The sequence below is a fragment of the Streptomyces hilarionis genome (assembly GCF_024539675.1).
GTDB lineage: Bacteria > Actinomycetota > Actinomycetes > Streptomycetales > Streptomycetaceae > Streptomyces > Streptomyces hilarionis.
On record NZ_JAHHIT010000084.1, the window covers coordinates 1 to 44,277 of the forward strand.

Genomic DNA, 44,277 nt, shown 5'->3' on the forward strand with positions numbered 1-44,277 from the left:
GCCCCTGCCCTTCAGCCCGCCAGGACCCCCGACCACCGGCCCAGCCCTTCAGCCCGTCCGGCGTTTGAGGACGAGGCCCTTTCAGGGCCGACAGCGAGGGTCTGGGGGCGGCAGCCCCTAGGGACGGGACGGGAAGGGGCGGCGGGGGCGAGAACCCTGTACGGGACGCCAACCCACCCCCGCGCCGAGGCCACACGGAACGACAGCCGCCCCCGCCGGGCCGGTACAGGACGACCGTCGGGCCCAGCCAAGCCGGTACGGGACGACAGTCGGGCCCCGGCCCAGCCACCCCCTCACCGGAGGTGAACACGCCGTCGGAACGCCCGCCCGCGCACCGGGCGACAGGACACCGCCCCAGCCCAGGGCACCGTCACGCGGAGAGCTCCTCCCGCAACGCGTCCCGCAGCCGCGCGGCCCGCTCGGCCACCTCCGCCGGCCCGAGCGACACCGCCCGGTCCGCCCACCGCTGCCCCTCCGCCAGCTCGCCGCGACGCGCGTAGACCAGGGCCAGCCGCAACGCCGCCCGCCCGTGACCCGCATCGGCCGCCCGCGTCCACCACACGGCCGCCTCGGGCTCGCTGCCCTCCCGTGCGAGCAGCAGCCCGAGGTTGAAGGCGCCGTTGCGCGACCCGGCCTCCGCCGCGGTCCGGTACCACCGCGCCGCCTCGACCACGTCGCCCCGGGCGGCGGACAGCATCCCGACCCGCACCTGCGCGCGCCGGTGCCCCTGCGTCGCCGCCCGCTCGTACCACTCCTCGCACTCGGTCTTCTCGTGCACGATCTCCCCGAGCTCGTGCGCGGGCTGCGGCGGCCGACGCGCGTCGAGCACCGCGGCCAGCCGGTACGCCGCCTCCGCACTGCCCCCGCCGGCGGCGCAGCGCAGATGACGCTCGGCCTCCTGCTCGTCGCCGTCCCGCAGTCGCGCGATGCCGACCTGGAGCGCCGCCTCGGTGTGTCCGGCCGCCGCGGCCCGCTCGTACCAGCGCAGGGCGACGGCCTCCTCGCCCCGCCCGGCGAACAGGATCCCGAGGTTGAACGCGGCGTCGACGCTGCCCGCCTCCGCCGCCTTGGAGAGCCAGGGCTCGGCCCCGGCCGTGTCGCCGCCCTGGAGCAGCAGCACGGCCAGCGCGTTGGCCGCCTCCCGGTGCCCGGCGTAGGCGGCACGGCGGTACCACTGCTCGGCCTGCGCGGTGCGGCCCTGCTCGGCGCAGAGCAGGGCGAGGTTGTAGGCGCCGTTGTCGTCGCCCGCGTCCATCGCGGCCCGGTACCAGCGCTCGGCGGTCTGCGTCTGTCCGCGCTCGGCGTGCAGCGCGCCGAGCGCGTTCGCCGCGTTGCCGTCGCCCTTCTGCGCGGCCCGCAGCCACCAGACGGCGGCGTTCTCGGTGTCGCCGGCGTCGCGCAGCAGGAACCCCAGCGCGCAGGCGGCGCGCGCCTCGCCGTCCTTGGCGGACGTCAGGTACCAGCGGCCGGCCTCCTTGAGGTCGCCCCGCCTCTCCAGGATCGTCCCGAGGTGGAGGGCCGCCCGGCGGTGGCCGCGCGCGGCGGCCTGGCGGTACCACTGCTCGGCCTCCGACCGCGCCGCGACACCGTTGTCCTGTCCGCGACCCTCCGGCGCGCCGCCCGCGGGCCGGAGCTCGCCGGGCTCGCCGGGCTCGCCGGGCTCGCCGCCCTGCTCGTGGTCCTTCAGGTCGAGGGCCCGGGCCAGGCGGTACGCCGCCTCGCGGTGGCCGCGCTCGGCGGCCGCCCGCATCCAGCGCTCGGCGCCGGCGTCCCCACGGTGCTCCAGGAGGTCGGCGAGCGCGTAGGCGCCCAGCGCGTGCCCCTGCTCGGCGGACTGGCGCAGCCAGTACTCGGCGGCCGGCTCGTCCCCGCACTCACGGCAGTGGCGGCCCAGCGCGTGGGCGGCGGCGGCGGAGCCCGCGACGGCGGCGACCCGCCACCAGCCGGCGGCCTCGTCGGGGTAACCCCTCTGGTGGAGAAGGACGCCCAGGTTGTTGGCGGCGGCCCGGTCGCCCTCGGCGGTGGCGGCGCGAAGATGGGGCTCGGCTCCGTCGAGGTCGCCGCGGCGCAGCAGCATGGCCCCGAGGACGCTCACGGCCTCGACGTCGCCGGCTTCCGCCGCGAGTCGCAGGCGCATCTCCTCGACGGCCTCCCCCGTCTCGACGGCGTCCGCCGTCTCGTCCCGGCTCTCGTCCGGGGTCGCTTCCTCACCGGAAGGCTGCACAAACCGCCCTGTCTCGAACAGAGTTGCCTTGTCCCCCATAACGTCCATCGTCGCACCACCCGCAACCCGGGTACACCTGGTATACCGCGGCCCGTAAGGTCACTTCAGCGTTTTGTCGACATGCCCACAGAGAGACAAGTGAAACACAGATAGCCCAACTCCCCACCGCGGCGCGGCCATAGCTCCCCCCGGCACATGCGTTCGCACACCACGAAGGCCCGGATCCGTTTCCGGATCCGGGCCTTCGCCTTCAGTAGCGGGGACAGGATTTGAACCTGCGACCTCTGGGTTATGAGCCCAGCGAGCTACCGAGCTGCTCCACCCCGCGTCGTGTTCCACAACCGTATCACGACGCGGGACGGGCCTGACCAGCCGCTAGCTGCCGCTGGGACCGGGACTGGGACTGCCGGTCGGACTGCCGGTCGGCTTGCCGCCGGTGCCGGCGCCGGGACTCGCCGAAGCCGACGGGCTCGGACTGCTCCCGGGCTTGGCGCCCTTGTCCGCCTGGGCCTGGGCGTCCTCGGCCCGCTTCAGCGCGGCCTCCAGGTCCTTCTGCGCCTTGGCGTACGCGTCCCAGTCGGGCTTCTTCAGCGCCTCCTGGCCGGCCTCGAAGGCCTTCTGCGCGTCGGCCAGCGCCTGGCGGACCGTCGGGTTGGACGACGTCGGCGGCGGTGTCGTGCCCCCGCCCTCGTCCGACGGAGGCGGGGTCCCCGCCTCGGCGCCGAAGACCTTGTTGAGGGCCTCGTCCAGGGTGTCCTCGAAGGCGGTGTTGCCGCCGTAGGTCACCAACACCTTCTTCAGCAGCGGGTACTTGAGGCCGCCGCCGCGCACGTAGACGGGTTCCACGTAGAGCAGGCCGCCGTCGAGCGGAACCGTCAGCAGGTTGCCGTACTCGATGTCGGAGTCGCCGCCCTTCAGAAGTCTGATGGACTCGGCGATGTCCTGTTCGGAGTTGAACTGGCTCTGCACTTGTTTGGGTCCGTCGACCGTCGTGCTCGTCGGCAGCTTCAGGACTCTGATCTTGCCGTAGTCGGGCGTGCCCGCCTCGGAGTCGACCGCCATGAACGCGCTCAGGTTGTCACGGCCGTTGGGCGTGAACGTCGTCGTCAGCGAGAACGCCTGCGCCTTCTGGTCGGGCATCCTCATGCTCAGGTAGTAGGGCGGCACCGCGTCGCCCGACTTGTTGGACGGGTCGTCCGGCACCTGCCACACCTCGCTGCCGCTGAGGAACGTCGTCGCGTCCTTCACGTGGTAGCGGGTGAGCAGCTCGCGCTGGACCTTGAACAGGTCCTGCGGGTAGCGCAGATGGGCCATCAGCGAGGGCGAGATGGACGACTTGGCCTTCACCGTGCCGGGGAACGCCTTCATCCAGGTCTTCAGGACGGGATCCTTGGTGTCCCACTGGAAGAGCTTGACCTCGCCCGTGTACGCGTCGACGGTCGCCTTCACCGAGTTGCGGATGTAGTTGACCTGGTTCTGCTGGGCCACCACCGCACGGTTGTCGTTCGTCGCGGTCAGCGAGTCCGCCGTGGTGTCGCCGAGGGTCGTACGCGAGGCGTACGGATACCCGTTGGTCGTCGTGTAGGCGTCGACGATCCACTGGATCTTGTTGTCGACCACGGCCGGGTAGGCGTCGCCGTCGATGGTCAGCCAGGGGGCGACCGCCTCGACGCGCTCCTTGGGCGTGCGGTTGTACAGGATCCGCGAACCGTCGCCGATGGCGCCGGAGTAGAGGATCTGCGGCTCGCCGAACGCCACCGCATACGCGGCGCGGTTGACCGGGTTGGAGAGGTTGACCCCGCTCTTGCCGGTGTAGCTGGTGGTCTTCTCCCCCTGGTCGTCGGAGTAGTCGATCTCCTTCTGGGGACCGCCGACGATCGAGTACGTGGTGGTCTTCTCCCCGTAGTAGACCCGCTGCTCGTAGCTGCCGAGCTCGCCCTCCGAGGGCAGGTTGGACTCGGTGAAGACCGGGCGCCCCTCGGAGTCGGACGTCGTCCCCTTGGCGGCGACCACGCCGTAGCCGTGCGTGTAGCGGAAGTGGTTGTTGATCCAGTTCTGCTTGTCGACGCCCGCGAGGTTCAGCTCGCGCAGACCGATGACGGTGTCCTCGTCGGTCCCCTTCACGTTGTAGCGGTCCACGTCCAGGTTGGTCGGGAACGCGTAGTACTTCCGCATCTGCTGGAGCTGCTGGAAGGTCGGGGAGACGATGTTCGGGTCCAGGACGCGGATGCTCGCGGTGGAGTCGACGTCGTCGCGCAGGGTCGTCTTGTCCTTGGTGGTGCTGGTGCCCGAGTACTCGGTGACCTGCGCCCCCGCGATGCCGTACGCCTCGCGCGTGGCCTTGAGGTTCTTCTCGACGTACGGGGCTTCCTTGGCCTGCTCGTTGGGCTGGACCTGGAACTTCTGGACGATCGCCGGGTAGAGCCCGCCGATGAGGATCGCCGAGAGCACCATCAGGCCGAAGCCGATGACCGGCAGCTGCCAGGTGCGCCGCCACAGGGTGGCGAAGAAGAGCAGGGCGCAGATGACGGCGATGCAGAACAGGATCGTCTTCGCCGGGAGATAGGCGTTGGCGTCGACGTAGCGCAGGCCCGTCCAGTTGTCGGTGGCCTTGAAGTCGCTGGACTTCACCGCCAGGCCGTAGCGGTCGAGCCAGTAGGCGACCGCCTTGAGGGCGACGAAGATGCCCAGCAGCACCGACAGATGACCGGTGGCCGCGGCCGTGGCGCGCGCGCCGGGGCTGGTGACCCGCAGCCCGCCGTACAGGTAGTGGGTGAGCGCGGCGGCGATCAGCGACAGGATCGTGGCGGCGAAGCCGAAGCCGAGCAGGAACCGGTACCAGGGCAGGTCGAACGCGAAGAAGGACACGTCGAGGTGGAACTGGGGGTCCTTCTGGCCGAAGGACACACCGTTGACCCACATCAGCCAGGTCCGCCACTGACCCGCCGCGGAAGCGCCGGCGATCAGGCCGACCAGCGCGGTGATGCCCAGCAGCAGCCACGTCTTGTACGGGGCGATGCCCATGCGGTAGCGGTCGAGGCTCTGCTGCTCCACGGACATCGCGCTCAGCGGCGGCCGCAGCCGGTGCGCCAGCCAGATGTTGACGCCGACCGCGAGGGCCATCAGCAGACCGAAGACGAAGAACAGCCCGATCTTGGTCCACAGCGTGGTGGTGAAGACCGACGAGTAATGCACCGAGCGGTACCAGAGCCAGTCCGTCCAGAACCCGGCGAACATGGTGAACGCCATGCCCAGGACGGCCAGGACGCCCAGTGTCGTGAGCAGGGTCCGGACACGCCGGGACGGGCGGCCCACTCTGATCCGCGGCCCCGTGGGGCCTCCGCCGCGGTCCGGCATCTGGAAAGCCAAGGTGCGCACCTCGAAAGTCGCAGTAGATCCGTCAGGCCCGCGTGTTCGTGGACCGTGGGTGGCCCCCCGTGATCGCGGGCCCACACCTATGCAACTTACTCACGGTTTACTCGGTTCCCGATTCCGGCCAGGAACGAGAGAGGATTGTGACCATGTCCAACACTCCCATGGCGGCGAGCCCGCTCACCCGGGCCGTTCTCGAGATCGACGAGTACGCCTCCGGCCTCGGCTGGGACCAGCCCGCCCGCCTTTTCGCCCTCGTAGACACCGCCCGACTGCGCGCCCAGGAACCGTCTCTCGCCGCTCAGCTCGGCCTTCAGGACGAGCCCGAGACGACCGGCCTCACCCCCGTCGAGCAGGACGAGGTGCCGGCCGACAAGCCGCTCGACGAGTTCCTCGCCACGATCGCCTGGCCCGACGCGGTGGTCGGCTGCGCCCTCACGGTGGAGCGTCTGATGCTGCCGCCGTCCGCCGAGGCCCAGGTCCCCCAGGGGCTGAGCGAGGCGAAGCTCGCGAAGTGGGTGTCGGAGCACCCCGACCGCCAGGAGGTCCGCATGACGGTCGGCGTACTGCGCGACGGCACGCGCGACTCCGCGCTGCGGCTGCGGGAGAAGGACGCCCCCACGGAGGTCCTCACCGGCGCGGGCCTGGTGCCCGGTCTCGCGGAGGCGCTCTCGGCGACCTTCGCCGACTAGCGGCTCCCGGCCCCCGCGAGGGGGCCCCTGCGGCTACTTCGTGCAGGAGGGCAGGCCGGCGGTGTCGCCGCTGCGGATGTCCTTGAGGGCGCCGAGGGCGTCGTCGATGGTGTGGACCTTGACGAGCCTGAGCCCCGAGGGGGTGTCCTTGGCGGCGGCCGCGCAGTTCTCGGCGGGCGTCAGGAAGTACCGCGCGCCCTGGCTGCGCGCGCCGACCGTCTTCATCTCGATGCCACCGATCGGCCCGACCTTGCCGTCGTCGTCGATGGTCCCGGTGCCGGCGACGAACGTGCCGCCGGTGAGACTGCCCGGGGTGAGCTTGTCGTAGATGCCGAGGGCGAACATCAGGCCGGCGCTGGGGCCGCCGACGTCGGCGAGCTTGATGTCGACGGTGAACGGGAACGTGTGGTCGGTTCCGGCCGAGATCCCGACGATGGCCCGCTTCTGGCCGCTGTCGTCGGAGGCCGCGGTGGTGACGGCGACGTCCTGGGTCCCGGTCGCGGTCTTGTGCGCCTTCTCGGCGGCCGCCTGCTCCTTGGCCGGGACGATGGTGAAGACGACCTTCTCGCCCGGCTTGTGCTTGGTCACCAGCTTGGCGACGTCGCCGGGCTGCTTCACCGCCGTCCCGTCGACCGCCTTGATCACGTCGCCGGCGTGCAGCCTGCCCTCGGCCGGGGAGCCCTTGACCACGGTCGAGACGATCACCCAGGACGTCACGGGGACCTTCAGCTCCTTCAGGGCCGCCACCTTGGCGCTCTCCTGGGACTGGCTGAACTCCTCGGCGTTCTCCTGGGTGGACTGCTCCTCGGTCTTGCCGTCCGGGTACAGCGTGTCGTGCGGGACGACCTTGGTGTCGTGCGCGAGCCAGCCGTAGACGGCCTCGACGAGGTTCATCCGGTAGTCGGCGCTGGTGACCCGCACGGTCGTCATGTTCAGGTTGCCGCTGGTGGCGTACGTCTTGCGTCCGGAGATCTGCAGCACCGGCTCGCCGTCGTGGTCGCCGAGCGTGTTCACCGTGGGCCCCGGGGACATCTCCGCGTACGGCACGGGGATGAGCACTCCCGCGCACAGGAGCGCGATCAGCATCAGGGTGGAGGCGAGCATCGTCGCGGTGCGGCGTGGCATGCCTCGACATTACGGGACCGGTCTGTCAGCGCACCGTCAGGGCTGCCACCCGGGTCACGTACGCGAGTGGGGCCTCTCCATGGCTTCGCGGAAGCGGGCGTACCCGTCCAGCTCGGGACCGTCGCTGCGGGCCTTGCGGGTCCGGTTGGCCCAACTGCCCCACAGGCCCGCGCCGATCGCGGCGACCAGCGGAATCAGCAACCAGACGAGCGCCGCCATGCCGACCTCCCAACCCCTGACGAACCACCGCAACTGACTGATCAGCAGATTAACCGTTCGCACTGACAACGCTCACGGCAGGGGTGCGGTTACGCAACCGGACGGGTGACCGTTCGGCGGACGCGGCCGGGTCCGCCGCGGGCGCCGGGGCCCGGTCCGCCGCGGGCCGGGGTCAGCAGGCGCCGACCCACTCCTGCGTTCCGTCCGAGAACGTCTGGTGCTTCCAGATGGGGACCTCGTGCTTGAGATCGTCGATCAGCTTGCGGCACGCCTCGAAGGCCTCGCCCCGGTGCGGACAGGACACGGCGACGACGACGGCGAGATCCCCGACCGCGAGATCGCCCACCCGGTGGACGGCGGCCAGCGCCCGCACCGGGAAGTCGGCGACGACCTTCTCCGCGACCCTGCGCATCTCGGCCTCGGCGCTGGGATGGCACGAGTACCCGAGGGCGTCGACGTCAGCGCCCCCGTCGTGGTTGCGCACGGTCCCCACGAACAGCGCGGTGCCGCCGGCCGCGTCGTCCCCGACGGCCCGGAACACCTCGTCCAGCGAGAGCGCGGAGTCGCGTACGGCGATGAGCTTGATGGGGTCCGGGCTCGCGTGCTCGCCCGGATGGACGTCGATGGCTGCCATACCCCCATCGTGCCGCACCCGGGAGACGAGCCGGAATAGCGTGATCGCCCGGTACCCGCGCGTGCCGCTTCGGAGCGACCTACGAAAGCCGCGCCTCCTGCGGGGCGGGGCGGCGGAGGGGGCGCTGCCGCTCCGCACGCCCCCCGGATCATCTGCGCCGGGCCTTGCGGGCGCGCCGCACGACGGCCGCCGCGCCCAGCAGGGCCACCGTCGCGCCGGCCGCGCCCGCCGCGGTCGCGTCCTTGCGCCCCAGCCGCCGTCCGACGACGGTGTGCCGCCCGGAGACCTCCTCCAGCAGCTCCGCGAGGACCTCCTCGTTGGTCCACCGCGGCCGCCACCCGGCGTCGTGCAGCCGGCTGCCGCTCACCACCCAGGGGTACATCGTGTAGGCCAGATCGCCCGCCGGGGACGGGGTCAGCCCGATCCGGTGCAGCCGGGCCGCGGCGCCCAGCGCGACCGCCGAGGGCAGCTCCATCCGGCGGATCCCGCTGAGCTCCTCGACCTCCTCCTGCTCCAGCCAGCCGTCGCATCCGACGGCGAGCTCCCCGTCGACCTTCTCCAGGACGGCGTACTCCAGGGCGCTCACCAGGTCCTCGACGTGGCAGAACTGCCAGGCGGGCCGCGACCCCGCGACGACGAGCAGCCGCGGTGACTCGAAGTACCGGGTCAGCGCGGTGTCCGTGCCGCCGACCAGCATGGCGGGCCGCACCACGGTGACGTTGAGCCCCGGATGCGCCCGGGGCGCGCGTCGCGCGAGGCGCTCGATCTCCAGCAGGTCGCCGACACCGGTCGCCTCGGCCGTCGCCCGCAGCTCGGCGTCCTCGGACAGCGGCAGCTCGTTGTCCTCCAGCGCCCCGTAGACCATGGCGGAGGTGCACAGCACCGCGCGGTGCACCCCGGCCGCCGCGGCCGCCGTCAGCACGGTCTGCGTACCGCGCACGTTGTAGGCCGTCCGGGCGGCGGCGTCACTCCCCAGGTCGAGGTCGAGTGCGAGATGGACGACGACGTCCGCCCCGCGCAGTTTGTCGGCGATCGCAGGGTCGCGGACGTCCAGGATGTGCCACTGCGCCGCGTCGCACTCACCGCGCCGCTCGTCGATGGCGACGACCTGCTTGACCTCCTCCGACGCGGCGAGACGCTCCGTGAGCTGCGCGCCCACCCCGTTCGCCGCGCCGGTCACGGCGACGACGGGCCCGCGCGATGCGCCCGGGGTCGATCGGTTTCGCGCTGCGCGAACCTGCGGATCTGGGGAACTCACCAGGTGTCTCCAGCGGTTGTCTTGGCATACGGGCGCGAGTGACGCGTTCGTACCAGGTGGCATCCATCCTGCCGCAGGCCAGCAGTCGGCGAAGCACCGAGGCCCGATCGAGCCGGGGTGTCTACGCTGGGTGGTGTTGCAGGGCAGCCGCCGCCGGCCGAGAACCGGTGGCCTTACCAGCCGAGGAACCCCGTGAGTGACACCCCATTCGGATTCGGCCTTCCGCCGGAGGAGCCGGAAGACGGCGACGAGGGCAAGAAGAAGGACTCGCAGAGCGGCGGTGGTCAGGGACCGGCCAACCCGTTCGGCTTCGGCGGGCTGCCCGGCGCAGGAGGCTTCGGCGCTCCGGGCGGTCCCGGCGCGGACAACCCCCTCGCCGCCATGTTCGGCTCGCTGAACCCCAACGACCTGGGCGCCGCGTTCCAGCAGCTCGGCCAGATGCTCTCGTACGAGGGCGGCCCGGTGAACTGGGACATGGCCAAGCAGATCGCCCGCCAGACGGTCTCCCAGGGGACGTCCGACGGCGTGAAGGACGCGAGCGTCGGCCCCTCCGAGCGCACCGCCGTGCAGGAGGCCGTCCGCCTGGCCGACCTGTGGCTGGACGACGCGACCTCCCTGCCCTCGGGCGCCGGTTCCGCGGTGGCGTGGTCGCGCGCGGAGTGGGTCGAGGCCACCCTGCCCGCGTGGAAGGAGCTCGTGGACCCGGTCGCCGAACGCGTCGGCGCCGCCATGGGCGACGTCCTGCCGGAGGAGATGCAGGCCATGGCCGGCCCGCTGATCGGCATGATGCGCTCGATGGGCGGAGCGATGTTCGGCTCGCAGATCGGGCAGGCCGTCGGCGTCCTCGCGGGCGAGGTCGTCGGCTCGACCGACATCGGCCTTCCGCTCGGCCCGGCCGGGCGCGCGGCGCTGCTTCCGGTGAACATCGCGGCCTTCGGCAAGGACCTGGGCGTGCCGCAGGACGAGGTGCGGCTGTACCTGGCCCTGCGCGAGGCCGCCCACCAGCGCCTGTTCGCGCACGTGCCGTGGCTGCGCTCGCACCTGTTCGGCGCGGTCGAGGGCTACGCGCGCGGGATCAAGGTCGACACCGCGAAGCTGGAGGACGTCGTCGGCCAGTTCGACCCGCAGAACCCCGAGCAGCTCCAGGACGCATTGCAGCAGGGCATGTTCCAGCCGGAGGACACCCCCGAGCAGAAGGCCGCGCTGGCCCGCCTGGAGACCGCTCTGGCGCTCGTCGAGGGCTGGGTGGACGCGGTGGTGCACGCGGCCGCCAAGCCGCGGCTGTCGTCCGCCGACGCGCTGCGCGAGACGCTGCGCCGGCGTCGCGCCACCGGCGGTCCCGCCGAGCAGACGTTCGCCACCCTGATCGGCCTGGAGCTGCGCCCGCGCCGGCTGCGCGACGCGTCCCGCCTGTGGGCCTCGCTGACCGACGCGCGCGGGGTCGACGGCCGGGACGCCCTGTGGGCGCACCCGGACATGCTGCCCACGGCCTCCGACCTGGACGACCCCGACGGCTTCGTGCACCGCGAGCACATGGACTTCTCCGAGCTGGACAAGATGCTCGGCGAGGCCGCGAGCGGCGGCGGTCTCGGCGAGAAGCCGAACCTGAAGAAGGACGACGGCCCGAAGGACGACGGGCCCGAGAGCGACGGCGGGAACGGCTCCGGGGGCGACGGCGCCGCGTGAGCCTGTACGACGACGCGGTCCTCGTCCTGAAGGGGTACGAGGGCCAGGAAGAGCTGCGCCGGTCCTACCTGGATCACCTCCAGGCGCATCCGGACGGCATGTGGAAGGCCTGCCGGGAGGGTCACGTCACGGCGAGCGCGCTGGTGATCGACCCGGAGCAGGGGCGGGTGCTGCTGACGCTGCACAAGAAGATGCGGATGTGGCTCCAGATGGGCGGCCACTGCGAGCCGGTCGACGAGTCGCTGGCGGCCGCGGCCCTGCGGGAGGCGACCGAGGAGTCGGGCGTCGCGGGACTGACCCTGCTGCCCGGCGGCCCGGTCCGGCTCGACCGGCATGCGACGCCGTGCGCCTGGCACTACGACGTCCAGTACGCGGCGACGGCCCCCGCCGGGGCCGTGGAGGCCATCAGCGACGAGTCCCTGGACCTGCGCTGGTTCCCGTACGCGCAGGTGGCGGAGGTCGCCGACGAGTCGGTCGTCCGGCTGGTGGAGGCGACCCGCGCGCGGCTGTGAGCCGGAACGGGTAAGGGGCGACCTTCCAGGCGGTCGCCCCTTACGTCGTGCCGTCGTGCCGTCGTGCCGGGCGATCAGCTCCAGACGTTGCCCTGGTTCTGCCCCCGCGCCCCTTGCTGGCCCATGCCGTACTGGGCGGCCAGTCCGGAGCCGATGGCCGCGTTCTGCGGCGGCAGCAGCTCGCTGGGCTGCACCAGCGCGTAGCCGGAGCCCATGAAGCTGAGCTCCCAGCCCTCACCGGTGCTGCCGCGCCGGCGCCACACGCCGGAGGAGTGGGTCTGCGCCTGCATCTGCACCCGCAGCCCGGTGGACCAGGCGACGATGGCGTCGGCGTCGCAGTTGACGTACTTGTCCGGGGTGACCTGCATCATCAGCGGCGCGCCCGAGGTCATCAGGGCGACCTTGCCGCGGCCGGTGATGTTGAGCTGGTACTTCCCGGAGCCGGAGATGCCGTAGAGGCTGTCGACGGCGATGACCTCGTGGTGCAGCGAGGAGTCCATGGCGAGGACGTAGCTGCTGTCCACGGTCAGGCCGTCCTGCTCCACGTCCATCACGTGGATGTGCTGGGCGAGGTTGGCGAGGTAGACCGTGCCCTGCCCGTGGCAGCGCATCAGGTCGAGCCCCTCGCCGGTGTACGCACGCGCGCGTCCCTGCTGGTTGCTCTGGTACTCGGCGTCGAACTCCATCAGCCCCTGGTAGGCGACCATCGTGCCCTTGCGGGCGAGGATGTCGTCGTGGCCTCCCAGCGTGACCCGGAGCATCTGCTTGTTCTGCAGACTCCAGCGTTCCTGGGTCTGCGAGTCGTTGTGCGCGAAAAGTGGGCTCTGCATGACGTTTCTGGCTCCCCCTCAGCCCCGGACCCGGAGGCGGTCGGTGCTGTCCTCGCTGGGCTGGACGACGACGATGCCCTGGCCCGAGAAGGCCATCTGGTAGGCCTCGCCGCTGCCCCGGCCGATGAGCGACTGCGCCTTGAAGCTGCGCTTGCCCTTCACCTTCAGGTTCGGGGACCAGGCGACGAGCGCGTCGGGGTCGACGTACGTCTCGTCCTCGCCGCCGCCGCAGTCGACCACGATCGGCTTGCCGCGGGAGGTCAGCGCGACCCATCCCTGGCCGCTGATCTTGGTGTTCCACAGGCCCTGGCCCGCGAACTTCGCGAGCCCCTTGACGCGCTCGACGCCCCAGGTGAGGTGTGCGTCGAAGGCGAGCAGGTTGGTGGCGTTGACGGAGATGCCGTCGCCGTTGAGGTTGATCACGACGACGTTCGCGCCGTAGTCGGCGAGGTAGAGCAGTCCGTCGCCGGTGCACTTCATCAGGGGCGCGCCCTCGCCGGTCATCCAGTCGCGCGCGATCTGGCGCACGGCCGGCGGGTTGGGCTCGTACTGGACGAAGCCTTCGTAGGCGACCATCGAGCCCACGCGCGCGAAGAGGTCGTTGCCGGTCTGCATGGCGACCTTCAGCATGTGGTTGCCGTGGTTCTCCATGCGGGCGGTGACGGGTGCGGGGGCGTAGCCCGCGAGCGGCTGGTTCATGACGGGCTCCCTCAGACCTCGTACGGCTGGACGACGATGAAGTTGCCGGGAGCACCCCGGAACTGGAGGTTGACGCTCTCTCCGGTGTCGCCCGGGTAGGCGTTGCGGCGCATCCTCACCTGGCTGGAGACGACCACCTGGGCGGCGGCCGACCAGGCGACCACGGCGTTGCAGTCCGCGAACGTGGTGGGCGTGACCGGCAGGACGACGGGCGTGCCGTGCGTCTTGACGACGATCGTGCCGGTGCCCTGGAACTGCATGGTGAACAGCGCGCCGCCGGGGATGCCGTGCCCCTCGATGCGACGGACCTCGTACTGGAGGCTCTCGTCGAAGGCGAGGACGTTCTCGGCGGAGACGCAGATCGCGTCGCCCTGGAGTTCGATGGGGTGCACGTGGGTGGAGTTCTCGGCGAGGAAGACCTGCCCCTGGCCGGTGCAGCGCATGAGCTGCATCTCCTGGCCGGTGGCGTTGCCGACGATCCGGCCGGCGAACCCGGCGCCCTTGTAGCTGAAGTCGACCTTGCCCTGGTAGAGGACCATGCTGCCCTGGCGGGCGAGCACCGGCTGGCCGCCCATGCCGAGGTCGACGCGGATCAGCTTCTTGTTCTGCTGCGTCCAGCGCTGCCCGGTGGGCGTCTCCTTGAACTGCTGGAGAGCGGCGGCCACACCGGCGCCGCCCTGCGGGGCGCCCTGCGGCACACCGTAGGCCTGCTGGCCCGGGACCTGCCCGAACGGCGGCTGCTGACCGTAGCCGGGCGGCGGGGTGGGCTGCCCGTAGCCGGCCGGGGCCGGCGGAGCCTGGTGCTGCTGGCCGTAGCCGGGCGGCATGGGCGCGGTCGGCGCGGGCCCCTGACCGTAGGGCTGCTGCGGCGGCTGGCCGTAGGGCGCCGGGGCGGGAGCCGGGGGCGGGAGATGGCCGCCGCCGGGCGGTGCGAGGGGCGCGACGATGGTCGGCGCGGCGTGCACCGAGGGCGCGGGCGCCGGGGCGTGCGGCGCGGGCGCGCCGGGCGGGGGTGCGAAGCCCTGCGCGGCGGGCTGCGCCTGGTGCGGGGCGGGCTGCTGCGGGGCGGGGGCCGGTACCGAGGGGGCGCCGAAGGCGGGGGGCGCGAAGCCGGGAGAGGCGCCGCCGGCCTGGGGCTGAGCGGGCGCGGGGGGCGCCTCCTCCTCCGCGACCTCGCCGCCGAAGTTCTTCAGCAGCGCGTCCAGACCGCCGTCGAAGCCCTGACCGACGGCCGCGAACCGCCAGACGTCCTTCAGGTAGAAGTCGCCCAGCATCACGGCCCGCTCGGTGGTGAACTCCGCGCCGCTGAACGCGTAGCGGGCCACTTCCTCACCGCCCGCGACGATGCGCAGGTGGCCGGGACCGATCTGCGACATCTGGCCGGCGCCGTCGAGGGTCGCCGTGAAGGAGAGCTTCTGGATCTGCGGCGGGATCCGGTCGAGGGTGACGCGGAAGGACTCCGTGTCCCCGGCCTGGGCGCCCAGGAGCTGGATGGACTCCTCGGGAGACTTCGGCTGGTTGAAGAAGACGAAGTACCGGTCGTCCGAGAGCCGCTCGTCGGCGTCGAGGCCGAAGCAGCTGATGTCGAAGGTCAGGCCGGGTGCGGTGATCTGCACGCCTACGTACAGATCGGTGCCCGCGGTGAGGTCACTGATCTTGGCCTTGTGGCCGCGCTGGAATTCCCTGGGCATGCGTAACGACCGTCCCCCATCCCGATTGCGAGTGCGTCGCGTCAGGCTAACGGCAAAGTCGGACAACGCACGATGTCGGTACAGACCCGGTACACAACCGCCGTCCCCCGGGGCCGGACGGGCTCACTGCGCGCGCGGAGCAGGTCACTCCCCGCGTGCGCCCGGCGCGTGGGGCAGCCGCTCGGCCGCGACGACGCCCTCCAGATAGCCGCGTGCGCGCTCGGTGCGCGGGTACGCCTCCAGCAGCCGCCAGAAGTCCGGACCGTGGCCGGGCACCAGCAGATGCGCGAGCTCGTGGGCGAGGACGTAGTCGATGACGTACTCGGGCATGCCCTTGAGACGGTGCGACAGCCGGATGCTGCCCTCGGCCGGGGTGCACGATCCCCACCGCGTGTTCTGGTTGGTCACCCAGCGGACCGAGGCGGGCCGGGCCCGGCCCCCGAAGCACTGGTCCGACAGCCGCTGCGCGCGCTCGGCCAGCTCGGCGTCGCCCGGCACCCGACGGCTCTCCTGGGCGGCGAGCTTGTCGAGCATGACGCCGACCCAGCGTTGCTCCTCGGCCTCGGACATCCGGGCGGGGATGAGCACGATGGTGCGGTCGCCCTCGCGGTACGCGGAGACCGTCCGACGTCGACGGGCGCTCCTGCGGACCTCGATGGCGCTCGCCCGTGAGCCGCTCGGCGGCTGGCTCGTCGTACGGCGCTGGGGTGTTCCGGCGCGGTGCAGTGGGTCGGCGGACACGCCCCGACGTTACCCGCTGCACACGGCGGAAGTCCCGACCCCGGGGCCGTTCGGTTGCGATCTCTCCTGCCGCTTTTGCCTCGTACGACGCATTTGTACGACGAATGCCTCTGCCTGTGGACAACTTTCGGCGGGCTCCGGCGGGCCCGGGCATGCTGGCACTCGTCGGCGGAGCGAGGACACCCCACGCCCCGCTCCGCCGACGTGACGGGGAGTTTCCAGGCATACGGGGGCCTTCAATGCATCCGATCATGAAGCCCGCGCTGCGGCGCGGCTGGCGTGACCTCAACACGGTGCAGTTCGGGATGACGCCGGCGCACGCACTGACACTCGGCCCGGTGGACACGGCCACCGGGAGTTTCCTCGACCTGCTGGACGGCACGCGCGGGCCGGCGCTGCTGCGCGAGGAGGGTCGCCGCATGGATCTGCCCGACGGCCATGTCGACCGGCTGGTCGAGCGGCTGGCCCGGGCCGGACTGGTCGACGACGCACGCGGCGGCGGACCGGACGCCGAGGCGCTGAGGGAGAAGAAGGAGGTCATGGACCGGTTGCGCCCCGATCTCGCCGCGCTCTCCCTCCTCACCCCCGAGCCGGGCGAGGCGATGGCGCACCTGGCCGCCCGGCGCGGGCTGCGGGTCCAGGTGCGGGGCGCGGGGCGGGTCGGCGCGGTGCTGGCCGCCCTGCTGGCGGGGGCCGGCGTCGGCGAGGTGGACGTGCGCGACGGCGGCCGGGTGGAGCCGGGCGACGTCGCTCCGGGCGGCCTGCCGGCGGAGGCGATCGGCGAGCGCCGGGACAAGTCCGCCCGCCGCGCCGTACGCCGGGCCGCACCCGACCGCCCGCCGCGCAGGCTCCCGGGGTCCCCTTCCGGTCCGGACACTCCGGGCTTCGGCCTGGTGATCCTCGCCCCGAGGGACGACGTGTCGGTGCACGCGCCCCCGCCCTCGGCGGCGGAGCCCCTGATCGCCTCGGGCACCCCTCACCTCTATGCGGGCGTGGTGGAGGGCACGGGCGTCGTCGGCCCCCTCGTGCTGCCGGGCGAGACGGGGTGCGCGGGCTGTCTGGAGCAGGAGCGCGTCGACCGGGATCCGGCGTGGCCACGGCTGGTCGCCCAGTGGCGTTCCGGCACGAGGCGGGCGACACCCGCCTGTGACCTGGCCCTGGCCACGGCGGTCGCCGGGCTGGCGGCCGCCCACGCCCTCGCCTTCCTCGACGGCCGGGCGCCGGCCGTCGAGGCCGCCCGCTGGGAGGTGAGCGCCCCCGCCCTGCGGTGGCGCTCTCGACCGGTACGGCCCCATTCGGCGTGTCCGTGCGGGGCGGCCCGCAAAGGTGAGCGGGAACACCCCTCCGAGGACCGGGGATCGCACGCGACAATGGAGAGGCATCGGCATCCGACGGAGCATCGCCGTACGGCGGACGCGACGCGGCTGTCTGGGACTTGGAGGGCGCATGTCTGATCTTCCCCGGAAGGCGGTCACCCGGACCGCCAAGCTCGCCGCGCTCCCGCTCGGCTTCGCCGGGCGGGCGACCTGGGGCCTGGGCAAGCGGATCGTGGGCGAGTCCGCGGAGATCGTCGGCCGTGAACTGCAGCAGCGCACCGCCGAGCAGCTCTTCAAGGTGCTGGGCGAGCTCAAGGGCGGCGCGATGAAGTTCGGGCAGGCGCTGTCCGTCTTCGAGTCCGCCCTGCCCGAGGAGGTGGCCGGCCCCTACCGCGCGGCGCTCACCAAGCTCCAGGACGCGGCGCCGCCGATGCCGACCCGCACCGTGCACGCCGTGCTCACGGCCCAGCTCGGCGAGGACTGGTCCGAGCTCTTCCTCGAGTTCGACGACAAGCCGGCCGCGGCCGCCTCGATCGGCCAGGTGCACCGCGCGGTGTGGCACGACGGCCGGGAGGTGGCGGTCAAGGTCCAGTACCCGGGGGCCGGCGAGGCCCTGCTGTCCGACCTGAACCAACTCAGCCGCTTCGCACGGCTGTTGGGTCCGCTCATCCCCGGCATGGACGTGAAGCCGCTGATCACGGAACTGCGGGACCGGGTCTCCGAGGAGCTCGACTACGGCCTGGAGGCGCAGGCCCAGCAGGCCCACGCGGACGAGTTCGTCGACGACCCCGACGTCGTGGTGCCGGCGGTGGTCCACCAGTGCGACCAGGTCCTGGTCACCGAGTGGATCGACGGCGTGCCGCTCTCCGAAGTGATCGCCGACGGTACCGAGGAGCAACGCGATCGCGCAGGTCAGCTGCTGTCCCGGTTCCTCTTCTCCGGTCCGGCGCGCACCGGCCTGCTGCACGCCGACCCGCACCCGGGGAACTTCCGGCTTCTGCCCGGCGGCCCCGGAGGCGAGGACGACTGGCGGCTGGGCGTGCTGGACTTCGGCACCGTCGACCGGCTCCCGGGCGGACTGCCCGACCCGATCGGTGAGTCACTGCGCATGACCCTGGACGGAGAGGCCGAGGCGGTCTACGAACTCCTGCGCAGGGAGGGGTTCGTCAAGGAGTCCATCGAGCTGGATCCCGACGCGGTCCTCGACTACCTCGAGCCGATCATCGAGCCGGCCCTGGTGGACGAGTTCACCTTCACCCGCGGCTGGATGCGCAGCCAGGCGGCCAGGATCGCCGACATCCGCTCCCCCGCCCACCAGTTGGGCAAGCAGCTCAACCTGCCGCCGGCCTACCTGCTGATACACCGGGTGACGTTGAGCACGATCGGCGTGCTGTGCCAGCTCGGCGCGACGGTGCGGCTGCGCGAGGAGCTGGAGGAATGGCTGCCGGGCTTCCTCCCGGAGGAGACCGACAAGGACCTGGGAGCGCTGGAGGACACCGAGGAGCCGGAGGAGCTGGAAGCCGAGGATTCGGTCGCGGAGGCGTGAGGCGGAGAGCGAAGGCGTACGAGGGGGGCGGGGTGGCACGAGAGGGAAGGCGGTGTGACGCTTCTCACCACCGCTGCGACCTCACCACCACTCCGAGTCCAGTCGTCCCTCGATCGCCCTGAGGTTGTCGCGGGCACAGGCCTCGCAGTAGTGGCGCCGGACGCCGTGCTCCACGGAGCAGGTCCAGGTGAGGGGCGGCGGCTGCGCGGTCCGCGCACCGCAGTGCGCGCAGGCCACGAGACCGGACCCGGACGAGGAGTCGCCTCGCTCGCCGCCCCCGGCCGGGTCGCCGCCCCCGGCTCGGTCGCTTTCTCCGGCTCGGTCACCGTCTGCGGCTCGGTCACTGTCTCCGGGAGGACGCGTCATCCTCGGGACGATAGCGCCGCTGCCGGGGCTCGTCCGCACAACGCACCGCGGGGGCCGGTCCGTTCGGACGGACCGGCCCCCGCGGGGAAGAGCTTCGCCTCCCGACGGATCGGGAGGCCACCGCTTCAGGTGGGTGTCGTTACTGCATCACGGCCATGGCGAGCGCCCGGCGGGCGCGCAGCGAGGCGCGCTCGGCCCGACGCTGCATCCGGCGAGCGGCCAGCAGGCGCGCGGCCTGACGGCCCTGCTCGGCCTCGCGCAGTCGGTCGTGCATATGCGCACGAGCCAGGGCTTCTGGGATGAGTTGCATCTCGCGGGTCCTGTTCTGACGCGAGTCGTACGCGCCGGTGGTGGTGACGTCTTCGGTCGCGGAGCCTGCGGGCTCGCTGGTGAACGGCTTCATCGGGGCCTGCTTCTTGGGGTCTTGCGTGAGGGGGCGGTCGATCGTTCCTGCGATGTTCATGCTGTGACCGGGTTCTTGCGCGGGCGACCACGCGGCCGCTTGCGGGCGACGACGACACCCTGGACGAACAGCTCGCCACCCCAGACGCCCCAAGGCTCGCGACGCTCCTTGGCGCCGGCGAGGCAGGCCTCGACCAGCGGGCAGGTGCGGCACAGGGACTTGGCGTACTCGACGTCGGCCGGCGTCTCGGCGAAGAAGACTTCCGGGTCGTACGAGCGGCAGGGGACGGGCACGCCGAGGTTCTCGATGGCGTCGTCGAGCGCGGTGAGCGCCGTGAGCGGGGTCAAGGTGGGGTCCTTCGTGAGGCCGGGCGGGGGGATCGTTTCGGAAGGCGGTACGGACGGGGCGTGCGCTTCGAGTTGCACGGTGTGTTGTTCCTCGTCTGGTCGGTCCGGTCCGGTGGGACCGGTTGTCGGCGGGTACCGGGTTCTTTTCTTGTCCCGAGGCCCCTTCGCTCCGTCGTCCCCGTGATCGGGACAAACAGAAGGGCCGCGGATCCCGGGTGGGGTTCCGCGGCCCTGAAGGCGCCGGCCTGATCGAAGATCAGGCTGGATCACTCCAGGGTTCCGGCCCACGGAAGGCCCACATCAGGTGGTGCTGCGTCGTCTGCTTCCGGAATCCGGCACCGGTCGCGGCAAAGGCATAGGCATGCGCCTGACCCTTTACTGCTTCCAGTGCCTCGGTCGGTCGCTCATTGCGCTCGCGGACGGGAAGATCCACGGAGGCAACGGAGGAGGACACGATCCGGCCGGCACTGATGCCGGACAGACCGGTGCCCAGGGTGGAGGCGCCGAGCATGCACGAGGAGACGACCGAGAGATCGGTCAGTTTGGCGGCAGAGCTGCGGTTGATGATGATCACTGGAATCGCCTCCTCTCGGCGTCTCGGGGGACCGGGGATGAGCCCGGTCCGACGGATGTGCAAGCAAGTACAGCACGGAATCAGGGCCTTGGAGAAGGCCGCCGTTCCCGTGTCTAAGAACCTATGGGGATTGCCGGGGCATGCGCAAACTATTTTTCCGACGAGTTCGGATCAATCTCCCGCGCACCGCCCCTCAGTCCTGCGCGTCGCCCTCGGCCACGTCTTGGCCTGCGCAGATGGCCAGAACGTCGGCGCCGTAACGGTTGAGCTTGCGCACTCCGACGCCGGGGATCCGGGCGAGCTCCCCGTCCTCCTCGGGCACGGCCTCGGCGATCGCCATCAGCGTCTTGTCCGTGAAGACGCAGTACGCCGGCTGCCCGCTGCGCCGCGCCTGGACCGCCCGCCAGTCCCGCAGCCGCTCGTAGAGCCCCTCGTCCATGTCGGAGGGGCAGTCCTCGCAGCGCATCAGCTTCATCTCGCCGGCGTCGGTCAGGGTCCGCCCGCAGACCCGGCAGCGGGCCGGGCTGCGCCCGCTGCGCCGCGGCACGGCCGGCGCGACCGCCGCCGCCCGGCCGAAACCGCGCTCGATGCCTCCGGCGCCTCCACCGGCCCGGCCCGCGGCGGACGCTCCCGAACCGGGGCGCAGCCCGTCGAGGAAACGGCTGGGGCGACGACTGGCGCGGCCGCCCGGGGAACGGGAGAGCGCCCAGGAGACGTGCAGACGTTCACGGGCCCGGGTGACGCCGACGTAGAGCAGGCGGCGCTCCTCCTCGATCTGCTCGTCCGTCCGGGCGTAGGTGATCGGCATCATCCCCTCGGCGACGCCGACGAGGAACACGACATCCCACTCCAGGCCCTTCGCCGAGTGCAGCGAGGCCAGGGTGACGCCCTGGACGGTCGGGGCGTGCTGCGCGCTCGCCCGCTCGTCGAGCTCGGCGACCAGATCGGCCAGCGTGGCGCCGGACCGGGCGGCGGCGAAGTCCTGCGCGAGGTGGACCAGCGCGGCCAGCGACTCCCAGCGCTCTCTGACGGCTCCGGAACCGGCCGGCGGCTGCGTGGTCCAGCCCTCGCCCGACAGGACGGCCCGCACCTGGGAGGGCAGGTCGACGGCGTCCTCCAGAAGCGTGTCGTTGCCGCCGAAGCGGGCCGCTCCGCGCAGGGCGACCCCCGCCTTGCGCACCTCGGGCCGGTCGAAGAACCGCTCGGCGCCGCGCAGCTGGTACGGGACGCCGAGATCGGCCAGCGCCTGTTCGTACGTCTCCGACTGCGCGTTCGTGCGGAACAGGACGGCGATCTCCGCGGCCGGGACGCCCGCGTCGAGGAGCTCGCGGATCCGGCGGGCCGCGCCCTCCGCCTCGGCCGGCTCGTCGGGGTATTCGGTGTAGGCGGGCTCGGGGCCGGGCGCGCGCTGGGAGACCAGCTCCAGGCGGTGGTCCGCGGCGCGGCCGCGGGCCTGGGCGAGCAGACCGTTGGCGAGATGCACGACCTGGGGCGTGGAGCGGTAGTCGCGCACCAGCTTGACGACGGTGGCGCCCGGGTGGCGCGTGCGGAAGTCGAGCAGGTGGTCGGGGGTGGCGCCGGTGAAGGAGTAGATCGTCTGACTGGCGTCGCCGACCACGCACAGGTCGTCCCGCTCGCCGAGCCACAGTTCGAGCAGGCGCTGCTGGAGGGGGCTGACGTCCTGGTACTCGTCCACCACGAAGTGCTGGTACTGGGCGCGCACCTGCTCCGCGATGTCGTGGCGGTCCTGCAGGACCGCCACCGTCAGCAGCAGGACGTCCTCGAAGTCGATGACGGCGCGGGCCCGCTTGAGTTCCTCGTAGGCGGCGTAGAGCTGGGCGATCTCGGCCGGGTCGCGGGGGATCTCGCGCCCCGCCTTGGCGGCGGCCAGGGCGTAGTCGGCCGGGACGGTCTGGGTGACCTTGGACCACTCGATCTCCGCGGTGGCGTCCCGCAGCTCGCCCCGGTCGAGCCGCAGGCGGCACGCGGCGGCCGCGTCGGCGACGAGCTGGATCTTGCGGTCGACGAGCCGGGGAAGGGATCCGCCGATCGCTTTCGGCCAGAAGTACTGGAGCTGACGCAGGGCCGCGGAGTGGAAGGTGCGGGCCTGCACCCCCTGGGCGCCGAGCTGGCGCAGCCTGCCTCGCATCTCCCCCGCGGCACGGTTGGTGAAGGTGACGGCGAGCACGCTGGAGGGCTGGAGGATGCCGGCTCGGACGCCGTAGGCGATGCGGTGGGTGATCGCCCGGGTCTTGCCGGTACCGGCTCCCGCCAGCACGCACACCGGACCGCGCAGGGCGGTGGCCACCTCGCGCTGCTCGGGGTCGAGCCCTTCGAGCACCGCGTCGGCCGAGTCCGGTGCCTGCGGGAAGAGGGAGGAGTGCGTTGCTGCTGTCACACAGCCATGCTGCCAGGTCACCGGAGACGGACGGGCCGGTTGTCCACAGGCGGGCCCCCGCAGTCGTACTAATGCGGGCCCGACGGTGGACGAGTGCGGCGAGCGTCACTCCGGCGCCCGCTCCCGACCGGCGGTCGCGGGAATGGCAGCCCACCCGCGTACGTTCTCCCCCTACGACCGCCCGTCCCCCGACCCGCCGAAGGAGCACGAGAGACATGCTGGGCACCGTGACGATGTACAGCACCACGTGGTGCGGCTACTGCCAGCGGCTGAAGAAGCAGATGGACCGCGAGGGCATCGCGTACACCGAGATCAACATCGAGCAGGACCCGGATTCCGCCGCGTTCGTCGAGAAGGCGAACGGCGGGAACCAGACGGTGCCGACCGTGCTCTTCCCCGACGGTTCGACGCTGACGAACCCGTCGCTGGCACAGGTCAAGCAGAAGATCGGCGCGTGACCGTGTCCGGCGCGTGACCAGGCGCGGCGTGATGACGAGGGGCGGCCCCGAATGCTCGGGGCCGCCCTTCGTCCGTGTCCGCGGCCCGGCTCAGACGCCGCGGGTGGGCAGCGGCTTGCCGTACCAGAGCTCGATCAGGCGGGCCGCGATGGAGATCCCGTAGGGCGGCAGCACCTCGCCGGACTCGAAGGCGGCGCCGAGTTCGTCGCGGGAGAACCAGCGGGCCTCGTGGATCTCGTCGCCGTCGACCTCGATGTCGGTGGACGTGGCGCGGGCCATGAAGCCCAGCATGAGGCTGGACGGGAAGGGCCAGGGCTGGCTGGCGATGTACTCGACCGGGCCGACGGTGATGCCGGCCTCCTCGAAGACCTCGCGGCGCACGGACTGCTCGATGGACTCGCCCGGCTCGACGAACCCGGCGAGGGTCGAGAAGCGGCCCTCGGGCCAGTGCACCTGTCGGCCGAGGAGGATGCGGTCGTCCTCGTCGGTCACGGCCATGATCACCGCGGGGTCGGTGCGCGGGTAGTGCTCGGCGCCGCAGGCGGGGCAGCGGCGGATGTGGCCGGCGGCGGCGATGACGGTGCGCTCGCCGCAGCGGGAGCAGAAGCGGTGGGTGCGCTGCCAGTTCTCCAGTCCGACCGCGTGCACCATCAGGCCCACGTCGCGGGGCGACAGCAGCAGTCCGGCCTCGCGCAGTCCGGCCGGGCGCGCGGACTGGTCGATGCGACCGGGCAGCGCGTCCTTCTGGAGGGCGAAGTAGCTGACGCCGTCGTCGTCGGTGCCCAGGAAGTAGCGGTGCGCCTCGGTGAGGGGCGCCTCGAACGACGGGGTCATGACGAGTTCGGTGCGGCCGTCGGGCGTCTCGTCGATGAGGACCTGGCCGCCGGAGACGACGAAGCACCGTGTCGTCGGGTGGCTCCACGCGGCGGCAAGCCAGGCCTCGTCGAGCCGGTGGTGGGCGGCCCGGTCCACGCCGCTCGGCGCGGTGAGCGAAATGGGTCGATCGGCGTTCTGGTCGGTCCAGGTGGTCACGGGTACTTCCAACTCCCCCGGTGGAACGGTTGTTTCGGCGGGCGGTTCAGCGGGACGTACAGCAGGGGACGACCGGTTCGGGAGCGGTGTCGCGGGGCGGGGCGGTCTGCCCGGTGTGCGCCCCGCGCGCGGGCCCCGCGGGCCGATCGGGGATCTCAGGGCGCATGACGCCAGTTCTCCGCGAGGTCGCCCCAGAGGTGGGCGGCGGTCTCGACGCCCTTGAGGAGGAGGTCGAGCTCGACCTTCTCGTTCGGCGCGTGCCAGCCGTCCGAGGGGACGGAGATCCCCAGGAAGAGCACGGGGGCGCCGAGGACCTCCTGAAGGTCGGCGGCCGGGCCGGAGCCGCCCTCGCGGGTGAAGCGGACGGGCGTCTCGAAGGCGCGGCCCATGGCGCGGACCACGGATTGCAGCGCCGGGTGGTCCAGCGGGGTCAGACACGGACGGGTGGCCGGGCTGAACGTGATCTCGTGCCGGATGCCGGCGGGCAGCTGCTCGACGGCCCACGCGCGGACGGCCTTCTCGACGTGCTCGGGGTCCTGGCCGGCGACGAGCCGGAAGGACAGCTTCACGAACGCCGAGGACGGGACGACGGTCTTGCTGCCGGGACCCTGGTAGCCGCCGCCGATGCCGTTGACCTCAGCCGTGGGGCGGGCCCAGATGCGCTCCAGGGTGGTGTGCCCCGCCTCGCCGTGGACGGCGTGCGAGTGCGCGGTGCGCAGCCACTGCTCCTCGTCGAAGGGCAGCTCGGCGAAGAGTGCGCGCTCGCGGTCGGTGAGCTCCACGACGCCGTCGTAGAAGCCGGGCACGGCCACGCGCGCGTGCTCGTCGTGCAGGGTCGCCACCAGGCGGGCGGCCGCGGTGGCCGGGTTGGGCACGGCGCCGCCGAAGGAGCCCGAGTGGATGTCCTGGTCGGGGCCGAGGAGCCGGATCTCGCACTCGGCGAGACCGCGCATGCCGGTGCACACGGTGGGGGTGTCCTCGGACCACATGCCGGTGTCGGAGACGATCACGGCGTCCGCGGCGAGCCGCTGCGCCTGCCGCTCGACCAGGTCGCGGAAGTTCGGGGAGCTGGACTCCTCCTCGCCCTCGATCAGCAGCTTGAGGGTGACGGCCGGGGCCGCACGGCCGGTGGCGGCGAGGTGCGCGCGTACCCCCAGGGTGTGGAAGAAGACCTGGCCCTTGTCGTCGGCCGCCCCGCGCGCGTAGAGGCGGTTCCCGCGCACGACGGGTTCGAAGGGGTCGCTGTCCCAGCCGTCCTCGACGGCGGCGGGCTGCACGTCGTGATGGCCGTAGACCAGGACGGTGGGGGCCTGCGGATCGCCGGACGGCCACTCGGCGTAGACGGCCGGCGCGCCCGGCGTCGGCCAGACCTCGACCGTCGGGAAGCCGGTCTCCGCCAGCTTGGCGGCGAGCCAGTCCGCGCTGCGCCGTACGTCGGGTGCGTGGTCGGGCTGGGCCGACACCGACGGGATGCGCAGCCACTCGGCGAGGTCGTCGAGGAACGCGGCGCGGTGCTGCTCGACGTACGTGCGGACGGCGCTGACGGCACTGTCAACGGTTTGGCTCATGGCCACGAGCCTATCGGCCCGCGCCGTCGTCCTCGCCGGGTCCTCGCAAGCCCGGTTCGCGCCCGGCCGGCGCGTCGCCGTCGCGCCCGGCGGCCTCCTCCCCGGTCAACAGGCGCTCCAGCGCGGCACGATCGGGCAGTCCGGGCGGCCGTACGACGTCGCCGGTGCGCACGTACAGGAAGCCCGCTGTGACGGATTCCACGGGCACGCCCTGCTGCTCGGCCCACGCCAGCCGGTACAGCGCGAGCTGGAGCGGGTCGGCCGTGCGCGCGCGGTGGGTCTTCCAGTCGAGGATGTCGTAGGTCGCCGTGTCTCCGTCGCCCTCCTTGTAGACGGCGTCGATGCGGCCCCTCACGACGCGGCCGGCGAGGGCGAGCTGGAAGGGCGCCTCGACGCGGTAGGGGGTGCGGTGGGCGTACTCGGTGCGTTCGAAGGCGTCCTTGAGCGCCTGGAGGTCGCGCTCGTCGGCGATCTCGGCGTCGTCCCCGGGCAGTTCGTCGGGCCCGAGCAGGGGGAGCGTCAGTTCCTCGAAGCGGGCCTCCACCCAGGCGTGGAACCGGGTGCCCCGGCGCGCGGCCGGCTGCGGGGGGCGCGGCATGGGGCGGGCGAGTTCCTGGGCGAGGCCGTCCGGATCGGCGGCCAGCCGCAGGACCTGGGACGCGGTCAGGGTCGTCGGAAGGGGGACGTCCGTGACGCTTCGGCGGGCGCGCAGCAGTTCGCCGGCGAGGGCGTCGAGGTCGCGGTCCCAGGAGGCCACGGCGCGGGCTTCCTCGGGGGTGAGGCGGTTCCCGCGCGCGGGGCCGGGGGCGCGGCCGGGGCCCGTGGCCTGGTGGGGCACGGCGAGGGAGGGGCGGGCGTCCTCGTCGAAGGGGTCCTCGAAGGGGTCCTCGTAGGGGTCCTCGAGGGGGCCGTCCTCGAGAGGATCCTCGTCGAGCGGCACGTCCGCGAAGGGGTCGGGTTCGTCGAGGGGCGGCTCGTCCTCGTCGGGGGGAGGCGGCCAGTCGGGGTCGTCGTGGGCGTCGGGGTCGTGGGCGGGAGCGGGATGGCCGTCCTCGTGCGCCGCGAGGGCGTCGAGGTGGGCGAGGACGGTCTCGGCGGCGGTCCGTCGGCGGGCCAGCGCGGCGTCGTCCAGCGGGAGCGGCCACACCTGGTCGACGGCGGCCCGGTGCAGGGCGGGGTTCTCGGCGTCCTCCCCGGGCTCGTCCGCCCAGACCTCGATCTCGCCGTGTCCGGCCGCGCAGTGGTCGTGCAGCGCCCGGAGGAAGCCGGACGGTCCGCGGGGCTTCTTCTGGGTGGGGCCCCACCAGTGGCCGGAGCCCAGGAGGAGGGAGCGGGGGCGGGTGAAGGTGACGTAGCCGAGGCGGAGCTCCTCGGTGTGCTGATGTTCCTTCATGGCCTCGTGGAAGGCCTTCATGCCTCGCGCGTCCCAGGACTCGACGTCGGGGAGGGTGTCGGCGTCGCCGCGCAGTTCGTGCGGCAGCACCTTGGCCTGCGCGGTCCACTTCTCGCGGCCCTGGCCGCTGGGAAAGGTGCCGACGACCAGGCCGGGGACCACGACGACGTCCCACTCCAGGCCCTTGGAGCGGTGCGCGGTGAGCACCTTGACGGTGTTCTCGCCGCCCGGGAGCGCGTTGTCGAGGCCCTTCTCGTACTGGGCGGCGGTGCGCAGGAAGCCGAGGAAGGCCAGCAGGCTCGCCTCGCTCTCGTGGGCGGCGAAGGAGGCGGCGATGTCGAGGAAGTTGGACAGGGTCTCGCGGCGGCGGGCGGCCAGGGCGTGCGGCGACGCCGACAGTTCGACCTCCAGCCCGGTGACGGCCAGGACGCGGTGCAGGACGTCCATCAGAGGGTCGGCCAGCGAGCGGCGCAGGTCGCGCAGCTCGGCGGCGAGGCGGGCGAAGCGTACGCGCGCGTCCGGCGAGAAGGGGAGCCCGTCGTCGTCGCCCGTGCCGCCGTCGGCGTACAGGGGCGTCTCCAGGAACGTGTCGAGGGCGTCGGCGAGCGATATCACCTCGGACGGGTCGACCCCTTCGACGGCCTCGGCGAGGCGGCGGTCCGGGTCGTCGCCGCCGTCCCCGCGCGCGTGGCCGACGAGGAGCCGGGCGCGCCGGCCCAGGAGGGCGAGGTCGCGCGGGCCGATGCGCCAGCGGGGGCCGGTGAGCAGCCGGACCAGGGAGGCGTTGGCCCCGGGGTCCTGGAGGACCTCACAGACGGCGACGAGGTCGGCGACCTCGGGCAGGTGCAGCAGCCCGGACAGGCCCACCACCTCGACGGGGACGTCCCGGGCGACCAACGCGCCCTGGATCTCGGCGAAGTCGGTGGCCGTGCGGCACAGGACGGCGATCTCGCCGGGCGCGGTGCCGGTGCGCACGAGATGGGCCACGGAGTCGGCGATCCAGTCCATCTCCTCGGCGTGGGTGGGCAGCAGGGCGCAGCGGACCACGCCGTCGCGTTCGGCGCCGGGGGCGGGGCTGAGCGCCTCCACGCCCGCGTGCATGGCGCGCAGGGGCTCGGCGAGGTCGTTGGCGAGCTCCAGGAGGCGGCCGCCGCTGCGGCGGTTCTCGCTGAGCGACTGCCGGCGTGCCCTGCTGCCGTCGGCGTGCGCGAAGTGCGCGGGGAAGTCGTCGAGGTTGGCGACGGAGGCTCCGCGCCAGCCGTAGATGGCCTGGCAGGGGTCCCCGACGGCGGTCACGGGGTGGCCGGTGCCGCCGCCGAACAGGGCGGCCAGGAGGATGCGCTGGGCCACCGACGTGTCCTGGTACTCGTCGAGCAGGACGACGCGGAACTCGTCCCTCAGAAGGGGGCCCACTTCGGGAACCTGGGCCAGTTGTGCGGCCAGGGCGATCTGGTCGCCGAAGTCGAGCAGGTCGCGTTCGCGTTTGGCGGCCCGGTAGCGCAGCACCAGGTCGGCCAGTTCGCGCCGGGCGGCGGCCGTCTCGGGCGCTTTGCGCAGGTCGGCGTTGGTGAGTCTCGCGCCGTCCAGGGAGAGCAGCAGCTCGGCGTCCCACCGGCGCAGGTCCTCGGGTCGTACGAGGTGCTCGGCGAGTTCGGCGTCGAGCGCTAGGAGGTCGCTGATCAGGTCGGCGAAGGAGCGGGTGAGCGACGGGTAGGGGCCGGGCGCCTCGCGCAGCACGCGCGCGGCGAGCTGGTAGCGGGTGGCGTCGGCGAGCAGGCGGGCCGTCGGCTCCAGCCCGATGCGCAGGCCGTGATCGGTCAGCAGCCGGCCGGCGAAGGCGTGGTAGGTGGAGATCGCCGGCTCGCCCGGCGGGTGGTCGGGGTCGATCACGTCGGGGTCGGTGACGCCCGCCCTGACCAGTGCCTTGCGGACGCGCTCGGCGAGCTCCCCGGCGGCCTTGTTGGTGAAGGTCAGGCCGAGGACCTGCTCGGGGGCGACCTGGCCGGTGCCCACCAGCCACACCACGCGCGCCGCCATCACGGTCGTCTTGCCCGACCCGGCGCCGGCCACGATCACCTGCGGGGCAGGCGGCGCGGTGATGCAGGCCGTCTGCTCCGGGGTGAAGGGGATCCCGAGGAGCTCCTTGAGCTGCTCGGGATCGCTGATACGGGCGGGCATGGGGAGAGGCTAGCGGCGGGCACTGACACTCGATGACAAATCACCCGTCGTCCCGGCGGAAGCGCAGCTCAGCGCGGGTGGTGCGGTCCGTCACACCCTCGCCCGGCAGGACCGCCGGGCTCACTCGACGACGTGCCGTCCCTCGGGGCGGGCGCTGCACGAGGCGCGGAACGCGCAGTGGGCGCACTGCTGGCCCGCGGTCGGCGTGAACCGCTCGTCGAGGACCTTGCCCGCCGCCGTGGCCAGCAGGTCCCCGACCCACTCGCCCTCCAGCGGCTCCTGCGCCTGCACCTTGGGCAGGGCGTCCCCGCCGTCCCGCTTGGCGGCGCCCTGACGCAGCTGGACGAGTTCCGCGCCGCCGGGTGCGGGCCGCACGCCGTCGAAGGCCTCGTCGACGGCGCCTTCGCGCACGGCGAGCTGGTAGACGGCGAGCTGGGGGTGGCGGTCCACCTCGCGGGCCGTGGGCGCCTGCTTGCCCGTCTTGAAGTCGACGACGTAGGCGCGGCCTTCGCCGTCCGCCTCCACACGGTCCATCTGGCCGCGGATGCGCACCTGGTAGTCGCCGGCCTCGAGCGTGACGTCGAAGTCGTGCTCGCTGGCCACCGCGGTGCGGCCCGCGCGGTCCGTCACGTGCCACTGGAGGAAGCGTTCGAGCGCCACGCGCGCGTGCGCCTTCTCCTGCGCCGACTTCCAGGGCGCGTCGAAGGCGAGGGCGTTCCACACGGAGTCGAGGCGTTCCATGAGGACGTCGAGGTCGGCCGGGGTGTGCCCGGAGGCGACCTCGTCGGCGAGGACGTGCACCACGTTGCCGAAGCCCTGGGCGACGGTGGCGGGGGCGTCGGCCTTCACCTCGCGGCCCAGGAACCACTGCAACGCGCAGGTGTTGGCGAGCTGGTCGAGGGCGCTGCCGGAGAGCACGACGGGCTGGTCGCGGTCGCGCAGCGGCACCTTGCTCTCGGTCGGCTCGAACATGCCCCACCAGCGGTAGGGGTGGGCGGCCGGCGCCAGGGGCCTGCCGTCCTCGTCGGCGAGCGCCGCGAGCCGGGCCAGGCGACGGGCGGCGGCCTCCCTGAGGGGGGCGGACGCGCGCGGGTCGACCGTCGTCGCGCGCAGTTCGGCGACCAGGGCGGCGACCGAGAGGGGGCGACGGGGGCGGCTCGTGACGTCCTTGGGCGCGACGCCGAGCTCGGTCAGGAAGCGGGAGGGCTGGTCGCCGTCGTCGGCGGGCGCCTTCACCGCGGTGACGACGAGCCGCTCCCGCGCGCGGGTGGCGGCCACGTAGAAGAGGCGGCGCTCCTCGGCGAGCAGCGCGCCCGGGGTCAGCGGCTCGGCGAGTCCGTCGCGGCCGATGCGGTCGGCCTCCAGGAGGGAGCCGCGACGGCGCAGGTCCGGCCACAGGCCTTCCTGGACGCCGGCCACCACGACCAGGCTCCATTCGAGGCCCTTGGCGCGGTGGGCGGTCATCAGGCGCACGGCGTCGGGGCGTACGGCCCGCCGGGCGAGGGTGTCGGCGGCGATGTCCTCGGCCTCGATCTCGGCCAGGAAGTTCAGCGCGCCGCGACCGCCGGTGCGCTCCTCCGCGCGCGCGGCGGTGGCGAAAAGCGCGCACACGGCGTCGAGGTCACGGTCGGCGTTGCGGCCGGCCGCGCCGCCGCGCCGGGCGGCCCGCTCCAGGCGCGCGGGCCAGGGCGTGCCGTCCCACAGGTCCCACAGCGCCTCCTCGGCCGTGCCGCCGCGCGCGAGACGCTCACGGGCCGTCGCCAGCAGGGCCCCCAGGCGCTGGGCCCCGCGCGCGTAGGCCGGGTCGTGGGAGACCAGCCGCTCGGGCTGGGCCAGCGCGCGGGCGAGCAGGACGTCGGAGGGCGGCGGCAGCGGGTCTCCGGCGGCGCGCTCCTCCTCGCGCAGCGCCCGGCCGAGGCGGCGCAGATCGGCGGCGTCCATGGCCGCGAGGGGCGAGGTGAGCAGGGTGAGCGCGGTCTCGGCGTCGAGCCAGCAGCCCTCGGCGCCCACGGCGGCTCGGGCGCGCCCCAGCGCCTCCGCGCCGTCCTCGCCCTCGTCGACGTCCGCGCCGTCCTCGACGTGCGCAACGTCCTCCCCCGGGCCGTCGGAGTCCCGCCCGCTGTGCGGGGCCGGGTCGTGCTCCGTCCGCGCGGTGAGCCGGCCCTCGGCGTCGGCGCTCCCGGTGGGCGGTGCCGGGGCGGTCGCCGTCGGCTGGGCGGTCTCCGCCGTGGCGACCGCCCGCAGAGCCGTGAGCAGGGGGGCGACCGCCGGTTCGTGGCGCAGGGGGAGGTCGTCGCCGTCGATGTCGAGGGGGACTCCGGCGGACGTGAGGGCGCGGCGGACCGTCGGGATCGTGCGGGACCCGGCGCGTACGAGGACGGCCATCTCGCCCCAGGGGACGCCGTCCTCCAGGTGCGCGCGACGCAGGATGTCGGCGACGTTGTCGAGCTCGGCGCCCGGGGTCGGGTACGTGTGGACCTCGACGCTGCCGCCGTCGCGTACGGCCGCGAGTTCGCGGTGGGCGCGGACCTTCGCGGCGGGCAGGCGGGTCAGGGGCATCCGCTGGGTGAGCAGCCGGGTGGCGGCCAGCAGGGCGGCGCCGGAGCGCCGGGAGGTGCGCAGGACCTCGACGGGGGCCGGACTGCCGTCGCGGCGCGGGAAGGCCTGGGGGAAGTCGAGGATGCCGTTCACGTCGGCGCCGCGGAAGGTGTAGATCGACTGGTCGGGGTCGCCGAAGGCGACCAGGGTGCGGCCGCCGCCGGCGAGGGCGTGCAGCAGCCGCACCTGGGCCGGGTCGGTGTCCTGGTACTCGTCGACGAACACCGCGTCGTACTGCGCGGCGAGCCGCTCGGCGACGTCGGCGCGGTGGGCGAGGAGGACCGCGCGGTGGACGAGTTCCGCGTAGTCGATCACGCCGTGCAGGTCGAGCACGTCGAGGTACTCGGCGAGGAAGGCGGCGGCGGCCCGCCAGTCGGGACGGCCGATGCGGTGGGCGAAGGCGTCCAGGGAGGAGGCGTCGAGGCCCAGCTCGCGGCTGCGGGCCAGCACCGCGCGGACCTCGTCGGCGAAGCCGCGGGTGGTGAGACAGGCGCGCAGTTCGTCCGGCCACCGCACGTGCGCGAGCCCGAGCCGTTGCAGGTCGAGCTGGCCGGCGAGCAGCTCGCGGACCGCCACGTCCTGCTCGGGGCCGGACAGCAGCCGCAGCGGCTCGACGAACATCTCGGCGTCCTGGTGGGCGCGGACCAGGGCGTAGCAGTACGAGTGGAAGGTGGTCGCCTGGGGCGCGTGGGCGGCGCCCATGCGGAGGGCCATGCGGTCGCGCAGTTCGACGGCCGCCTTGCGGCTGAAGGTGAGCACCAGGACGCGCGCGGGATCGCCGCCAGCGGCGATCCTGGCCGCCACGGACTCCACGAGCGTGGTGGTCTTCCCCGTGCCCGGACCGGCCAGGACGAGCAGGGGACCCGCGCCGTGGTCAACCACCGCGCGCTGGGCGGCGTCCAGACGAGGGGGGGCCACCCGGGCCGCCGGGGTGCGCACCAGCCGGTAGGCGCCACGACTGCCCTGCCGCCCCTGGGGGTGCGACAGGCGCCTGGTGGACGAAGAGGAGCTCACGTGGTTCGCCGGTCCTGGTGGGTGTGCTGGTTGACGGAGCGACGCTCGGGAAGAGCGGTGGTCGCGGGATGAGAGAGACGTGTGCAGCCGACGCTACGCCGACCGGCAGCCCGGAAAGACAGCTTCCGCTTCTTCCCCGGAGCCCCTGCTCGCCCACGCGACCCGAGTCGCCCACGCGGCCCTTCCGGCCCACGCCGCGCCCCCGGCCCACGCGACACTCCGAGCCCGCGGGCCACGCGCGACCCTCGCCCCTCGAACGTACGCCATGTCGCGGACGTGCCCGGTTCGCACGGTTTCCCCCGTACGGGCCACAAGATCCCCCCGGCTCCCCGCGATGGCGGAAGCTGTCAGGTGTGACCTTCCGCGTCCTGGCCGCCGTCCCATCTCGCCCGTCTCATGTCGAGGCGCGGCACATGGCCCTCGGCCGCCCTGCTCGCCTCCTTCAGCGGGGTGCCCTCGGCGCGGTAGTGGTTCAGCGCCCGCAGCTCGTGGCCGGGCAGCAGCACCCCGTCCGCGCGCACGACACGCCACCACGGGGCGGTGCCGCCGTAGAGCGCCATCACCCGGCCGACCTGTCTCGGGCCGCCCTCCTCCAGCCACTCCGCGACGTCCCCGTACGTCATGACCCGCCCGGGCGGGATCAGATCCGCGACCTCGAGGACCCGCTCGGCGTACTCCGGCAGCGCGTCGGTGTACTCCGGGCGGGCGTCGTCCGGAAGGCTCTGCTCGCTCATCCGCCCCATCCTGCCCCACGGCACCGACAATGCGACGGGCCCGCGACCGTGTGTGCCCCTCGCCCCCCGGCGGTCCGTCGGGCAGACTGTGCGCCCCCGCATTTGCACCCTGATGCCCCCGTGTGTCGGTGCGGCATGCCACCATCGTGCGGGCGGTGACCGGTGATACGAGACCAAGAAGAGACGATGAAGCAGCAGGGCGTGCGACCTGAGGGCGCGGAGGGCACCTCTGACGCTGCGTCGCGCCCGGACGCCGCCGACGGGGTGCCGCAGGACGGCATACAGCAGGACCGAGTGCCGAAGCGCGAGGTCGCGCAGGGCGGCGCGCCGCAGGAGGAGACACGGGAGGCCGAGGTAGCGCGGGAGGTGCACATCGACGAGGTGGAGGGCGACGAACCCCTGCTTCCCGCGCGCGTGCACCGTCCTCCCGACCTGATGCGCCTGCTGATCGGCGTGCTCGCCGTCGTCGTCCTGCTGGGCATCGCCGCCTTCGCACACGGAACGACCTCGGGCCTCGAGCAGGACATCAACAAGGGCACCGGACAGGCGCCCGACCTGCTGATCAAGATCGCGGGTCTGGCCTCCAGCATCGCGATCCTGCTCGTGCCCGTGGCGTTCGCGATCGAGCGGCTGATCAAGCGGGACGGCCTGCGCATCGCCGACGGTGTGCTCGCGGCGGTCCTCGCGCACGGCGTGACCCTCGCCACCGACCTCTGGGTCGCCAAGGGCGCTCCCGGTTCGATCCAGGAGGCGCTCACCCAGCCCTCCCCCGGCGACGTCCACGCCCTCACCGACCCGGTGCACGGCTACCTGGCGCCCGTCATCGCCTACATGACGGCCGTCGGCATGTCGCGGCGGCCGCGCTGGCGCTCGGTGCTGTGGATCGTGCTGCTGCTGGACGCCTTCTCGATGCTCGTCACCGGCTACACCACCCCCTTCTCGATCATCCTCACGGTGCTGATCGGCTGGACGGTGGCGTACGGCACGCTGTACGCGGTCGGCTCCCCGAACGTGCGCCCCACCGGGCGGACGCTGATGGCGGGACTGCGGCACGTCGGGTTCCGCCCGGTGAGCGCGGCCCGCGCGGAGGTCCCCGACGCCGCCGAGGGCGATCGCGGCCGACGCTACTTCGTCCACCTGGAGGACGGCCCGCCGCTGGACGTGACGGTCGTCGACCGGGAGCAGCAGGCCCAGGGCTTCTTCTACCGCGCGTGGCGCAACCTGACCCTGCGCGGCTTCGCCACCCGCAGCAGCCTGCAGTCGCTGCGCCAGGCGCTGGAGCAGGAGGCCCTGCTCGCCTACGCGGCCATCGCGGCGGGCGCCAACGCGCCGAAGCTGATCGCGATGTCGGAGCTCGGACCCGACGCGGTGATGCTCGTCTACGAGCACACCGGCGGCCGCACCCTCGACTCGCTGTCGGACGAGGAGATCACCGACGATCTGCTGCGCAACGCCTGGCATCAGGTGCGGGCGCTTCAGTCGCGGCGGATCGCGCACCGTCGCCTCGCGGGCGACGCCATCCTGGTGGATCGTTCCGGCACGGTGATCCTGACCGATCTGCGCGGCGGCGAGATCGCGGCCGGCGACCTGCTGCTGCGCATGGACGTCGCCCAGTTGGTGACGACGCTCGGACTGCGCGTCGGCGCCGAACGCGCGGTCGCCTCCGCGGTGGGCGTCCTCGGACCGGACGCGGTCGCCGACTGTCTGCCGATGCTCCAGCCCATCGCGCTGACCCGCTCCACGCGCGCGACGCTGCGCCGGCTGGCCCGCGAGCGGGCTCAGCGCGAGCGCGACGCCGTCCTGGAGGCCTCCCAGCAGGCCAAGCAGGCGCGCCTGGAGGCGACAGGACACGACGAGGCCGGGACCGTCGCCCTGGACAAGCCCGGCAAGAAGGCCGAGCGCGCGGAGGCGCGGGCCGAGAAGCGCGCCATCGACGAGGCGCTGGAGGAGGCGCGCGAGGAGGACCTGCTGACGCAGATCCGGCACGAGGTGCTGCTCATCCGCCCCCAGGCGCCGGTCGAGCCGGCCCGGCTGGAGCGTGTGCGGCCGCGCACGTTGATGAGTGTCATCGCGGGCGCCATCGGGGCGTACTTCCTGTTGACGCAGCTCACGCACATCGAGTTCGGCCCCCTCATCGAGAACGCCGACTGGGGCTGGGTCGCCGCCGCCGTGCTGTTCTCCGCGCTGAGCTACGTGGCCGCGGCCATGAGCCTGCTGGGCTTCGTCCCGGAGCGGGTGCCGTTCCCGCGGACCGTGGCCGCCCAGGTCGCCGGCTCCTTCGTGAAGATCGTCGCTCCGGCGGCGGTCGGCGGGGTCGCGCTCAACACGCGCTTCCTCCAGCGCTCGGGGGTGCGGCCGGGGCTCGCCGTCGCCAGCGTCGGCGCGTCGCAGCTGTTCGGTCTCGGCTGCCACATCCTGATGCTGCTGTCGTTCGGCTATCTGACGGGAACCGAGAAGACGCCGTCGCTGTCGCCGTCCCGCACGGTCATCGCGGGTCTGCTCACGGTGGCGGTGCTCGTGCTCGTGGTGACGTCGGTGCCGTTCCTGCGCAAGTTCGTCTCCACGCGCGTGCGGTCGCTGTTCGCCGGCGTCGTGCCGCGCATGCTGGACGTGCTCCAGCGGCCGCAGAAGCTGGTCACCGGCATCGGCGGCATGCTCCTGCTCACCGCCTGCTTCGTGATGTGCCTGGACGCGTCGATCCGCGCGTTCGGCGACGGGTCGACCTCGCTGAGCATCGCCAGCGTCGCCGTCGTCTTCCTCGCGGGCAACGCGCTGGGCTCCGCCGCCCCGACACCGGGCGGCGTCGGGGCCGTCGAGGCGACCCTGACGGTCGGTCTCATCGCCGTCGGCCTTCCCAAGGAGGTGGCGGCCCCCGCGGTGCTGCTCTTCCGCCTGCTGACCCTGTGGCTCCCGGTCCTCCCGGGCTGGCTCGCCTTCAACCAGCTCAGCCGCAAGGGCGCCCTTTAGTAGCCGACTGCCCCCGAGTGCCGGCAGCCGGCGGCGTGGCTCGCCGCCGAACGGCACTGCCGTACCTCGTACGGCCCGCGCCCCGCGCGCGTGCCGTGACGCCGCCGCAGGATGGGTGTCATGCCGAACCCCTCCCGTCTGCGCGTCGCCGCCGTGGCCGCCGTCTGCGTGCTGTCGTCCTCCCTGGCGGCGGGCTGCGGCGACGAGGCGGGGGACGGCGACCTGACGGCCCAGAAGCTGACCTGGAAGGACTGCCCGGCCCCCTCCCAGGCGGAAGGGGGCGGCGGCGCGCCCTCTCCGCTGCCGCACGGCGGCGCGTGGCAGTGCGCCACCATGAAGGCGCCCCTCGACTGGGCGGACCCCAAGGGCGACACCATCGGCATCGCCCTGATCAGGGCCCGGGCCGACGGAGCCCGCAGCAGGCGCATCGGCTCGCTGATCTTCAACTTCGGCGGCCCGGGCGGCTCGGGCGTCTCCACGCTGCCCGCCTTCGGCGACCAGTACGCGGCCCTGCGCACCCGCTACGACCTGGTGAGCTTCGACCCGCGCGGAGTCGGCCGCAGCGCCGGCGTGCGCTGCGAGAACGACCAGCAGCTCGACGCCTACTTCCAGCAGGACGCCACCCCCGACGACGCCGCGGAGCGCGCCGCCCTGCTGAAGCACACCAGGACGTTCAACGCGGCCTGCGAGAAGCACTCCGGCAGGACGCTGCCCCACGTGCGGACCACCGACGCGGCCCGTGACATGGACCTGATGCGCCAGGTCCTCGGCGACGACCGGCTGTACTACTTCGGCATCTCCTACGGCACCGAGCTGGGCGGCGTGTACGCCCACCTGTTCCCGAAGAAGGTGGGGCGCGCGGTGTTCGACGGCGTCGTCGACCCCACGCAGACGTCCGAGCAGGGCTCGCTGGGGCAGGCCCGGGGCTTCCAGCTCGCGCTGCGCAACTTCGCCGAGGACTGCACGTCCAAGGCTGAGGACTGCCCCGTCGGGGACACCCCCCAGGACGTCGAGGACCGCATCGCGCACCTCCTGCCGGCCCTCGACCGCAAGCCGATCCCGGGCATCTTCCCGCGGGTGCTGACCCAGAGCGCGGCAACGAACGGCATCGCCCAGGCCCTGTACGCCAAGGAGTTCTGGGCATACCTCACCGAAGGGCTGGAGCAGGCCTACGCGGGGGACGGGCAGACCCTGATGCTGCTGTCCGACCTGATGAACGGGCGCAGCGAGAACGGCGAGTACAGCAACATCACCGCCGCCAACGTCTCCATCAACTGCGCCGACGACAAGCCGCGCTACTCGGTCGCCCAGGTGCAGGCGCAGCTGCCCCGGTTCCGTGCCGCCTCCCCCGTCTTCGGGGACTTCCTGGCCTGGGGCATGGTGAGCTGCACCGACTGGGCCGTGCCGGGCGCCGCCGACCATCCGGACGTGAGCGCGCCGGGGTCGGCGCCGATCCTGGTCGTGGGCAACACCGGGGACCCCGCGACCCCGTACGAGGGCGCGGGCAAGATGGTGGACGCGCTGGGCCGGGGGGTCGGGGTCGAGCTGACGTACAAGGGGCAGGGACACGGCGCGTACGACAGCAAGAACAAGTGCGTCCAGGGGGCGGTGAACGGCTACCTGCTGAACGGCACGGTGCCCGCCGCCGGAACGGTCTGCTCCTGACGCCGGCCGCCGCAGCCCTCCGGTCCCGACACCCCTCGCCGGAACCCTCCGGTCCCGACACCCCTCGCCGGAACCGACCGCTTCCGACACCGGCGCCGGAACCGTCCGTTCCCGGCGCCCGCCGCCCAGGCCGTCCGCGTCCGGTCCCCGCCGCGCCCTCCGACCGGCCATGAACCCCTCGACCTCCTGAAACCGCAGGTCAAAGGGTTATCCACAGGCTCGGACGGCCGGGTCGCCCGCCGCCTACCATGGCCTGACAGCCGTCCGCCGCCGAGCGTGGACGGCACGCGAGGGGGGACGTGCGATGGCGCGATGGGGACGGTGGACGGCGTTGGGCGCCGCCGCCGCACTGCTGGCGACGGGCTGTGCCGGTGGGTCGGGCGGGAGCGGGGACGGCAAGGGGAGGACGGCCGGCGCGTCCGCCTCGACCGGCTCCTCCGCGACGCCGGGCGCCGCGATCGCCCCGCCCGCCTCGCTGACCGGACAGAAGCTGGAATGGGGCCGCTGCAAGGGCACGGCGGACTCCGCCACACCGGACGCCGCCTGGCAGTGCGCCACGCTCAGGACGCCCCTGGACTGGTCGAGGCCGGACGGCGACACGATCGACATCGCCCTGGTGCGGGCCAGGTCCCGGGCGAGCGGAGGCGACCGGGCCGGCTCTCTGCTGTTCAACTTCGGCGGGCCCGGCGGCTCGGGCGTCTCGACGCTTCCCGCCTTCGGCTCCACATTCTCCTCCCTTCGCGAGCACTACGACCTGGTGAGCTGGGATCCGCGCTCGGTCGGCGCCAGCGAGGGCGTCCGCTGCCGCAGCGACAAGGACATCCAGGCCGCCGAGTCGCTGGACTACACCCCTGACACCCCGGCGGAGGAGCGGGCGTTCTTCCAGGACGCCACCGACTTCGGCAAGGGCTGTGCGAAGGCAGCGGGCCGCCTGCTGGCCCACGCGTCGACGACCGACACCGCCCGCGACATGGACCTGCTGCGCGAGGTCCTCGGCGACCGGAAGATGCACTACTTCGGCATCTCCTACGGCACCGAACTGGGCGGCGTGTACGCCCATCTGTTCCCGAGGAACGTGGGACGGATCGTCCTGGACGCCGTCGTGGACCCGACCGCCGGCGCGGTGGGCCATGCGCAGAACCAGGCACGCGGCTTCCAGCGGGCGCTCGACGACTATCTCGCCTCGACCGGCGAGGACCCGAAGAAGGGCAGCCGGGAGATCGCGGACCTGCTGCACCGGCTCGACGGCGCGCCGTTGCCCGCCTCCGACGGACGCAAGCTGACGCAGACGCTCGCCCTCACGGGCATCGTGCTGCCGCTGTACAGCGAGCAGAGCTGGCCGAGCCTGACCAGGGCCCTGGCCGCTGCGAAGAAGGGGGACGGCACCGAGCTGCTGACGCTCGCCGACGGTTACAACGACCGCGACTCGTCGGGGCACTACGGCACGTCGGCCCACTCCCAACGGGTCATATCGTGCTTGGACGACAGGCAGCGGCCCACCGCGGAGGCGACGAAGCGGAGACTGGCGCAGTTCGAGAGGATCTCCCCCGTCTTCGGCGACTTCCTGGCCTGGGACACGGCCGGGTGGTGCCACGACTGGCCGGTGGCCGGGCAGTACGACACCCCGGAGGTGAGCGCCGCGGGCGCGGCGCCGATCCTGCTGGTCGGCAACACCGGGGACCCGGCCACGCCCTACGAGGGCGCCCGCAGGATGGCGGACGAACTGGGCAAGGGGGTCGGAGTGCTGCTCACCTGGAAGGGCGAGGGGCACGGCGCCTACACGAGCGGGGACGACTGCGTGGCCTCGACGGTGGACGCCTACCTGCTGCGGGGGACGGTGCCGAAGGACGGCAAGGTCTGCTCATGACGACGGCGGGGGCTGCGCGCACTCGTGGTGCGCGCAGCCCCCGCCGATCCGACCGGGCGGCCCGGTGGGCGGTGCGAACGGCCCTGTCAGTAGACGGGCTTGCTCGGCTCGATCTGGTGGACCCAGCCGATCACGCCGCCGCCGACGTGGACGGCGTCCGAGAAGCCCGCGGACTTCAGCACGGCGAGGACTTCCGCACTGCGGACACCCGTCTTGCAATGCAAGACGATCTTCTTGTCCTGCGGCAGGCCCTCCAGGGCGGTGCCCATCAGGAACTCGTTCTTCGGGATCAGCTTGGCGCCCGGGATGGAGACGATCTCGTACTCGTTCGGCTCGCGGACGTCGATGATCTCGATGTTCTCGCCGTCGTCGATCCACTCCTTGAGCTGCTTGGGAGTGATCGTGGCTCCGGCCGCCGCCTCCTGGGCCTCCTCGGAGACGACGCCGCAGAAGGCCTCGTAGTCGATGAGTTCGGTGACGGTGGGGTTCTCGCCGCAGACCGCGCAGTCGGGGTCCTTGCGGACCTTGACCTGCCGGTACTGCATCTCCAGGGCGTCGTAGATCATCAGACGGCCGACGAGCGGCTCGCCGATGCCCGCGAGGAGCTTGATGGCCTCGTTGACCTGGATGGAGCCGATGGACGCGCACAGCACGCCCAGGACGCCGCCCTCGGCGCAGGAGGGGACCATGCCGGGGGGCGGGGGCTCCGGGTAGAGGCAGCGGTAGCAGGGTCCGTGCTCGGACCAGAAGACCGAGGCCTGTCCGTCGAAACGGTAGATCGAGCCCCACACGTACGGCTTGTTGAGCAGCACGCACGCGTCGTTGACCAGGTAGCGGGTCGCGAAGTTGTCCGTGCCGTCGACGATCAGGTCGTACTGGGCGAAGATCTCCATCACGTTCTCGGCTTCGAGCCGCTCTTCGTGAAGGACCACGTTCACGTACGGGTTGATGCCGAGGACGGAGTCGCGGGCGGACTCGGCCTTGGAGCGGCCGATGTCGGCCTGGCTGTGGATGATCTGCCGCTGAAGGTTCGACTCGTCGACCTCGTCGAACTCCACGATGCCGAGCGTGCCCACGCCCGCCGCGGCCAGGTACATCAGCGCCGGCGAGCCCAGCCCGCCGGCGCCCACACAGAGCACCTTGGCGTTCTTCAGCCGCTTCTGCCCGTCCATCCCGACATCCGGGATGATCAGGTGGCGGGAGTACCGTCGGACCTCGTCTACGGTGAGCTCAGAGGCTGGCTCGACCAGGGGTGGCAGCGACACGGGGACTCCGTTGGTCGGTCGATCACTACGGTTGTTCTCCCCGTAACACTGCCACGGCCCTCTTCATTCCGAGACACCCGTTCCAATGCGCGAGACGATCTCGTCCCAGTAGCCGGGCATGGTCTCCCAGGGGTCGGCCAGGCCCGCGCGATCGGCGCCGTCCGTGAACCAGATCGTGCCCGCGCCCTGCCAGCGGGCGATGCGCAGCGCCTCGTCGAGATGACAGCGCGGCACCCCGTGCACGAGGTGGCAGAAGCGCTCGGGCGGGTGCTCGGCGGTCCACTCCGCCACCTGCGACCAGCGGTAGTCGCTCCAGGAGCCGCGGAAGGTGACCAACTGGTCGGCGTGCTCGGCGTAGCCGGGATGCGGGTGGGCGCCGTGTCCGAGGACGAGGTGGGGCGCGTCGTGGAGCGCGCGGAGCGTGTCGGTCGTGCGGCGCACCGCGGGAAGCGCGGCGTGCTCGGCCGGACACCGGTCCAGGAGGAAGCCGTCGACCTGGTACCAGTCCAGATGGCGACGCGCGTCGGCGATCACTTCGGCGAAGGCGCGGGCGCCGTGGCGCAGGTCGAGGCGGCCGAGGACGCGGACGCCCGCGTTGCGCAGCCGGCCCGTCGATTCCAGGCAGCGAGGGTCGGGCCGGACGCCGGGCCCGTCGGCGACGTCGAGGACGACCCAGTGCAGGGGGCGGCCGGGGCGGGTGAGCTCGGCCCACTCGGCCGGCGCGAGGAGGGGGTGGGCGAGGCCGGGGACGCCGAGTCCGGTGCGCACGTCGGTGGTCCCCGAGCTCGCGGTGCCCGCCGGTGTTCCGGTCAGATACGACACGCCGCCTCCATCCAGATGTCGGCGAGGGACTCCTCGAGGTTGATGCGGGGCCGCCAGCCGAGCCGGTCGCGGGCCGTGCGCACGTCGGCCTGCTGCCAGCTCCCGCAGCCGTCCGGGTACGGGTACGCGACCGGTCCGGCGTGGTCGGGTTCGAGGCGCGGATGGCCGATGGCGCTCCTGAGGTGGCCGCCGGGCGGGCCGTCGAGTTCGTGCAGCGCGCCGCCGTACCCGGCCACCCGGGCGAGGACCGCGGCGGCGTCGCGCAGCCGGACGGCGCGGCCGGAGCCGATGTTGATGACGCCCTGCGCCGCGGAGAGGGAGGCGGCGTGCACGGCGCGGGCGACGTCGCGGACGTCGATGAAGTCGCGCTGGACGCCGAGCCCGCCGAGCTTGAGCTCGCCGTCGCCGGACTGCATGGCGCGGCGCATGGCCTCGGCGAGCCGGCCCAGCGGGGAGCCGGCGGGCGTGCCGGGGCCGGCGGGCGAGAAGACCCGCAGCACGACGGCGTCCAGACCGGAGCCGAGGACGAGTTCGGTCGCGGCGAGTTTGCTGACGCCGTACGGGCCGCCGGGGCGCGGCACCGCGTCCTCCGCGGTGGAGGAGCCGGGCTGGCTGGGGCCGTACTCGGCGCCGCAGCCGATCTGCACCAGCCGGGCGCCGCAGCCGCTGCGGCGCAGCGCCTCGCAGACGGTGGCGACGGCGACGGTGTTGTGCCGGGTGAGCTCGCGGGCGCCGCCGCGGGTGGTGCCCGCGCAGTTGACGACGACCTGGGGGTGGACCGCGTCGAGGAAGCGGGTGAGCGCGCCGGGGCTGCCGGACGCGAGGTCGAAGCGGACGTCGGCGTCGTCGCCGCGGCCGAGTGCGGTGAGCTGCACGGCCGGGTCGGCGAGCAGACGGTCGGCGACGAAGCGGCCGAGGTAGCCGTTGGCTCCGATCAGCAGGACCCTCATCGTGCGGCTCCCGGGGTGTGCGTCGCGGCGGTGGCGGGGGCCGCGGGGGCTCCGGTCGCCCCGTGTGCTCCGGCGACCGCGGGTGCCCCGGTGGCACCGGTGGCACCGGTCGCTCCGGATCGGGAGGTGGTCATCTGGTCTCTCCTTCGAGGATGGTGCGGTGGGTTGCGGCCGGGGGCGGGCACGGGCGCGTCGTGCCCTCGGGGCACGGTGGGGGCTGCGTCGCCCGCGGTGGCCGCGGGTGCGGGTGTCGGCGGGCTCGGTTCAGCACGGCTGGTCCGTTCGGGCGTGGGCGGAGGCCCTGGTCAGCGTGCGGGTGGCGTGGATCAGCAGGATGAGTGCGGCGCTCGCGCACACCAGGGAGGGGACGCCGGCCGGGCCCCAGGCCGCCATGAGGCTGTCGACGGGGGCGGCGAGGAAGCCGCATCGGGGCAGGCGTCCCGCGAAGACGGTGGCCAGGGCGAGCACCTCCGCCGCTCCTGCGGCCGCGACGACGACGGCCGGGGCGTGGGCGAATCCGTGCACGGTGAGCAGGCGGGCGAGGAAGAGGAGGGCGCCGAGGGCGAGGACCGGGGCGTAGTCGGCGGGCTCGCCCAGGACCGCGGCGCCGGCGGCGGTCAGGGCGGCGAGCACGCACAGGAACAGGCCGAGGGCGGCCGCCGGCAGCGGCCGCACACCGGCCGCGAACTCCTCCAGGCCGCGGCTGGAGTGCAGGCGGCGACGTGCCTGGACGGCGAGGAAGCGGGCGCTCCAGGCGGCGGGGGCGCAGGCCAGGGTGAGGGTGAGCAGGCGGGCGGCGGCGAAGGGCCAGGGGCCGGCCGTCGTGCCGTCGGGCAGCGCGTCGGGGCCGCCGCGGACGGCGGCGCGCAGCAGGCCGTCGCCGAGGGCGGTGTAGCCGATGAGCCAGCACGTCCAGGCCTCGGTGCGCAGGCCGGGGTGCGCGCGTCGGGGGCCGCTCAACGGGCCCCGGCGCAGCGCCGCGTGCACGGCGAGCGCCACGGCGAGCAGGCCGGCGGCGGTGACGAGCAGGCAGGTCCGTCCGTCGGTGAGGCGTATGCCGGTCAGGGTCGCGGCGCACAGGGCGCCCGGCAGGAGGGTGAGCAGCGCCCAGTAGGGCCGGGGCCGTGGGAGGG

Annotated in this window: 33 protein-coding genes and 1 tRNA gene; 9 read left to right on the forward strand and 25 right to left on the reverse strand. The window is 73.1% G+C overall.

Features of this window, described 5'->3' with window-relative positions:
• Nucleotides 1-370 precede the first annotated feature (370 nt).
• The 3 genes from KMS84_RS21315 to KMS84_RS21325 form a co-directional block, all read right to left on the reverse strand.
• Nucleotides 371-2,272, reverse strand: coding sequence for a tetratricopeptide repeat protein (locus tag KMS84_RS21315; RefSeq protein WP_256917954.1), 1,902 nt, complete (start codon nt 2,270-2,272; stop codon nt 371-373).
• A 206-nt stretch (nt 2,273-2,478) separates the two neighbouring features.
• A tRNA-Met gene (locus tag KMS84_RS21320) sits at nt 2,479-2,552 on the reverse strand.
• A 47-nt stretch (nt 2,553-2,599) separates the two neighbouring features.
• The gene (locus KMS84_RS21325; RefSeq protein ID WP_256917994.1) at nt 2,600-5,581 is read right to left on the reverse strand and encodes a UPF0182 family membrane protein; all 2,982 of its coding nucleotides are present in this window, start codon (nt 5,579-5,581) and stop codon (nt 2,600-2,602) included.
• A 164-nt stretch (nt 5,582-5,745) separates the two neighbouring features.
• On the opposite strand from KMS84_RS21325, the gene KMS84_RS21330 reads away from it, so the two are divergent.
• Nucleotides 5,746-6,288 carry a PPA1309 family protein gene (locus tag KMS84_RS21330; RefSeq protein WP_256917955.1) on the forward strand — a complete coding sequence of 181 codons (543 nt, stop codon included), beginning with the start codon at nt 5,746-5,748 and terminating at the stop codon, nt 6,286-6,288.
• A 33-nt stretch (nt 6,289-6,321) separates the two neighbouring features.
• Here the strand turns inward: KMS84_RS21330 and KMS84_RS21335 are convergent, their stop codons facing one another.
• The 4 genes from KMS84_RS21335 to KMS84_RS21350 all read right to left on the reverse strand — a co-directional run bounded on the left by KMS84_RS21335 (nt 6,322) and on the right by KMS84_RS21350 (nt 9,524).
• Entirely contained in the window at nt 6,322-7,413 is a 1,092-nt protein-coding gene (locus KMS84_RS21335; protein ID WP_256917956.1) for a YlbL family protein, read from the reverse strand.
• Nucleotides 7,414-7,467: 54 nt separating this feature from the next.
• Nucleotides 7,468-7,695: a hypothetical protein gene (locus KMS84_RS21340; protein ID WP_256917995.1), complete on the reverse strand. Its 228-nt coding sequence runs from the start codon at nt 7,693-7,695 to the stop codon at nt 7,468-7,470.
• A 109-nt stretch (nt 7,696-7,804) separates the two neighbouring features.
• Complete coding sequence (locus KMS84_RS21345; RefSeq protein WP_256917957.1) at nt 7,805-8,266, reverse strand: molybdenum cofactor biosynthesis protein MoaE; 462 nt, start codon at nt 8,264-8,266, stop codon at nt 7,805-7,807.
• Between the two features lie 148 nt (nt 8,267-8,414).
• Nucleotides 8,415-9,524 (reverse strand): SDR family oxidoreductase, encoded by a 1,110-nt coding sequence (locus tag KMS84_RS21350; protein ID WP_256917958.1) that lies wholly within the window; start codon nt 9,522-9,524, stop codon nt 8,415-8,417.
• Between the two features lie 192 nt (nt 9,525-9,716).
• Here KMS84_RS21350 and KMS84_RS21355 point away from each other — a divergent pair, with 192 nt between their 5' ends.
• Together KMS84_RS21355 and KMS84_RS21360 are read left to right on the forward strand one after the other, a co-directional pair.
• Complete coding sequence (locus KMS84_RS21355) at nt 9,717-11,210, forward strand: zinc-dependent metalloprotease (RefSeq protein ID WP_256917959.1); 1,494 nt, start codon at nt 9,717-9,719, stop codon at nt 11,208-11,210.
• Nucleotides 11,207-11,722: an NUDIX hydrolase gene (locus tag KMS84_RS21360; protein WP_256917960.1), complete on the forward strand. Its 516-nt coding sequence runs from the start codon at nt 11,207-11,209 to the stop codon at nt 11,720-11,722. Before KMS84_RS21355 ends, KMS84_RS21360 begins: the two co-directional genes overlap by 4 nt.
• A gap of 74 nt (nt 11,723-11,796) precedes the next feature.
• Here KMS84_RS21360 and KMS84_RS21365 read toward each other — a convergent pair whose 3' ends face one another.
• From KMS84_RS21365 to KMS84_RS21380, 4 genes are all read right to left on the reverse strand, one after another.
• On the reverse strand, nt 11,797-12,552 hold the full coding sequence (locus KMS84_RS21365; RefSeq protein WP_256917961.1) for an AIM24 family protein: 756 nt from the start codon (nt 12,550-12,552) through the stop codon (nt 11,797-11,799).
• 18 nt (nt 12,553-12,570) lie between these two features.
• Nucleotides 12,571-13,251 carry an AIM24 family protein gene (locus tag KMS84_RS21370; protein ID WP_079659796.1) on the reverse strand — a complete coding sequence of 227 codons (681 nt, stop codon included), beginning with the start codon at nt 13,249-13,251 and terminating at the stop codon, nt 12,571-12,573.
• A gap of 11 nt (nt 13,252-13,262) precedes the next feature.
• A complete protein-coding gene (locus KMS84_RS21375; protein WP_256917962.1) occupies nt 13,263-14,942 on the reverse strand; it encodes a TerD family protein in 1,680 nt (559 codons plus the stop codon).
• 144 nt (nt 14,943-15,086) lie between these two features.
• Nucleotides 15,087-15,683: a M48 metallopeptidase family protein gene (locus tag KMS84_RS21380; RefSeq protein ID WP_256917964.1), complete on the reverse strand. Its 597-nt coding sequence runs from the start codon at nt 15,681-15,683 to the stop codon at nt 15,087-15,089.
• Nucleotides 15,684-15,922: 239 nt separating this feature from the next.
• Here KMS84_RS21380 and KMS84_RS21385 point away from each other — a divergent pair, with 239 nt between their 5' ends.
• Together KMS84_RS21385 and KMS84_RS21390 are read left to right on the forward strand one after the other, a co-directional pair.
• Complete coding sequence (locus KMS84_RS21385; protein ID WP_256917965.1) at nt 15,923-17,137, forward strand: TOMM precursor leader peptide-binding protein; 1,215 nt, start codon at nt 15,923-15,925, stop codon at nt 17,135-17,137.
• Nucleotides 17,130-18,545 carry an ABC1 kinase family protein gene (locus tag KMS84_RS21390; protein ID WP_256917966.1) on the forward strand — a complete coding sequence of 472 codons (1,416 nt, stop codon included), beginning with the start codon at nt 17,130-17,132 and terminating at the stop codon, nt 18,543-18,545. The genes KMS84_RS21385 and KMS84_RS21390 overlap by 8 nt, the downstream gene beginning before the upstream one ends.
• Nucleotides 18,546-18,626: 81 nt before the next feature.
• Here the strand turns inward: KMS84_RS21390 and KMS84_RS21395 are convergent, their stop codons facing one another.
• From KMS84_RS21395 to KMS84_RS21415, 5 genes are all read right to left on the reverse strand, one after another.
• A complete protein-coding gene (locus KMS84_RS21395) occupies nt 18,627-18,782 on the reverse strand; it encodes a hypothetical protein (protein WP_256917967.1) in 156 nt (51 codons plus the stop codon).
• 268 nt (nt 18,783-19,050) lie between these two features.
• Nucleotides 19,051-19,374: a putative WhiB-interacting protein gene (locus KMS84_RS21400; protein ID WP_069771665.1), complete on the reverse strand. Its 324-nt coding sequence runs from the start codon at nt 19,372-19,374 to the stop codon at nt 19,051-19,053.
• Nucleotides 19,371-19,739 carry a WhiB family transcriptional regulator gene (locus tag KMS84_RS21405; protein ID WP_256917968.1) on the reverse strand — a complete coding sequence of 123 codons (369 nt, stop codon included), beginning with the start codon at nt 19,737-19,739 and terminating at the stop codon, nt 19,371-19,373. Before KMS84_RS21405 ends, KMS84_RS21400 begins: the two co-directional genes overlap by 4 nt.
• Before the next feature lie 178 nt (nt 19,740-19,917).
• Entirely contained in the window at nt 19,918-20,235 is a 318-nt protein-coding gene (locus KMS84_RS21410; protein WP_256917970.1) for a hypothetical protein, read from the reverse strand.
• 193 nt (nt 20,236-20,428) lie between these two features.
• Nucleotides 20,429-22,633, reverse strand: coding sequence for an ATP-dependent DNA helicase UvrD2 (locus KMS84_RS21415; protein ID WP_256917971.1), 2,205 nt, complete (start codon nt 22,631-22,633; stop codon nt 20,429-20,431).
• Nucleotides 22,634-22,848: 215 nt separating this feature from the next.
• Between KMS84_RS21415 and KMS84_RS21420 the strand changes: the two genes are divergently transcribed.
• A complete protein-coding gene (locus KMS84_RS21420) occupies nt 22,849-23,091 on the forward strand; it encodes a mycoredoxin (protein ID WP_256917976.1) in 243 nt (80 codons plus the stop codon).
• Between the two features lie 90 nt (nt 23,092-23,181).
• Here the strand turns inward: KMS84_RS21420 and nudC are convergent, their stop codons facing one another.
• From nudC to KMS84_RS21445, 5 genes are all read right to left on the reverse strand, one after another.
• A complete protein-coding gene (gene nudC, locus KMS84_RS21425; RefSeq protein WP_256917980.1) occupies nt 23,182-24,123 on the reverse strand; it encodes an NAD(+) diphosphatase in 942 nt (313 codons plus the stop codon).
• Nucleotides 24,124-24,278: 155 nt separating this feature from the next.
• Nucleotides 24,279-25,691: a dipeptidase gene (locus tag KMS84_RS21430; protein ID WP_256917982.1), complete on the reverse strand. Its 1,413-nt coding sequence runs from the start codon at nt 25,689-25,691 to the stop codon at nt 24,279-24,281.
• Nucleotides 25,692-25,701: 10 nt separating this feature from the next.
• On the reverse strand, nt 25,702-29,262 hold the full coding sequence (locus tag KMS84_RS21435) for an ATP-dependent helicase (protein ID WP_256917983.1): 3,561 nt from the start codon (nt 29,260-29,262) through the stop codon (nt 25,702-25,704).
• Between the two features lie 120 nt (nt 29,263-29,382).
• The gene (locus tag KMS84_RS21440; protein ID WP_256917984.1) at nt 29,383-32,874 is read right to left on the reverse strand and encodes an ATP-dependent helicase; all 3,492 of its coding nucleotides are present in this window, start codon (nt 32,872-32,874) and stop codon (nt 29,383-29,385) included.
• A gap of 347 nt (nt 32,875-33,221) precedes the next feature.
• Nucleotides 33,222-33,608, reverse strand: a complete 387-nt coding sequence (locus tag KMS84_RS21445; RefSeq protein WP_256917985.1) for an MGMT family protein — start codon at nt 33,606-33,608, stop codon at nt 33,222-33,224.
• Between the two features lie 186 nt (nt 33,609-33,794).
• Between KMS84_RS21445 and KMS84_RS21450 the strand changes: the two genes are divergently transcribed.
• The 3 genes from KMS84_RS21450 (at nt 33,795) to KMS84_RS21460 (ending at nt 40,107) form a co-directional block, all read left to right on the forward strand.
• A complete protein-coding gene (locus tag KMS84_RS21450; protein WP_256917986.1) occupies nt 33,795-36,575 on the forward strand; it encodes a flippase-like domain-containing protein in 2,781 nt (926 codons plus the stop codon).
• A 120-nt stretch (nt 36,576-36,695) separates the two neighbouring features.
• Nucleotides 36,696-38,240: an alpha/beta hydrolase gene (locus KMS84_RS21455; protein WP_256917987.1), complete on the forward strand. Its 1,545-nt coding sequence runs from the start codon at nt 36,696-36,698 to the stop codon at nt 38,238-38,240.
• A 304-nt stretch (nt 38,241-38,544) separates the two neighbouring features.
• Nucleotides 38,545-40,107 (forward strand): alpha/beta hydrolase, encoded by a 1,563-nt coding sequence (locus KMS84_RS21460; RefSeq protein ID WP_256917988.1) that lies wholly within the window; start codon nt 38,545-38,547, stop codon nt 40,105-40,107.
• 86 nt (nt 40,108-40,193) lie between these two features.
• Here the strand turns inward: KMS84_RS21460 and moeZ are convergent, their stop codons facing one another.
• The 4 genes from moeZ to KMS84_RS21480 form a co-directional block, all read right to left on the reverse strand.
• Complete coding sequence (moeZ, locus tag KMS84_RS21465) at nt 40,194-41,372, reverse strand: adenylyltransferase/sulfurtransferase MoeZ (protein ID WP_256917989.1); 1,179 nt, start codon at nt 41,370-41,372, stop codon at nt 40,194-40,196.
• Nucleotides 41,373-41,435: 63 nt separating this feature from the next.
• A complete protein-coding gene (locus KMS84_RS21470; protein WP_256917991.1) occupies nt 41,436-42,194 on the reverse strand; it encodes a spherulation-specific family 4 protein in 759 nt (252 codons plus the stop codon).
• Nucleotides 42,182-43,144, reverse strand: a complete 963-nt coding sequence (locus KMS84_RS21475) for an NAD-dependent epimerase/dehydratase family protein (protein ID WP_256917992.1) — start codon at nt 43,142-43,144, stop codon at nt 42,182-42,184. The genes KMS84_RS21470 and KMS84_RS21475 overlap by 13 nt, the downstream gene beginning before the upstream one ends.
• A gap of 264 nt (nt 43,145-43,408) precedes the next feature.
• The coding region (locus KMS84_RS21480) for a hypothetical protein (RefSeq protein WP_256917993.1) at nt 43,409-44,277 on the reverse strand (869 nt) is incomplete at its 5' end.

Excerpts from the sequence above, each read along its gene's own strand:
- KMS84_RS21375 (WP_256917962.1), bottom strand. The coding sequence starts at position 14,942 with ATGCCCAGGGAATTCCAGCGCGGCCACAAGGCCAAGATCAGTGACCTC.
- KMS84_RS21430 (WP_256917982.1), bottom strand. The coding sequence starts at position 25,691 with ATGAGCCAAACCGTTGACAGTGCCGTCAGCGCCGTCCGCACGTACGTC.
- KMS84_RS21365 (WP_256917961.1), bottom strand. The coding sequence starts at position 12,552 with ATGCAGAGCCCACTTTTCGCGCACAACGACTCGCAGACCCAGGAACGC.
- KMS84_RS21435 (WP_256917983.1), bottom strand. The coding sequence starts at position 29,262 with ATGCCCGCCCGTATCAGCGATCCCGAGCAGCTCAAGGAGCTCCTCGGG.
- KMS84_RS21325 (WP_256917994.1), bottom strand. The coding sequence starts at position 5,581 with ATGCCGGACCGCGGCGGAGGCCCCACGGGGCCGCGGATCAGAGTGGGC.
- KMS84_RS21370 (WP_079659796.1), bottom strand. The coding sequence starts at position 13,251 with ATGAACCAGCCGCTCGCGGGCTACGCCCCCGCACCCGTCACCGCCCGC.
- KMS84_RS21420 (WP_256917976.1), top strand. The coding sequence starts at position 22,849 with ATGCTGGGCACCGTGACGATGTACAGCACCACGTGGTGCGGCTACTGC.
- KMS84_RS21385 (WP_256917965.1), top strand. The coding sequence starts at position 15,923 with ATGCATCCGATCATGAAGCCCGCGCTGCGGCGCGGCTGGCGTGACCTC.
- KMS84_RS21455 (WP_256917987.1), top strand. The coding sequence starts at position 36,696 with ATGCCGAACCCCTCCCGTCTGCGCGTCGCCGCCGTGGCCGCCGTCTGC.
- KMS84_RS21315 (WP_256917954.1), bottom strand. The coding sequence starts at position 2,272 with ATGGACGTTATGGGGGACAAGGCAACTCTGTTCGAGACAGGGCGGTTT.
- KMS84_RS21330 (WP_256917955.1), top strand. The coding sequence starts at position 5,746 with ATGTCCAACACTCCCATGGCGGCGAGCCCGCTCACCCGGGCCGTTCTC.
- KMS84_RS21400 (WP_069771665.1), bottom strand. The coding sequence starts at position 19,374 with ATGAACATCGCAGGAACGATCGACCGCCCCCTCACGCAAGACCCCAAG.
- KMS84_RS21390 (WP_256917966.1), top strand. The coding sequence starts at position 17,130 with ATGTCTGATCTTCCCCGGAAGGCGGTCACCCGGACCGCCAAGCTCGCC.
- KMS84_RS21460 (WP_256917988.1), top strand. The coding sequence starts at position 38,545 with ATGGCGCGATGGGGACGGTGGACGGCGTTGGGCGCCGCCGCCGCACTG.
- KMS84_RS21475 (WP_256917992.1), bottom strand. The coding sequence starts at position 43,144 with ATGAGGGTCCTGCTGATCGGAGCCAACGGCTACCTCGGCCGCTTCGTC.
- KMS84_RS21335 (WP_256917956.1), bottom strand. The coding sequence starts at position 7,413 with ATGCCACGCCGCACCGCGACGATGCTCGCCTCCACCCTGATGCTGATC.
- KMS84_RS21445 (WP_256917985.1), bottom strand. The coding sequence starts at position 33,608 with ATGAGCGAGCAGAGCCTTCCGGACGACGCCCGCCCGGAGTACACCGAC.
- KMS84_RS21345 (WP_256917957.1), bottom strand. The coding sequence starts at position 8,266 with ATGGCAGCCATCGACGTCCATCCGGGCGAGCACGCGAGCCCGGACCCC.
- KMS84_RS21450 (WP_256917986.1), top strand. The coding sequence starts at position 33,795 with ATGAAGCAGCAGGGCGTGCGACCTGAGGGCGCGGAGGGCACCTCTGAC.